The 55,343-nt window shown below is 37.4% G+C and carries 64 protein-coding genes and 1 pseudogene (1 of these 65 running past the window's edge); 41 read left to right on the top strand and 24 right to left on the bottom strand.

Translation table 11 applies throughout. The features are described 5' to 3' along the window. The 4 genes in view from ACFX4G_RS18790 to cobO are tightly spaced (at most 31 nt apart) and all read left to right on the top strand, a layout consistent with a single transcriptional unit that may run on beyond the window. Positions 1-719: the 3' portion of a cobyrinic acid a,c-diamide synthase CobB gene (locus ACFX4G_RS18790; RefSeq protein WP_043982891.1), read on the top strand. It extends 664 nt beyond the left edge of the window; 719 of the gene's 1,383 nt are visible here — the last part of the coding sequence; its start codon lies beyond the left edge, outside the window; its stop codon occupies positions 717-719. Further along, positions 716-1,486, top strand: a complete 771-nt coding sequence (cobA, locus tag ACFX4G_RS18785) for a uroporphyrinogen-III C-methyltransferase (protein WP_013057306.1) — start codon at positions 716-718, stop codon at positions 1,484-1,486. The genes ACFX4G_RS18790 and cobA overlap by 4 nt, the downstream gene beginning before the upstream one ends. 20 nt (positions 1,487-1,506) lie before the next feature. Beyond that, a complete protein-coding gene (locus ACFX4G_RS18780) occupies positions 1,507-2,076 on the top strand; it encodes a nitroreductase family protein (protein WP_043982889.1) in 570 nt (189 codons plus the stop codon). Between the two features lie 31 nt (positions 2,077-2,107). Further along, the gene (gene cobO / locus ACFX4G_RS18775) at positions 2,108-2,647 is read left to right on the top strand and encodes a cob(I)yrinic acid a,c-diamide adenosyltransferase (protein ID WP_013057304.1); all 540 of its coding nucleotides are present in this window, start codon (positions 2,108-2,110) and stop codon (positions 2,645-2,647) included. Between the two features lie 26 nt (positions 2,648-2,673). Here cobO and spoIIP read toward each other — a convergent pair whose 3' ends face one another. Both spoIIP and ACFX4G_RS18765 read right to left on the bottom strand, forming a co-directional pair. Then, entirely contained in the window at positions 2,674-3,843 is a 1,170-nt protein-coding gene (gene spoIIP, locus ACFX4G_RS18770; RefSeq protein ID WP_043982887.1) for a stage II sporulation protein P, read from the bottom strand. 160 nt (positions 3,844-4,003) lie between these two features. Next, positions 4,004-5,572, bottom strand: coding sequence for an RQC-minor-2 family DNA-binding protein (locus ACFX4G_RS18765; RefSeq protein WP_377576124.1), 1,569 nt, complete (start codon positions 5,570-5,572; stop codon positions 4,004-4,006). A 249-nt stretch (positions 5,573-5,821) separates the two neighbouring features. Between ACFX4G_RS18765 and ACFX4G_RS18760 the strand changes: the two genes are divergently transcribed. The 3 genes from ACFX4G_RS18760 to ACFX4G_RS18750 all read left to right on the top strand — a co-directional run bounded on the left by ACFX4G_RS18760 (position 5,822) and on the right by ACFX4G_RS18750 (position 8,705). Further along, positions 5,822-7,414, top strand: a complete 1,593-nt coding sequence (locus tag ACFX4G_RS18760; protein ID WP_043982885.1) for an APC family permease — start codon at positions 5,822-5,824, stop codon at positions 7,412-7,414. 155 nt (positions 7,415-7,569) lie between these two features. Then, on the top strand, positions 7,570-8,109 hold the full coding sequence (locus tag ACFX4G_RS18755) for an SMI1/KNR4 family protein (protein ID WP_013057300.1): 540 nt from the start codon (positions 7,570-7,572) through the stop codon (positions 8,107-8,109). 395 nt (positions 8,110-8,504) lie between these two features. Next, the gene (locus ACFX4G_RS18750; RefSeq protein ID WP_377576121.1) at positions 8,505-8,705 is read left to right on the top strand and encodes a hypothetical protein; all 201 of its coding nucleotides are present in this window, start codon (positions 8,505-8,507) and stop codon (positions 8,703-8,705) included. Positions 8,706-8,731: 26 nt separating this feature from the next. On the opposite strand, the gene ACFX4G_RS18745 is transcribed toward ACFX4G_RS18750, so the two are convergent. Continuing rightward, complete coding sequence (locus tag ACFX4G_RS18745) at positions 8,732-9,229, bottom strand: GNAT family N-acetyltransferase (protein WP_043982879.1); 498 nt, start codon at positions 9,227-9,229, stop codon at positions 8,732-8,734. 270 nt (positions 9,230-9,499) lie between these two features. Here ACFX4G_RS18745 and ACFX4G_RS18740 point away from each other — a divergent pair, with 270 nt between their 5' ends. Then, positions 9,500-10,990 carry a sensor histidine kinase gene (locus tag ACFX4G_RS18740; RefSeq protein WP_097823258.1) on the top strand — a complete coding sequence of 497 codons (1,491 nt, stop codon included), beginning with the start codon at positions 9,500-9,502 and terminating at the stop codon, positions 10,988-10,990. Next, entirely contained in the window at positions 10,968-11,651 is a 684-nt protein-coding gene (locus ACFX4G_RS18735) for a response regulator transcription factor (protein WP_028408317.1), read from the top strand. The genes ACFX4G_RS18740 and ACFX4G_RS18735 overlap by 23 nt, the downstream gene beginning before the upstream one ends. 43 nt (positions 11,652-11,694) lie before the next feature. Here ACFX4G_RS18735 and ACFX4G_RS18730 read toward each other — a convergent pair whose 3' ends face one another. Next, positions 11,695-13,314: a SulP family inorganic anion transporter gene (locus tag ACFX4G_RS18730; protein WP_074896526.1), complete on the bottom strand. Its 1,620-nt coding sequence runs from the start codon at positions 13,312-13,314 to the stop codon at positions 11,695-11,697. Between the two features lie 16 nt (positions 13,315-13,330). After that, positions 13,331-13,918 (bottom strand): beta-class carbonic anhydrase, encoded by a 588-nt coding sequence (locus ACFX4G_RS18725; RefSeq protein ID WP_043982872.1) that lies wholly within the window; start codon positions 13,916-13,918, stop codon positions 13,331-13,333. 248 nt (positions 13,919-14,166) lie between these two features. On the opposite strand from ACFX4G_RS18725, the gene ACFX4G_RS18720 reads away from it, so the two are divergent. From ACFX4G_RS18720 to ACFX4G_RS18705, 4 genes are all read left to right on the top strand, one after another. Further along, entirely contained in the window at positions 14,167-14,829 is a 663-nt protein-coding gene (locus ACFX4G_RS18720) for a hypothetical protein (protein ID WP_237074968.1), read from the top strand. Between the two features lie 153 nt (positions 14,830-14,982). After that, positions 14,983-15,429, top strand: coding sequence for a MerR family transcriptional regulator (locus tag ACFX4G_RS18715; RefSeq protein WP_043982869.1), 447 nt, complete (start codon positions 14,983-14,985; stop codon positions 15,427-15,429). Next, positions 15,399-16,571, top strand: a complete 1,173-nt coding sequence (locus ACFX4G_RS18710) for an MFS transporter (RefSeq protein ID WP_043982867.1) — start codon at positions 15,399-15,401, stop codon at positions 16,569-16,571. Before ACFX4G_RS18715 ends, ACFX4G_RS18710 begins: the two co-directional genes overlap by 31 nt. A 152-nt stretch (positions 16,572-16,723) precedes the next feature. Then, on the top strand, positions 16,724-17,023 hold the full coding sequence (locus ACFX4G_RS18705; RefSeq protein WP_016764349.1) for a TIGR04104 family putative zinc finger protein: 300 nt from the start codon (positions 16,724-16,726) through the stop codon (positions 17,021-17,023). Between the two features lie 33 nt (positions 17,024-17,056). On the opposite strand, the gene ACFX4G_RS18700 is transcribed toward ACFX4G_RS18705, so the two are convergent. Beyond that, on the bottom strand, positions 17,057-18,256 hold the full coding sequence (locus ACFX4G_RS18700; protein WP_043983117.1) for a multidrug efflux MFS transporter: 1,200 nt from the start codon (positions 18,254-18,256) through the stop codon (positions 17,057-17,059). Positions 18,257-18,590: 334 nt separating this feature from the next. Here ACFX4G_RS18700 and ACFX4G_RS18695 point away from each other — a divergent pair, with 334 nt between their 5' ends. The 6 genes from ACFX4G_RS18695 (at position 18,591) to ACFX4G_RS18670 (ending at position 22,011) form a co-directional block, all read left to right on the top strand. Then, positions 18,591-18,953, top strand: a complete 363-nt coding sequence (locus ACFX4G_RS18695; protein WP_043982866.1) for a YidH family protein — start codon at positions 18,591-18,593, stop codon at positions 18,951-18,953. Between the two features lie 282 nt (positions 18,954-19,235). Next, a complete protein-coding gene (locus ACFX4G_RS18690) occupies positions 19,236-20,066 on the top strand; it encodes a YihY/virulence factor BrkB family protein (RefSeq protein WP_014459853.1) in 831 nt (276 codons plus the stop codon). 146 nt (positions 20,067-20,212) lie between these two features. Further along, the gene (amaP, locus tag ACFX4G_RS18685; RefSeq protein ID WP_016764345.1) at positions 20,213-20,755 is read left to right on the top strand and encodes an alkaline shock response membrane anchor protein AmaP; all 543 of its coding nucleotides are present in this window, start codon (positions 20,213-20,215) and stop codon (positions 20,753-20,755) included. A gap of 15 nt (positions 20,756-20,770) precedes the next feature. Then, positions 20,771-20,977: a DUF2273 domain-containing protein gene (locus tag ACFX4G_RS18680; protein ID WP_377576116.1), complete on the top strand. Its 207-nt coding sequence runs from the start codon at positions 20,771-20,773 to the stop codon at positions 20,975-20,977. Positions 20,978-21,004: 27 nt separating this feature from the next. Next, a complete protein-coding gene (locus tag ACFX4G_RS18675) occupies positions 21,005-21,457 on the top strand; it encodes an Asp23/Gls24 family envelope stress response protein (protein ID WP_323619032.1) in 453 nt (150 codons plus the stop codon). A gap of 83 nt (positions 21,458-21,540) precedes the next feature. Continuing rightward, positions 21,541-22,011, top strand: a complete 471-nt coding sequence (locus ACFX4G_RS18670; protein WP_162214343.1) for a 2-thiouracil desulfurase family protein — start codon at positions 21,541-21,543, stop codon at positions 22,009-22,011. 45 nt (positions 22,012-22,056) lie between these two features. On the opposite strand, the gene ACFX4G_RS18665 is transcribed toward ACFX4G_RS18670, so the two are convergent. Next, positions 22,057-23,226: an MFS transporter gene (locus ACFX4G_RS18665; protein ID WP_025751718.1), complete on the bottom strand. Its 1,170-nt coding sequence runs from the start codon at positions 23,224-23,226 to the stop codon at positions 22,057-22,059. A 104-nt stretch (positions 23,227-23,330) separates the two neighbouring features. After that, positions 23,331-24,089 (bottom strand): TrmB family transcriptional regulator, encoded by a 759-nt coding sequence (locus ACFX4G_RS18660; RefSeq protein WP_013083389.1) that lies wholly within the window; start codon positions 24,087-24,089, stop codon positions 23,331-23,333. A gap of 223 nt (positions 24,090-24,312) precedes the next feature. Between ACFX4G_RS18660 and ACFX4G_RS18655 the strand changes: the two genes are divergently transcribed. Further along, positions 24,313-24,540 carry a hypothetical protein gene (locus tag ACFX4G_RS18655; protein WP_016764339.1) on the top strand — a complete coding sequence of 76 codons (228 nt, stop codon included), beginning with the start codon at positions 24,313-24,315 and terminating at the stop codon, positions 24,538-24,540. Positions 24,541-24,572: 32 nt separating this feature from the next. On the opposite strand, the gene pssA is transcribed toward ACFX4G_RS18655, so the two are convergent. Next, complete coding sequence (gene pssA / locus ACFX4G_RS18650) at positions 24,573-25,064, bottom strand: CDP-diacylglycerol--serine O-phosphatidyltransferase (RefSeq protein ID WP_176521268.1); 492 nt, start codon at positions 25,062-25,064, stop codon at positions 24,573-24,575. Between the two features lie 170 nt (positions 25,065-25,234). On the opposite strand from pssA, the gene ACFX4G_RS18645 reads away from it, so the two are divergent. The 3 genes from ACFX4G_RS18645 to ACFX4G_RS18635 all read left to right on the top strand — a co-directional run bounded on the left by ACFX4G_RS18645 (position 25,235) and on the right by ACFX4G_RS18635 (position 26,739). Beyond that, positions 25,235-25,642 (top strand): MarR family winged helix-turn-helix transcriptional regulator, encoded by a 408-nt coding sequence (locus tag ACFX4G_RS18645; RefSeq protein ID WP_043982857.1) that lies wholly within the window; start codon positions 25,235-25,237, stop codon positions 25,640-25,642. Then, on the top strand, positions 25,635-25,976 hold the full coding sequence (locus ACFX4G_RS18640) for a DUF3147 family protein (RefSeq protein WP_016764334.1): 342 nt from the start codon (positions 25,635-25,637) through the stop codon (positions 25,974-25,976). Before ACFX4G_RS18645 ends, ACFX4G_RS18640 begins: the two co-directional genes overlap by 8 nt. A 67-nt stretch (positions 25,977-26,043) precedes the next feature. Further along, on the top strand, positions 26,044-26,739 hold the full coding sequence (locus ACFX4G_RS18635) for an SAM-dependent methyltransferase (RefSeq protein ID WP_075421669.1): 696 nt from the start codon (positions 26,044-26,046) through the stop codon (positions 26,737-26,739). Between the two features lie 25 nt (positions 26,740-26,764). Here ACFX4G_RS18635 and ACFX4G_RS18630 read toward each other — a convergent pair whose 3' ends face one another. From ACFX4G_RS18630 to ACFX4G_RS18610, 5 genes are all read right to left on the bottom strand, one after another. Then, positions 26,765-27,238: a DUF4188 domain-containing protein gene (locus tag ACFX4G_RS18630; RefSeq protein WP_323619037.1), complete on the bottom strand. Its 474-nt coding sequence runs from the start codon at positions 27,236-27,238 to the stop codon at positions 26,765-26,767. After that, complete coding sequence (locus ACFX4G_RS18625; protein ID WP_016764331.1) at positions 27,235-27,789, bottom strand: PadR family transcriptional regulator; 555 nt, start codon at positions 27,787-27,789, stop codon at positions 27,235-27,237. Before ACFX4G_RS18625 ends, ACFX4G_RS18630 begins: the two co-directional genes overlap by 4 nt. A gap of 76 nt (positions 27,790-27,865) precedes the next feature. Next, positions 27,866-27,997, bottom strand: a complete 132-nt coding sequence (locus ACFX4G_RS18620; RefSeq protein WP_013057274.1) for a hypothetical protein — start codon at positions 27,995-27,997, stop codon at positions 27,866-27,868. Between the two features lie 92 nt (positions 27,998-28,089). Further along, positions 28,090-28,986: a hypothetical protein gene (locus tag ACFX4G_RS18615; protein WP_043982852.1), complete on the bottom strand. Its 897-nt coding sequence runs from the start codon at positions 28,984-28,986 to the stop codon at positions 28,090-28,092. Positions 28,987-29,133: 147 nt separating this feature from the next. Next, positions 29,134-29,607 carry an Hsp20/alpha crystallin family protein gene (locus ACFX4G_RS18610; protein ID WP_043982850.1) on the bottom strand — a complete coding sequence of 158 codons (474 nt, stop codon included), beginning with the start codon at positions 29,605-29,607 and terminating at the stop codon, positions 29,134-29,136. A 70-nt stretch (positions 29,608-29,677) separates the two neighbouring features. Between ACFX4G_RS18610 and ACFX4G_RS18605 the strand changes: the two genes are divergently transcribed. Continuing rightward, entirely contained in the window at positions 29,678-29,917 is a 240-nt protein-coding gene (locus tag ACFX4G_RS18605) for a hypothetical protein (protein ID WP_013057271.1), read from the top strand. A 130-nt stretch (positions 29,918-30,047) separates the two neighbouring features. Here ACFX4G_RS18605 and ACFX4G_RS18600 read toward each other — a convergent pair whose 3' ends face one another. Both ACFX4G_RS18600 and ACFX4G_RS18595 read right to left on the bottom strand, forming a co-directional pair. Next, entirely contained in the window at positions 30,048-30,281 is a 234-nt protein-coding gene (locus ACFX4G_RS18600) for a hypothetical protein (RefSeq protein WP_013057270.1), read from the bottom strand. A gap of 12 nt (positions 30,282-30,293) precedes the next feature. Beyond that, the gene (locus ACFX4G_RS18595; RefSeq protein WP_043982849.1) at positions 30,294-30,524 is read right to left on the bottom strand and encodes a hypothetical protein; all 231 of its coding nucleotides are present in this window, start codon (positions 30,522-30,524) and stop codon (positions 30,294-30,296) included. A 184-nt stretch (positions 30,525-30,708) separates the two neighbouring features. Here ACFX4G_RS18595 and ACFX4G_RS18590 point away from each other — a divergent pair, with 184 nt between their 5' ends. The 6 genes and pseudogenes from ACFX4G_RS18590 to ACFX4G_RS18565 all read left to right on the top strand — a co-directional run bounded on the left by ACFX4G_RS18590 (position 30,709) and on the right by ACFX4G_RS18565 (position 37,544). Continuing rightward, on the top strand, positions 30,709-31,713 hold the full coding sequence (locus tag ACFX4G_RS18590) for an XdhC family protein (protein ID WP_377576109.1): 1,005 nt from the start codon (positions 30,709-30,711) through the stop codon (positions 31,711-31,713). Further along, positions 31,710-32,360 (top strand): NTP transferase domain-containing protein, encoded by a 651-nt coding sequence (locus ACFX4G_RS18585; RefSeq protein ID WP_377576106.1) that lies wholly within the window; start codon positions 31,710-31,712, stop codon positions 32,358-32,360. Before ACFX4G_RS18590 ends, ACFX4G_RS18585 begins: the two co-directional genes overlap by 4 nt. Positions 32,361-32,378: 18 nt before the next feature. Then, positions 32,379-33,248: pseudogene (locus tag ACFX4G_RS18580) on the top strand (xanthine dehydrogenase family protein molybdopterin-binding subunit); the annotation flags it as partial. Between the two features lie 410 nt (positions 33,249-33,658). Continuing rightward, positions 33,659-35,293: an MrcB family domain-containing protein gene (locus ACFX4G_RS18575; RefSeq protein WP_377576103.1), complete on the top strand. Its 1,635-nt coding sequence runs from the start codon at positions 33,659-33,661 to the stop codon at positions 35,291-35,293. After that, positions 35,247-36,959 carry a DUF2357 domain-containing protein gene (locus ACFX4G_RS18570; RefSeq protein ID WP_377576100.1) on the top strand — a complete coding sequence of 571 codons (1,713 nt, stop codon included), beginning with the start codon at positions 35,247-35,249 and terminating at the stop codon, positions 36,957-36,959. Before ACFX4G_RS18575 ends, ACFX4G_RS18570 begins: the two co-directional genes overlap by 47 nt. A 186-nt stretch (positions 36,960-37,145) precedes the next feature. Further along, positions 37,146-37,544 carry a hypothetical protein gene (locus ACFX4G_RS18565; protein WP_013057259.1) on the top strand — a complete coding sequence of 133 codons (399 nt, stop codon included), beginning with the start codon at positions 37,146-37,148 and terminating at the stop codon, positions 37,542-37,544. A 21-nt stretch (positions 37,545-37,565) separates the two neighbouring features. On the opposite strand, the gene ku is transcribed toward ACFX4G_RS18565, so the two are convergent. From ku to sspO, 4 genes are all read right to left on the bottom strand, one after another. Further along, positions 37,566-38,399 carry a non-homologous end joining protein Ku gene (gene ku, locus ACFX4G_RS18560; RefSeq protein ID WP_028408343.1) on the bottom strand — a complete coding sequence of 278 codons (834 nt, stop codon included), beginning with the start codon at positions 38,397-38,399 and terminating at the stop codon, positions 37,566-37,568. Positions 38,400-38,549: 150 nt separating this feature from the next. Next, a complete protein-coding gene (locus tag ACFX4G_RS18555) occupies positions 38,550-38,990 on the bottom strand; it encodes an Hsp20/alpha crystallin family protein (RefSeq protein WP_043982838.1) in 441 nt (146 codons plus the stop codon). Between the two features lie 152 nt (positions 38,991-39,142). Next, entirely contained in the window at positions 39,143-39,283 is a 141-nt protein-coding gene (locus tag ACFX4G_RS18550) for a small acid-soluble spore protein P (protein ID WP_013057256.1), read from the bottom strand. Between the two features lie 212 nt (positions 39,284-39,495). Then, positions 39,496-39,645 carry a small acid-soluble spore protein O gene (gene sspO / locus ACFX4G_RS18545; RefSeq protein WP_013083371.1) on the bottom strand — a complete coding sequence of 50 codons (150 nt, stop codon included), beginning with the start codon at positions 39,643-39,645 and terminating at the stop codon, positions 39,496-39,498. 221 nt (positions 39,646-39,866) lie between these two features. Here sspO and acnA point away from each other — a divergent pair, with 221 nt between their 5' ends. From acnA to ACFX4G_RS18525, 4 genes are all read left to right on the top strand, one after another. Next, the gene (acnA, locus tag ACFX4G_RS18540) at positions 39,867-42,587 is read left to right on the top strand and encodes an aconitate hydratase AcnA (protein WP_230184152.1); all 2,721 of its coding nucleotides are present in this window, start codon (positions 39,867-39,869) and stop codon (positions 42,585-42,587) included. A 195-nt stretch (positions 42,588-42,782) separates the two neighbouring features. After that, entirely contained in the window at positions 42,783-43,382 is a 600-nt protein-coding gene (locus ACFX4G_RS18535; RefSeq protein WP_097823275.1) for a TlpA disulfide reductase family protein, read from the top strand. Between the two features lie 213 nt (positions 43,383-43,595). Continuing rightward, a complete protein-coding gene (locus ACFX4G_RS18530; RefSeq protein ID WP_013057252.1) occupies positions 43,596-43,739 on the top strand; it encodes an FbpB family small basic protein in 144 nt (47 codons plus the stop codon). A 44-nt stretch (positions 43,740-43,783) separates the two neighbouring features. Next, positions 43,784-43,927 (top strand): acid-soluble spore protein N, encoded by a 144-nt coding sequence (locus ACFX4G_RS18525; protein WP_043982832.1) that lies wholly within the window; start codon positions 43,784-43,786, stop codon positions 43,925-43,927. 31 nt (positions 43,928-43,958) lie between these two features. On the opposite strand, the gene ACFX4G_RS18520 is transcribed toward ACFX4G_RS18525, so the two are convergent. Continuing rightward, on the bottom strand, positions 43,959-44,570 hold the full coding sequence (locus ACFX4G_RS18520) for a hypothetical protein (protein ID WP_097823276.1): 612 nt from the start codon (positions 44,568-44,570) through the stop codon (positions 43,959-43,961). Between the two features lie 172 nt (positions 44,571-44,742). Between ACFX4G_RS18520 and tlp the strand changes: the two genes are divergently transcribed. The 3 genes from tlp (at position 44,743) to ACFX4G_RS18505 (ending at position 47,025) form a co-directional block, all read left to right on the top strand. Beyond that, positions 44,743-44,985, top strand: coding sequence for a small acid-soluble spore protein Tlp (tlp, locus tag ACFX4G_RS18515; protein ID WP_013083367.1), 243 nt, complete (start codon positions 44,743-44,745; stop codon positions 44,983-44,985). 111 nt (positions 44,986-45,096) lie between these two features. Then, positions 45,097-46,524, top strand: a complete 1,428-nt coding sequence (locus ACFX4G_RS18510; RefSeq protein WP_377576095.1) for a phospholipase D family protein — start codon at positions 45,097-45,099, stop codon at positions 46,522-46,524. 78 nt (positions 46,525-46,602) lie between these two features. Then, positions 46,603-47,025, top strand: a complete 423-nt coding sequence (locus tag ACFX4G_RS18505) for an acyl-CoA thioesterase (protein ID WP_028408348.1) — start codon at positions 46,603-46,605, stop codon at positions 47,023-47,025. Between the two features lie 41 nt (positions 47,026-47,066). Here ACFX4G_RS18505 and ACFX4G_RS18500 read toward each other — a convergent pair whose 3' ends face one another. Both ACFX4G_RS18500 and plsY read right to left on the bottom strand, forming a co-directional pair. Continuing rightward, entirely contained in the window at positions 47,067-47,357 is a 291-nt protein-coding gene (locus ACFX4G_RS18500) for a HesB/YadR/YfhF family protein (RefSeq protein ID WP_013057245.1), read from the bottom strand. Between the two features lie 379 nt (positions 47,358-47,736). Next, positions 47,737-48,330, bottom strand: a complete 594-nt coding sequence (plsY, locus tag ACFX4G_RS18495; protein ID WP_043982828.1) for a glycerol-3-phosphate 1-O-acyltransferase PlsY — start codon at positions 48,328-48,330, stop codon at positions 47,737-47,739. Positions 48,331-48,535: 205 nt separating this feature from the next. Here plsY and ACFX4G_RS18490 point away from each other — a divergent pair, with 205 nt between their 5' ends. From ACFX4G_RS18490 to ACFX4G_RS18475, 4 genes are all read left to right on the top strand, one after another. After that, positions 48,536-48,949, top strand: a complete 414-nt coding sequence (locus tag ACFX4G_RS18490) for a CoA-binding protein (RefSeq protein ID WP_013057242.1) — start codon at positions 48,536-48,538, stop codon at positions 48,947-48,949. A 333-nt stretch (positions 48,950-49,282) separates the two neighbouring features. Beyond that, positions 49,283-51,259 (top strand): DNA topoisomerase IV subunit B, encoded by a 1,977-nt coding sequence (gene parE, locus ACFX4G_RS18485; RefSeq protein ID WP_043982827.1) that lies wholly within the window; start codon positions 49,283-49,285, stop codon positions 51,257-51,259. Beyond that, on the top strand, positions 51,256-53,682 hold the full coding sequence (gene parC, locus ACFX4G_RS18480; RefSeq protein WP_230184149.1) for a DNA topoisomerase IV subunit A: 2,427 nt from the start codon (positions 51,256-51,258) through the stop codon (positions 53,680-53,682). Before parE ends, parC begins: the two co-directional genes overlap by 4 nt. Before the next feature lie 212 nt (positions 53,683-53,894). Further along, positions 53,895-54,716, top strand: a complete 822-nt coding sequence (locus tag ACFX4G_RS18475; protein ID WP_377576091.1) for an alpha/beta fold hydrolase — start codon at positions 53,895-53,897, stop codon at positions 54,714-54,716. On the opposite strand, the gene ACFX4G_RS18470 is transcribed toward ACFX4G_RS18475, so the two are convergent. After that, on the bottom strand, positions 54,702-55,343 hold the full coding sequence (locus tag ACFX4G_RS18470; RefSeq protein ID WP_097823281.1) for a LysE family transporter: 642 nt from the start codon (positions 55,341-55,343) through the stop codon (positions 54,702-54,704). The two genes, ACFX4G_RS18475 and ACFX4G_RS18470, sit on opposite strands and share 15 nt — an antisense overlap.

Genomic DNA, 55,343 nt, shown 5'->3' with positions numbered 1-55,343 from the left:
AAGTATATGAACTGGCTTTAGCTCCTAAAATAGAAATTAATGATCCTATCTTTACAAAGCCGTCCGTACCTCAAGTGAAAATTGCTGTAGCGAGAGATGCCGCTTTTAACTTTTATTATGAAGAAAATTTCGAATTGTTAAAAGCTTACGGAGCAGAGCTTGTAGAATTTTCGCCTTTAAAAGGAGAAGTGGTTCCACAAGATGCTGACGGTCTTTATATAGGAGGCGGATTTCCAGAAGAATTTGCTGAAACGCTGGCTCAGCAAATCGACGTTAAAAATTCTGTTCGAGCAGCTATTCAAAAAGGGATTCCTACGCTTGCTGAGTGCGGAGGGTTTATGTTCTTAACAGATGCTATTGTCACGACAGATGATACATGCCATGAAATGGTGGGGCTTATTCCCGGACAAGTAAGAATGCAGACAAAATTAGCTGCTTTAGGGTACCGAGAAGTGACGGGAAAGCAGGGGAATTTTTTATTTAAAGGCGATATACAAGCTAAAGGCCATGAATTTCATTATTCAACCTTTCATTCAGAGAAAGAGTTTTCGCCTGCCTATGATACAAAAGGGATGCGAGGAATGAAAGAAGAAGGCTATATGAACAATAATTTAATTGCCGGCTATACGCACTTTCATTTCGGCTCTTCTATGAAGATGGTAGAAAACTGGGTGGAACAGTGTAAAGCGGTAAAAAAAGAAAGAAGAGATGCCGTGTGACAGTTGGAAAAGTATATTTAGTAGGAGCTGGACCAGGAGATCCGAAGCTAATAACCGTATATGGAATGGAGTGTATTCAAGAAGCGGATGTTATTTTATATGACCGCTTAGCCAACGAACAGTTGTTAAACTATGCTAAAAAAGACGCGGAGCTTATTTTTTGCGGGAAATTACCGGGTAAGCACGGAGTCATCCAAGATCGTATTCACGAACTGCTTGTTGAAAAAGCGCTTCAAGGAAAAGTAGTGACGCGCTTAAAAGGAGGCGATCCTTTTGTGTTTGGCCGCGGAGCAGAGGAAGCGGAAGTGCTTGCTACTCAAGGAATTCCTTACGAAGTCGTGCCTGGTATAACGTCAGGAATTGCAGCTCCAGCTTATGCAGGAATTCCTGTTACCCATAGAGATCATGCCACTTCTTTTGCGATTGTAACGGGTCATGGAAGAGAAGAAAAAGGAAAAGATTATTTAAATTGGTCAGCGCTTGCTCAAGGAATAGATACAATTGCGTTTTATATGGGCGTTGGAAATTTACCTCATATATGCAAGCAGTTGATGGACCATGGACGAGATAAACATACGCCAGTAGCGCTTGTTCAATGGGGCACAACGAAGTATCAGCGCACCGTAACAGGAACGCTTGCCACAATCGAAGAAATAGCAAAAAAAGCAGAAATTGCTCATCCTGCCATTGTGCTTGTAGGTGAAGTTGTGACAATTAGAGAAAAAATAAAATGGTTCGAAGAAAGAGCGGAAAATATTCTGCTTTAACGTTAAAAGGAGGAGACAATATGACGATTATTTCACAGCTAAAAGAACGAAGAGCGGTACGAGATCATGAAGCGCGTGAAGTGGAAAAAGAGAAAATCGAACAGCTGCTTGAAGCAGCGACGTGGGCTCCAAATGACCGAATGAGAGAGCCTTGGAGCTTTTATGTGATTCAAGGAGAAGCAAAAAAGAAGTATGAAGAACTGGCTGAAGCTTATTTAAAGGAGCGCTTTCCTACAAAGCCTCATTTAGTAGAAAGTTCGTTAAAAGCAGTAAAAAATACGCCTGTACATATCGTCGTAACAGCTGACACAGTTGAAGGAGACGATGAAGCCACTGAAGACAACAAATATGCGGTTTCATGCGCGATTCATTCCATGTGGCTAGCGGCTAAAGAACTAGGTCTTGGATTCGTTTGGAGAACAAGAGGCGTTGGTCTTGTTCGAGACGAGAGATTACATGAGTTTATTGGCAACCCTTCAGGTAAAGTCGTAGTAGGAAACGTATTTCTAGGCTATCCAAATGAAGAGTCTCTTACAAAAATGAAAGAGCCTGCTAGAACACCGTTTACAGAAAAAACAACATGGCTGTAAACTGAAATTCGAAGAAAAAGAGGTTTTTAGATTGAAAGACAAACGGGGTCTTACGTTAATTTATACCGGAGACGGTAAAGGAAAAACAACCGCTGCTTTAGGTCTTGCGTTGCGCGCTACGGGACGCGGACAAAAAGTATTAATGATTCAATTTATTAAATCTCCTCAGCGTACATATGGCGAAAAGCTGATGTTTGACAGAATAGGAATTGAAATGATTCAAACAGGAGTCGGCTTCACGTGGACAAAAACACCGCCTGAACATCGTGAAGCTTTGCAAAAAGCTTGGGCGCTAACGAAGGAAAAAGTCTTCTCGAATGAATATGATGTAGTTATTTTAGACGAGTTAAATAATGCACTGGCTATCGAGAAATTTCCTATTGATGATGTGCTACCGCTACACGAAGTAATTGACCTTATTCAAAAGCGCCCTGAGCATATGCATTTGGTCATTACCGGGCGTTCTGCCAAAAAAGAAGTGATGGATGCAGCAGATCTTGTGACGGAAATGAAGCCTCATAAACATTATTATGATGAAGGAATTCCTGCTGTAAAAGGAATTGAATTTTAAAAAGCCCTCTTCACTGAGGGCTTTTTTTATTGAGCAGGGGCATCTACTTTTTCAGCTTGCCAGTAAAATTGGCTAATGACATCAGACAGTGCTTTTGTTGTGTTGGTTAGTTCATCAAAGTTATTATCAACTCCGCCCACTTCAATTAAAATCGCATTTTTAGAAACATCTTGGTTATATACACCGTTACCGCTGGATTTGTTTTTGCCAATAACTCCGCGGCTTAACCCAGGATATTTCTTTTCAAGACCTTCATGAAGCGCTTTTGCCATTTTTAAGTTTTGTTCAAAGTTTTGATTCGCTTTCCCTAAAACAAACACAACTTTTGCATACGATTTATTGTTAATCTTAATGGTTGTATTATCTTTTCGAAGCGAATCTCGGTGCAAATCGATAAAGTAAGTTAAATCTCTATTCTCAGTCATCGCCGTTTCAATTACTGTGCGAGACATGGCGTACGATTGGTTGGTGTTCCAGCCTTTTTCTTTTAATTTCTGTCCAATATTGGTTTGATCCACTTCTGCCCCAATTCCCTGAGCCTCTAAATCTTTTCCTAGCATATTTGCGACTATATTAATATTGGTTTTACTATCTACAGCTTTATTAGCATCTGGATCACCTTCAAGTCCTAACAGAGGCAAGTAAGATTCCCAGCTGTGCGTATGATAAATATAAAATACCTTTTTTCCGCCAGTTGTATTATTATTTGGAGCATTCGTACCATCGTTATCTTTAGGTTGCTGAACTTTTGTAGTAGAATTTCTTTCTTTTAGCGTTTCATCTAACGGTGGTGCAGATTCTCTAGGGAAGTTTGTGAAATTTGTGCCTTCACCGGCGATGATAATATTGGAGTCGTAAATACTGAATCCAGGCAGTTCTGAACCAAACAAGCTTCTCGCGTCTTCTGCTCGAATACTTGTTGATAACTCTAGCAGTGTAGAAGAAAGACCTGGAGGCGAATAATTTTTATCAAAAGCCGTTGAAAAGTGGTGGTTTTCCTGGCTCATCAAATAATAAAGGCTTTCTGCTTTATGCTTCGATAACGTTTGATAGACAATAGAAGAATTGAACTGTTCTTTAAATGCTGAGTAACTTACTAGAACAATGATAGATGATGTCATTAAAACAATGGATAAAATAACAAGAACCATCTTATATGTTAACACTACAAAATTGGCGCGATTACTAGATTTCAATGGCGAAATCTCCTCTCTATGTCAGCATCAGGCTAATAGGTATGAAGGACTTTGCTAATCTAGTAATGATTATATGAATGGAGATTTCTAATTATGATAAGCATTTAATAGAGAAAGTAGTCTTCAAAATCAAAAAAGAAGAATCACGCGAGATATAATCTCATATTCTCCGTGATTCTTCTTCAAATAGACGTCGGATGGCTTCGCCTTTTGGAGTGAGGCTGAATCCTTTTTTCTCTTTTTTAAGCAGCTGATAGTTTTGTAATTCTTGTAAATACGTAACAATGCGCTTGCGCTTCACGGAACTTAATAATCCAAATGCGGGTGTTTTATCGAGCTCTTTTTGACGAATACTGTTAGTAGAAACACCTTCTAAAATTTGTACGTAACTCTGCTGAGTTTCCGTGTTCTTTAAGGTATCTATAAGCGTTAGTAACCGTAGCATTTGGTTTGAATCAAAAGTTATTTGACCGATTTCTAGCGGAGTCGAAAGCAGGTCCTGACGCTGCTTATGAAGTTCATTTTCTATCTTAGCGCCTATTTCTGTCAGTTTCTTTTCTATTTCGTTTGGGTCCATATAACATGTAAATTTGTTTGTTTCCTGCAGCAGGGTGACATCTGGAAAATCCCATTGTGAAAACCATTGAATGGAACCAACTTCGAGATTTGCATTCGGTGTTTTTACTTGTAATACCTTTTGAATGAAAGAAAGAAAGGGCTCGTTTTCCTGTAAAACTTGTCTTTGATTAAGTTGATAAGTGGTTAGGCTGCACAATTTGTCTTGGATTTCTTTGATGTGCACTTCATGATGCTTTAAAAGACTTTTCCATTTAAAAAAGACCAGTAGTTTTTGAATCACTTCTTCATTTTCATCTATAATCTCTTCGAACTGCCGCTGAGTTGTAGCTAAGCGTTTCGCTGCTAGCACTACATTATACTCATCATCGAGTGAAATAGCATTATTTGTAACATCATATGTTACGGAGAGACCTCTGTTTTCTGAAGTTAAGCGAATGATCTCGTTTTCTCCGTGAACAGTTAATACCGTATCTTCCGTATCTGAAAATCCTCTCTCAAAGGCGGTGAAAGGAAGAGATCGAAAAGGTCTCATAATGATTTCAATCCGATTGCGCCAAAAAGCAATTTGCTCAGGGTTTTTCATAATAAAAAGCAAAGGTGATTTTTTTGATTGTTCAATTGCTTCAATCACATCTGCATTTCGATGATAAAGGGAAATGAGCGGATGTTTGAAGAAATACTTATTAATATGTTGAATCCATTCTTCTTTGGAAGAATCATGTATCCTAGCACAAAACATGTAATCTTTCATAATACTTCCGAGGTAGTTTTCCAACTCATTTTTAGTTAAAACCGTAAAATCTTGAGAATAAAACTCATCATGATGAATAGGAATGCCGCGATTCTTATTATATTCTTTCCATAGAAATGAAGTCGGTTTCCAAAAGTGAGGATAAACGTCTTCATTTTTATCAATTGCGACAGGAAAACCGCCCCTATGACTTCCATATAAGAACGTTTGAAAAAGGACTATATCTTCTTGAGATAACTCATTCATTGCTCGCTCAAAGTAGTCATTTAAACGTCCAAGCAGCCCTTTAGTATGTTTACTTCCTACGGACCGAATCGATTTATTTTTGCGTCCGAGCGGAAGGAATGTTAAGTGGTTGTAAGCTGTAAAATCAACAGGCAAATTTTCTGGTAAAGTCATTTGTCTAACTCCTTTCATTTATTGAGTATTTTACCTATTAAAGAAGAGAAGAAAAAGTTTTAGTGTGTCTTGAATATAAGAGTTATTTTTAAAAATTTTCTGTTAATTAATCTGTAGAAATCAAGAAAAGGGATTCAAAGTAATTTTGAATGGGTATAGTAATAAAAATTTTGACACATATTATCGAATATATATGAATGTTGTCAAAAAAAACAACAAAAGTGATGATTCATCCAAAGGAGGAAGCTTATGGATAATAAAGGTCCGTTTAAAAAGACGATATCCCTATTAGATTTAACATTGATTGGATTGGGGGCTATTTTTGGCTCCGCTTGGCTGTTTGCCGTTAGTAATGTGGCTACGCAAGCCGGTCCTGCAGGAAGTTTTTCTTGGGTTATTGGTGGAGTTATTATTTTATTAATAGGCCTTGTATACGCTGAGCTAGGGGCTGCCTTGCCTCGTACAGGAGGAATTATTCGGTATCCTGTTTATTCACACGGTCATCTTGTAGGCTATATGATTTCATTTATTACTATTGTAGCGTACACTAGCTTAATCGCTATCGAAGTAACAGCTGTGAGACAGTATGTGGCCTACTGGTTTCCAGGTTTAACAAAATCCGGATCTGATTCACCGACGATATCTGGATGGATTCTACAATTTGTGTTGCTTTGCTTATTCTTTTTACTCAATTACTGGAGTGTAAAAGCATTTGCAAAATCGAATATTATCATTTCTATTTTTAAATATTTTGTACCGCTTACAGTAATCGTAACGCTGGCATTTTATTTTAAGTCAGGAAACTTTACGATGGGAGAGTTTGCTCCCGGGGGGTTTGATGGTATCCAGGCCGCCATTGCCACAGGCGGGGTTATGTTTGCCTACTTAGGCCTTCATCCAATTGTATCTGTAGCTGGAGAGGTAAAAAATCCTCAGCGTAATATTCCAATTGCTCTTGTGATTTGTATCATTCTAGCAGCTCTCATTTATACTGCCCTACAAGTATTGTTTATCGGAGCTATTCCATCTGACATGATTAAAGGCGGTTGGTCCGGCATTCAAGATAAATTCTCACTGCCATTTAAAGACATCGCTGTTGTTCTTGGCCTTGGCTGGCTAGCAACACTTGTTATTTTAGACGCTATTTTATCACCGGGTGGTAACGGTAATATTTTTATGAATACAACATCTAGACTTATCTATGCTTGGTCTCGTAACGGTACTTTATTTAAAACGTTTGCTCATGTGGATAAAAAAACAGGGATTCCTCGATCATCTCTATGGCTCTCATTAGGACTTTCGATTTTTTGGACACTGCCATTTCCTTCATGGAATGCACTCGTAAACGTATGCTCTGTTGCGCTTATTCTTTCTTACGCGATTGCACCAATTTCATCAGCGGCCTTTATGGTGAACGCAAAAGATTTGGAAAAGCCTTTTAAATTAAGAGGAATGAGTATAATTGGTCCATTATCCTTTATTTTTGCTTCCTTTATTGTCTACTGGTCAGGATGGAAGACTATTTCATGGCTGTTAACTTCTCAATTGGTTATGTTTGTTATATATTTGATTTTTGCTAAATATGTGCCTAAAAACGAAGTAAGTCTTCGTCAGCAGATTAAATCAACTTGGTGGTTAGTTGCTTATTATATCATCATGCTCTTTATTTCTTATATTGGCTCGTTCGGCGGAGGAAAGGGTTTGATCGATACGCCTGTAGACTTAATTATCATAGCGGTCGTATCTCTTGGGATTTATTATTGGGCTAAATATACGGGCCTTCCAAAAGCGCTTATTGATTACGATCACCATCCTGAACAGGAAGAAAAAGCACCTGTATAACCTGTAAAGCAGCGATATTCGCTGCTTTTTTCTATGTTATTTGAACATGAAATTCTAAAGTTTGTCGTATAATTTAGTAGGAAAGAAGGAATTAGCACATTATTGTTTAATTAATGTAATGTAACCGTTTTAAATCCAACGCTTGGAGGAAGAGTATGATTGAAAAAATAATAAATTCACTTCGAAAGCGGCTGTGGGAAAACAATAATGTTATAGAAGTGTGTAAAAATGAAGGAGAAGTATACAGAACCACATGTACTTTTTTTGATGGAGTAAGCAAGAATCAACTGAATGTTTTTGAAGAAGAAATGCATGTATCACTTCCTGAAGACTACAAGCAGTTTTTGCAGCTAACAAATGGGTGTAATTTGTTCATTGATGCTGACAAAAAAATAGCAGGGAATCTTTATAGCTTAGAAGATGTAAGAGAAACAGCTTATAAAAGTCAGAGTCTCTATATGACAATTGGGTCTGTTGGAGAAGAAGAGATTATCATTGACTCCAAAAAATCAGCGCACTCTGCATATATAATAGTAAAAAAGCGGAACGCATCGTTTCAAGATGCACATGTATTACATATGAATTTTCAGAAATGGCTGGATTGTTTTATAGTGAGTCAAGGGAATTGTTTTTGGCACTGGAATGAGCTTTGTAATAAAGTTCATTCAACGGACAAAAAGACGACCGCTCAATAATATTATCTTCTCGAACTTAAAAGCAGAGCGTATAATCGTTCTGCTTTTTGTATAGTCATTATAAGCTAGAACAGCGAAGCGATTCTAAAAGGTTATGAGTATGATTGTATAGAAATTGTCTAATGTCTGAGTTGTGAATAAGTTTGGTCCTAAAGCATTAGTCACTCCAGGTCTTGTGCTCGTTATCCTATCTCTTGTACTTTTTAGTCAACTTTCTACTTCTACGAGTGCAGCTTATATCGTTGCGCTGCAATTGGTATTTCGATGGTGTTGCTGCCTGCATAGACTACCGGGGTATATCAGCTCTCTAAGCAGCTGTATCCCTATGGCACAGCAATAATGAATACATTACAACAAGTGCTGGAGCAATTGGAACTGCGCTATTTGTGGGTATTATGTCTTCTGGAAAAGAGAGGTACGTAAAAGGGGTAAATGAATCAAATACAGCTTTAGCAAAAGTGAATGGACTGATTTCTGGATTGCAGCAAGCATTTTTTATTACTGCTATCGTTGAAGTGATTGTCCTGATCTTATCTTTTTTTCTAAAACGAACTCAAGCTCCAGAAAATTCTTCGGCAGGAGTTCCTATCAAATAAACGAGCACACTAGTGTGCTCGTTTATTTATATAGAAGGAAGACGTTCCCAACCGTATGCTTCGTCTTCAACTTTAGTTTCTCCAAACTGACTTGTGCGATTCAAGATTTTTTTGCCGCCTGATTTTTTATAAAACTGAACGGCTTTCTTATTTTTCTTCATAGCCCAAATAATCATAGACGTATATTGCTGATCAGCAAATTCTTTTACTGAATGAGAAAATAGAAGGTGACCAATTCCTTGGTTTTGCACTTCCTTGCAAACGTATAGCGCGTATATTTCAGCACGGGACAAATGAGGCTTACCTGCTGAAAAGCCGACAATCTTTTCTCGTTCATCGATAGCGAGCAAAATAAAATGAGAAGGCTCGGTAAGAAAAAGGGACCATTTTTCTCTACTTTGTTCATAAGATAAGCTTTTTAAATAAGCATCAGGTACTAATCCTTTGTATGTAATGCGCCAGCTGTCAACGTACAGACGGGCAACAGAAGGGATGTGAGAGGAAGTAGCTTTAATAATTTTCATTAAAAAATCTCCTTTTTTAAAATATTAAGGCATATAGTATACCTTTCAGCCTAAGAATATTATGAAAAATAGATCATAATTTTCCAGTAATTCATAAAATGGTAAAAAAGGTGGTGTTCATTCTCACTCTATCACGGTAAAGTGAGAATATACATTTGTTTTGTTGTTTTAATTTTTGCTATATGTATAATGTCTAACGATCTATTTGTTATTCACCTTTACTAGTCTATCAAATAGTTTTGTTAAAGCCAAAGGGGCATAGGGTAAGTAATGTCAATTCAGCTTCGTTTTATTTTAACGTATATCAGTATTGTGTTTGTCTTTATTATTTTGCTTTTTTTATCGGGCTTTCTCATTTTCTTCTCCATTACTGGAGACGCCGATTTTGTAAGAAAACTGTACAGTCACTCCTATGAGTATAAATTGTTAACGCCAGAAGAAGAAAATGCATTCTTGGATTTAAAGTTATTGAGTGAAGAAAAACCGGAGCAGCTGCTGCGGCCGGAGACGGTTAAAAAATATGAATTTGAAAATATTGATATTGTGATTCAAAAAAACACAGAGGTTGTATATGCTTCAGAATCCATTAAAGGAGAAAACCTCCGTAAATACTTGCCAAAGCATCAAAAAAGTAAAGGAAATCATTCGTATCAGCAGGACATGCTGCGCGTAGGCAAGCAGTACTTTACATATATCAACCTTGATTTTCCTTTCTCGAATCAAGAAAAAGGAAGCATATACGTTTTGCGAAAAATCAGCCCTTATGTAGGCATTATTAATCGAATTTTCCCTTTTTTAATCTTTCTACTATTAATTTTAGTAATTGTGATTATTGGATTTTTAAACTATCTTGTTTCAAGAAGCATTATTAAACCCATTCGTGAATTAAAAGAAGCGGCTGAAAAAATAAAACAAGGTGATCTTCACTTTGAGATCTCTGCTAATTCAAAGGATGAAATAGGCGAATTAACGCAAGCTTTTGAAGAAATGAGGCAAAAACTAAAATCTTCTGTTGAACTGCAAATTCAGTATGAAGATAACCGTAAACAGCTGCTTTCAAGTATTTCACACGATCTGCGAACTCCTATTACTTCCATTGTAGGATATGTAGAAGGAATTCAAGATGGAGTAGCTAACACGCCAGATAAGCTTTCTAAATATTTGTTAACGATTTCAACGAAAGCAAAAGACATGAATGCGTTAATCGATGAGCTGTTTTTATTTTCTAAATTGGATTTGCACGAAATTCCATTTGTGTTTAAAAAACTTAATATTTCTGCATTTATGGAAAGTTATGTGCAAGAGCTTCAGTTTGAAATGAGCGAACATGATATTGATGTTTTATTTTCTAATGATTCTCTAACGACACTGTATGCAAAGGCAGATGCTGAGCAGCTGCGAAGAGTTTTAATAAATTTAACAACCAATAGTATTAAATTTATGGATAAAGAAAGAAAAAGAATCGATATCGTTCTTTCTGCTACCGAAAGTGAACTCATTATTGAAGTGAAAGACAATGGCGCAGGGATTTCACCGGAAGCATTAGCGCATATTTTTGACCGGTTTTATCGAGCAGAACAGTCCCGCAACAGCAATACTGGAGGAAGTGGACTTGGATTGGCCATTGCAAAACAAATTGTTGAACGCCACGGGGGAGACATCTGGGCACTAAGTAAGCTTGGCGAAGGAACAAGTATTTTCTTTTCTTTGCAAAAAATGAATGAAAATGGTGATACATATGAAGAAGATATTGTTAGTTGAAGATGAAGTAAGTATTGCTGAATTGCAAAGAGATTATTTAGAAATTAACGATTTTGAAATAGACGTTCAATATAGCGGTGATAAGGGATTAGAAAAAGCGTTAAATGAACATTTTGATCTGGTTATTTTGGATATTATGCTCCCTAAAGTGAGCGGATTTGAAGTGTGCAAGCAAATTCGAGCTGCAAAAGATATACCAATCATTTTAGTTTCAGCTAAAAAAGAAGAAATCGATAAAATTAGAGGGCTCGGGCTAGGTGCAGATGACTATATTACCAAGCCATTCAGCCCTGGGGAGCTGGTTGCAAGAGTCAAAGCGCATTTAGCGAGATATGAAAGACTCTCTGATAAGCAGGAAAAGCGTATGATTCGTATTCATGGTTTAGCGATTGACACGCTCGCTAGAAGAGTATTTGTGAATGACAAAGAAGTGTTTTTTACAGCGAAGGAATTCGATTTGCTGAAGTTTATCGTTTCTCATCCAAATCAAGTATTAAGTAAAGAACATCTATTTGAAAAAATTTGGGGATTTGATTCTTCAGGAGATATTTCAACCGTAACAGTTCACATTCGAAAACTAAGAGAAAAGTTAGAAGAAAACCCAGCAGATCCTCAGTACCTAGAAACGGTTTGGGGAGCAGGGTACCGGTTTAATATTTAAAAAAAAGAGATCCGAACGATTAATCGTTCGGATCTCTTTTTTATTACGTAGTAACGATTCTATGACGAGCTTTAATCTTACTCACGGGAGGTTCGGAAGAAAATATATTTTTTTCACCGATTTTATCATATAGACCGGTTGACTTTAACATTTCTTTCGGCTGGTGCTGTAAGCCAGAAATAACGACTTGGCTATGCGAATCTTTCAAACGTTCGACCACCTTCGATAGTAAAGCTTCTCCAGATGTATCAATAAAGGAGACTTGGCTCATTCGAAGCAATAAAACTTTCGGTTTCGCTTCAGCGATCTTATCGAAGGAATCTTCTAATACTTCAGCTGATCCAAAGAAAAGAGATCCTTGCATGGTATATTCCATCAAATCAGATTTGTGAGCGTTTTCAGATGTTTCCGCTAAAACCTTTGAAATCTTCAGTGATCCGCTCATTCGTTTCACAAACATAACAATAGCTAAAAGTAGACCCACGCCTACACCTGTTGTTAAATCGATTGAAACTGTTAATAAAAACGTAGCTACAAGTACAAATGAATCAGCTGACTTGGTTTTTAAAATATGCGCAAATTCTTTACGCTCACTCATATTCCAAGCCACAAACATTAAAATAGGTGCCATACTTGCCAGCGGAATGTTTGATGCATAAGGAGCTAGCATCACAAGGACCAATAAAACAACTAAGCCGTGTATGACTCCTGATAACGGAGAAGCTGCGCCGTTTTTGATATTAGTAGCCGTTCTGGCAATGGCACCAGTTGCTGGAATTCCGCCAAATAGCGAGGTAGCGATATTAGCAATTCCTTGGCCGACAAGCTCTTTATTGCTATTATGCTTGGTTTTAGCCATATTATCAGCAACAACAGCCGATAGTAAAGATTCAATACCTCCAAGCATTGCAATTACGCAGGCAGCCGGAAATAGCATCACGATGTTATCCCAAGTTAAATCTGGGAAGCTAAAAGATGGTAGTTTGCTCGGAATGGCACCGTAAGTAGAGCCAATCGTTGCAACTTTTCCTGGGAACAGTGTAATGGCTACAAGTGTGGAGACAAGAAGACCTAGAAGGGCACCGGGAATTTTAGGTAAAAACTTTGGCGTTGTAATCACGATAGCTAAACAAATAGCGGCTATGATGACGCTGTAAATGTTAATCGTTGCAATTTTTCGTAGGATTTCAATCATATTTAAATGAAATTCCTCATGTTTTGCAATTCCTTTTAATCCTAGAAAATTAGCGATCTGACCTGAGAAGATAATAATCGCAATTCCTGCTGTAAATCCAATCGTTACAGGGCGCGGAATAAACTTTATAAATTTCCCTAGCTTAAATATTCCGAGAAGCGTAATCATAATTCCAGCCATAAAGCCGGCAATAATGAGGTTCTCATAACCATACTGCATGACAACTCCAAGCAGCACCGGAACAAATGCACCTGTTGGACCTGCAATTTGAAATTTCGATCCGCCTAATATTGAAACCATAATCCCTGCGATAATGGTTGTATAAATCCCGTATTCAGGTCTTACACCAGAAGCGATGGCAAAGGCCATTGCTAAAGGAATAGCAACGACCCCAACAACCAAACCGGCGATAATGTCTTTTTGTAAATGCCCTGCTGAATAGCCTTGAAATCGGTTATCTTTTAGCATTCGATAAAATCCTCCTTCATGAGCTTACGGTTTCAGCTCGGTCTTGGGAATAGCCGTTGACAACGACGTCAAGTTTTCCTGTTGAAGGATGAATAACCATTCCAGAAACAAGCACGTCTTTCGGTAATAAAGGGTGATTTCGAATCATATCCACACTGTTTTCGACACTATCTTCTACACATTCAAACCCAGTCAGCCATGATTCTAAATCAATACCGGCATATTTTAGATTACGAATTTGTTCCGCGCTGATCCCTCTTTGTTCAGCAGAGGCTAAAATAGCTTCAGCTTTCATGCCCGTCATTCCACATTCATGATGACCGATGACACATACTTCATCAGCTTGCAAAGCGTAGACGGCAACTAATATACTTCTCATGACGCTGCCAAAGGGATGGGAGATAACAGCTCCGGCATTTTTCACTATTTTTGCATCTCCATTTTTTAGCCCCATGGCTTTAGGAAGTAATTCTAACAAACGTGTATCCATACAAGTTAAGATCACTATTTTTTTGTTAGGAAATTTGGATGTTTGAAAAGCCTCGAATTGATTATTTGTTACAAATTTTTCATTAAACTTTAAAACTTCAGATAGACAAGTCATTGTTTTCCTCCTGCGTTATTTATTTTTAACTTATTTTTTAGTCTAAAGATAAAGTTTAAAAACGAACTAAATAAAATATTAAAATTTTCTTAAAATATTCAGAAAAAACTTATAAATAAATCACATTTATATGCGTGAAATTATGTAAACGTATTCATTCTTTGTTTTCATGAAAAATAGGAATTATATGTTAAAATGGTACAAAGTTGGAATTGTCTAAAAGAATGGTAGAGAGGAGGAAGGCAAAAGTGAAGGCTCTTATAGCAATAGGCCTTATTTTTTGTTGTTTAGTAGGGTGCAGTTCTAATGCTCAAGTCACCAACGACAAAGAAATGGGGAAGAATATTCAGCAATCATTTGAAAAAAAAGGTGTAAGGTCAGTGGATGTATCGAAGTTAAGTGATTTTAAATGGGAAAAAGGATATTTATTAACAAACAAAAGCAAGAAAGCCGACGTAGAAAAACTTGTAAACGCACCGATCAGTGAAGAGGTAATGAAAAAAATATCTGCTGCTAATCAAATGCTTGTGTTTGTACACGAAGGAGAAGTTGTCCGCTATGTAGAACTACCTCAAGATTTCATAGCGCATGATAAAAACCAACTTGAATTTTCATCTTCTCATTCTGAACTAAAACTTAATAAAAAAAGGGAGGGCAAGCCTATAAAAGCAGGAGATAAAACGTTAAGTTCAGAAGATGCTTTAGCTGTAGAATCAATTATGAAACAAATTCAATGGAAAAAAGCTGATTACAGCATCGCTCTTGATCCAGATGTACAGCTTACTTATGAAGGAGTCGTATACAATGTACGATTCACCGCCGAGAGTGCGGAACTTACTTCTAAAAGAAGAGGGGTATACGGTAAAGTAACAGGAGAAACAGCACAGCAGCTATATGACCTATTGATGTAACCTATTGATTTATCAATAGGTTTTTTTGTGCACATATTTTTTAAATTTACATAAAATGTCTTACTGTTATTGACATTAACGTTAACGTTAATCTATAATAGTAATATAGAGTTGACGTTAACGTTAATGTTAAAGGGAGGTGAAGGGGAAAGCATGTATTTAATCGATGACGTGACGAAAATGACCGGTTTGACCAAGCGTGCTCTTCGGTATTATGAAGAGATTGGACTCATTTTGCCCCCGCAGCGTACAAAAGGAAATGCACGGATTTATTCCGAAGAAGAGGTAAAAGAACTAAGAAAAGTAGCAGAAGCAAAAGAAGTTCTTGGTTTTTCTTTACAGGAGCTGCAGCAGTTTATGTCGCTCAAAAGAATGATTGAAGAAAGAAGTCAGCAGCAAGGATTATCAGCGAAAGAGATAACTAAAATAGAAAATTTACTGGAAAATCAAATCAAGATGATTGAATTTAAAGTGGTTAAAATGCAGGCATTTAAAACAGAATTAAAAGAAATGCGAGAATCTGCTATGGAAATACATGAAAAAACAAAAACAAAAGGAGAGATGAAAGAGTGGAAGGACAGCATTCAAATAACCGATTAGGTCAAATTATTACGGTAGTAGCTACTTTTTTAGCATTTATGGGAATCGGGGTAGTAGATCCGATTTTACCGGAGATTGCTAAACAAATTGGAGCTTCTCATTGGCAAGTAGAAATGTTATTTACTTCCTATTTGTTAATGATGGCGATTATGATGATTCCAGCAGGCATCTTAGCATCACGTGTAGGAGACAAGCGTTTGATGGTAACAGGACTTATCATTGTGACGATTTTTGCAGCACTATGCGGGTTTTCTAACAATATTCCTCAGCTTTCTATTTTCCGAGCAGGATGGGGACTTGGTAATTCGTTTTTCTTTGCAACAGCTATGACGCTGCTTATTGCATTATCAGGTGAAGTGAAAAAAGCAGTAGGATTATATGAAGCTGCGATTGGTTTGGGAATGGCCGGAGGACCGCTTGTAGGAGGCGTGTTAGGAAATGCTTCTTGGAGATTGCCGTTTTTCGGTACAAGTGCTTTAATTTTTATCGCCTTTATTTTAGTATTAACGATTGTTAAACAGCCTGCAAGCACTAAGCCTCGTAAAGCAGCGGGTTTTAAAGACATGGTAAAACTTTATAAATTAAAACCATTTACTCAAGGCGCTGTATCAGGCATGCTTTATTACTACGGGTTTTTTACAGTGTTAGCTTATACGCCGCTTATTCTATCGATCGGAGCTCTTCAAATTGGCTTTGTTTTCTTTGGATGGGGATTATGTTTAGCTTATGGCTCAGCGGTTTTAGCACATCAGTTAGAGAAAAGATATCAGCCAAAACAAGTGTTACATGTTAGCTTAATTGTTTTTTCACTTATTTTAATTTGTTTATTTGCCTTTGATGCAACATGGTTGCGCATTGTCTTAATCATGGCAGCAGGTCTTGTATCAGGACTTAATAATGCATTATTTACGAGTCATGTAATGGAAGTATCTCCTTATGAACGAGGAATTACATCTGGAGGATATAATTTCTTAAGATGGTTAGGCGCAGCGTTTGCTCCTTTATTGTCAGGAGTTATCGGCAATGCCGTAGCGCCTCAAGCTCCTTTTCTCGTAGCGGCGATTCTTGGGTTGCTAGCTTTTGTTATTATGGTTATAAAAGTAAAAACAACTTCTCAAACGAATGAAGCTGTATCTAAATAAACGTTGAAATAAAAGGCTTTTTCTTGTGAAAAGCCTTTTATTTTGTTTTATGTTATAATAGTAAAAACGTTTTTAATCATAAAAATGAAACTCTATACCAACTTGTACGTATACTTTATATGTACATAAATCTTTTTAGGAGCGTGATGCCCATGGCCACCTGTCAAAATTGTAATCATAAATGGAACTGGAGGACAACCTTTAAACAACTGTTAACATTTAGAAACGTTTTAGAATGCCCACACTGTGACAAACAACAGTATATCTCTGCAAAATCCCAAAAGCGATTATCAATCTACTCATTTGCACCCCTTATTATTTGGCTTATTCTCTCACTATTTGACTTTTCCTTTCCATCCATTGTTGTCGCGGAGCTTATTTTCTTCATAGCAGCGGTTGTTATGATGCCACTTTCTTATGAAGTAAGCAGCGAAGAAGAACCCTTGTGGTAATAGAAAAACCTTCCGTTAAAACGGAAGGTTTTTTTATGCGGCTTTACCGTCTAGCTGTTCTCCGTGATGGCGCTGATAATACACCCACCCAGCATTCAATAGTAGAAGAACACTGGTTGTTAAGAATACGTAAGGAATTCCTTTAGCTCCGGCAATTTGTCCGCCAATGACTGGACCAGCTAAATTCCCAAAATATTGCGCTGTTTGATTATAGCCAAACATTTTGCCTGTAATCGAGTCCGGTACAATTTTCTTTAAATAAGAATTAATAGAAGGTAATAATCCTCCCATTGCAAAACCGAGTAAAAAACGAAGTAAGAATAGCTGCCAAGTACTATGCACAAAGGCCTGTAAGCCGCAAATCACCGCTACGATAAGCAGGCATATTTGAAGCACATTTTGAGGACCCACGCGATCGCTGACTTTGCCAAGTTTTGATGCAGCTAAAATATTTGAAATTCCTGTTGCCGCTACGACAAAGCCTGAAATAAGGGCAAGGTGATCGGTATGAGTAGACAGTTGTTTTACATACAGTGTAACGATTGGCTGAATAGCCATAACTGCAAGCTGCAGTAAAAAAGTTGTAACAAATACACCAATCACGGCCTTTGAATTTTTAAGAGACAGTAACCCAATGTTAGATTCTTTCGTTGTTTTCGCCGTCTCTTTTTTGTCTTCTTGAATTAAATTTACAATTAAAAAAGACAAAAACATAAATGCACCCGTCACGAAAAAGACATGGCGTAGCCCGATTGTATCTCCTAAGTAGCCGCCTACTAGCGGTCCTAATAAAGATCCTGATACAGCCCCTGTAGACAACGTACCTAATGCTTTACCGCTGTGCTCTTTAGGTGTTTGAGTCGCTACTAACGTAATGGCTGCAGAGATGAAGCCGGAAACGGCCCCCATTAAAAAGCGCAGTCCGACAAGCTGATAGACATTTTGCACAAAACCAATGGAAGTCATAACAACTGCCATACCCAAGCTTGCGCGAAGGAGCATAAGCTTTCGCCCATATTTATCGGCTAAGCTCCCCCATAAAGGAGAAACAATAGCCGCCATTAAAAAGGTAGATCCAAAGGCAATACCAGCCCATCTGCTGATGGAGCTTGTATCGTGAACTCCCAGCTTTTCAATATAAAGCGGTAAAAACGGAATAACTAAACTCATCCCGGCTGTGGTGCAAAAAGAACCGAACCAGCAAATGTACAAGTTTCGTTTCCATAATTCCATTCTATTTCCTTCTTTCGTTGTGCCGCATGGCGTGAAAACAACAAAAGAGCGAAACCATACGGCCTGCTCTTTTAGCATACATGCAGCATCTTTTTATCAGTTTAAATTATACCATATATCAGAAATATTTAAAAATAAAATGATTCACTTAGTGAACTATTAACGTGAAGTGAAAATAGAAAGGGGTACAGTTTTACGTTAGGGTTTTTTAGCCGCTTGAAGATGGTAATAATTCGTTCTTTTCGGGTATAATGTGGCGTGAAGCGTCCTCAATTTATTTTCGTTTGAGCATTTATTTATAATAGAAGACATATAAAAAGACGGTGGTATGTAAATGACTAAAAAAGAAAATGAATCCATTTATATTCAGCAGCATTTGGCAAATGAACGAACGTATTTAGCGTGGATTCGAACATCTATTGCCACACTCGGCATTGGCTTTGTTGCAGGCGGCCTACATTTCAATTCTGGAAAAACATTAAGTGAAGCAGCCGATACTCTTATTATTGCTGTTATTATCTTTTCTTTAGCTGCAAGTGCAGGTTTGCTTCTCTTCTCAACCTATCATTATTTTTCAACCCGCAAAAAAATTAACAGCCAAACGTATCAATCTTCTCACGCTTTGGTTATTTTTGTTTTAATGATTATGCTGATGCTGATCGGTGCTCTTATGTTTTACTTTTTTAACATAGCGTAAAAAAGTTTAAGAAGTAAGAAAAAAGGGAAAGCAGTCCCAAAGAATTTATGGTTTTATGAAAGGAAAAGAAGATCTATTAATATGGTGGTAATGGCAGATGTAATTATAATAATATCTTCTTTATGAACCGGCTGTATAATTTTACAGGTTAAATTCTTTGTCAACCGTGGATAATGGAAAAGGAAAGCTTTATAAGCCGAAACTTATCCAATACATGTTGAACATAAAAATTGAATATGAATTTCACTACAGAGTGAAGCGAAAGTAAAGGAGAACGCTGTTATGATTCAAACATCTAAGACCGTTGCCGCTCGTTTTTTTACGGAGCGTTTCTTTGATCAGGCTGCTCAAACAGCCTACTATTTTTTGTTATCTTTTGTACCGTTTATTATCTTTCTTTTTTCTCTGCTGAGTTTCTTTCCAATTGATACAAACAATTTGCTGGTATTTATTGAACCATTTACGCCTAAAAGCGCCTATGACGTAATTGAACGGTCAATTGAAACAGTTAACAATAGCGGGAAAAAGGTTTTATCTTTTAGTTTATTGGCGACTTTTTGGCTCGCATCTATGGCTATACAATCTTTGGTTCGCTCGTTAAATGACGCGTATCATATTCAAAGAAAACAAACGTTTTTACGCGGTTTAATCAATGATTTAATTTTAACTTTTGGTTTTATGGTTGTGGTAGCTATTTCATTATTTGTACCAATTATTGAAGAGGTCATTCGACATCTGGTACTAACAAAAGTCCATGTTCCTGACATATGGTTTCAAAGCTGGACGACAATTAGATGGGGAATTGGGACATTATTTTTATTAGGCTTTTTTATTCTTTTTTACAAACTGATGCCAAGCGCAAGAGTAACGTGGAAAGATGTACTTCCAGGAGCTGTTTTCTCCACGCTAGGATGGCAAGTTGTATCTACCGGATTTGGATACTATGTCCAGTTTGGAAGCTACTCGCAAATCTATGGTCAGCTTGGAAGTATTATCATTTTAATGGTCTGGTTTTATTTAACGGCCGCTATTTTATTAATTGGCGGTTTAATAAATGGTAATAAGTTCATCAAAGCTCACAAGACAACGTATAGAGACGCGGAAAATGACTAGGGAAACCTAGTCGTTTTTTTATATTCAGTTTTACAGTTAGAAAGTTTATCAAAAAAATATTGCGGGTAACTATTGAATATCTCGTTGCCTTCCCTTTACACACAACAAAAAAACAGTAGGAGTTCACGTTGAGATGAGGTGGAAAATTGAATAATTTTAATCGGTTTTTAATCGCAATTATTGGAATTGCAGGACTGATTTGTTCCGGTATGTTAGCACTGATGGTTTATAGGGTTCCTCACCTTTCAAACTGGTTAGAAAAGTGGCGGCATCAGGAGTGGTTTTACTACACAATTTTATCAATAAGCGCATTTTTAGCAGTTATTTTTATTATTTTTCTTTTAACAGGCATATTTAGCAGACCGCCTAAAAAGAATTTAGCAATTGTAACTGGTGAAGGCAAAATAACAATTTCTAAAGCAACGATCGAATCTACAGCTTTACGAGCAATTAGAAGCTTTCAGGGAATACGCTCTCCTGAAGTCCAGGCATCTATTCATTCTCGCAAAGAAAAAGTTAGTCTGTATATCAACTGTTCGTTGTTTGGACGAGATGGACTACCAACACTAGGAAAAGAAATGCAGCTTGAAACAAAACGCGCCGTGGAGGCCTTACTGGAGCTTCCCGTTCACTCCGTCCGTATTGACTTAACAGATACACAAACACGAAAGAAAGAGCGTGTTGTGTGATGAAGGAGGGACATAATGAGTACTCCAGATAAATTGATTCCGTACCGTGGCCGAGTACTTGGTATTCTGGCAGGTTTAGTGTTGGCAATTTTGCTATTAACAATTGGTTTTGGTCCCACGCTGCTAATTGTAGCTTTTATGGGAATTGGTTATGTAATTGGGAAGTGGCGAGACGGTCATTTAGATATAAATGCTTGGGTAGGATTCTTTATTAGAAGATAGAAAATCACTTTAAGGGAGATGTTAATTATGGCAGTTAATGAAACAAATACAGCAGTAAAATCTCAGGAAAATACACATCAAAATACACATCAAAATACATTAACATTTGAAGATCAAGTCATTAAAAAAATTGCTGGAATTGCAGCTAATGAAATTAAAGGAATTTTATCAATGAGCGGCGGATTTATGAGCGGGTTAACAGATCGCTTCCGCAGCACTGAAGATATCACAAAAGGGATTAACGCTGAAGTAGGAGAAAAGCAAGTTGCCCTTGATTTAAAAGTAATTGTCGAATACGGAAAAAATGTTCCAGCCATTTTCTCTGAAACTGTTAATAATGTGAAAAAATCAGTTCACGATATGACGGGATTAGAGGTAGTAGAAGTAAATATGCATGTAGAGGACGTAATGACTCGCTCTGAATTTGAAGCGAAAACGGATCGAGACAAAGAGCAGGAGTCAAAGAGTGATCTTGAATAAAATATAAGAGGTAAACACTTCCATTCATCATATATTCTTTGTATGATGAATGAGAAGTGTTTTTTTATGGGAGGGAGAATTCTATGATTTTGGTTAGTTCCTGCCTAGCAGGTCAAGCTTGCAGATATAATGGAAGCAGTGCCTTAGTTGAGGAAATTGAAGCGCTCGTTGAAAATAAAGAAGCGGTGATGATGTGCCCGGAACTGTTAGGTGGATTTCACACGCCTAGAGAACCGGCAGAAATTATAAAAGGAACGGGGATAGACGTAATAAACGGAAATGCGCGAGTTATTGAACGATCGGGAAAAGACGTGACAGACATATACATAGACGGGGCCTATAAGGCACTGAGCATCGCAAAAGAAATAAAAGCTACTGTTATTGTACTAAAAGAAAACAGCCCTTCATGTGGAAGTGAACATATATATAACGGGGCATTTTCAAACGTTAAAATAGCAGGTGAAGGGGTAACGACTGCATTGCTAAGAAAGCATGGTTTTATCGTCATGTCCGAATCTCAATTTGCAGCTGAAATGCATGGAGACCCATCATAATCAAAAAAAGCGTACACTATATGTGTACGCTTTTTTTATAAAAGCTTATTTACTGTGAAGCGTATCTGCTGTGCTTTCTGTTCGTGTTACCGCATAAAGAGAGCAGAAAAGACCAAGCAAAACAAAAATAGACCCGACCCAGCCGTTATAAATAACAGAGTATTGATTAACGACAATTCCTCCAACATAGGAGCCGATCGCAATTCCTACGTGTGAAATCGCTGCATTAGTGCTGATTAAAATGTCCGACGTGTCGCGTGCACTATGGATAATTAAATTGCTTTGAGCTGGTGAAACCGCCCAGCTGAGCGCACTCCAAATGATCATAAGAAGCAAGAACACAATAAATGGTAAATGAACGCCAAAAGGCATAGCAATCATGCTAACAAAAAAGAGAGCAATCATGGTGATAACAGATGAAGAAGGGTTCCATTTATCAGAAACAGCTCCTCCAAGTCCTCCTCCTGCCACGGCAGCAAGACCAAAAATACCATAAATAATGGTCACCATTGTTGTATTTAATCCTAGCGTTTCTTGTAAAAATGGTGTGAAGTACGCATAAAGCGTTAAATGGCCCGCAAGTACAAATAATGTTGCTAGGTGAATAGCGAGCATCTTTTTATTGCGTAAAGCTTTTACCTGAGTTTTTAACGGTACAATTGGAGCAGGAGCTAGACGCTCCATTGTAAACCAAACGGTAATCATAATAATGGCAGTCAAAATTGCAATCATAACAAATACTTGACGCCAGCCAAGCGCATTTCCAATCAAAATACCAAGAGGAATGCCTAAAACAAGTGAGCCGCTGATTCCCATAAATACGATGCCAATTGCTCTGCCTTGGTATTCAGGTTTTACCATTCTAGAAGCCATTGTGGTAGATAATACAATGATAAAAGAACCGCTCGCAGCAGCAAGAATACGTCCAATCAGTAGCATATAATAGCCCGAACTGTAGGCTGAAAATACATTGCTCAATAAGAAAATAAATAATGTCCACATATAAACTTTTTTACGCTCTATCTTAGCCGTCACATTTAGTAAAATCGGCGCAGACAAGGCATAAACAAACGAATAAATAGAGATTAAATAACCTGCTTTTGCTAATGATACATGAAATGCATCGGCAATTAAGTCTAAGATGCCTCCTAGAATTAATTCGACCGTTCCAACAACAAAGGAAGCAATCGCAAGTATGTAAACTTTTTTATTCATCAAAAAACCCCCTCTTTAAAAAGTTACAACTAGAATAGTAACCTTTTTTAGAAAGGATTTCAATAGGTAATATTAAAAAGGTTACTAATGAATTAGTAACCTTTTTAATATCGCAGTCGAGTAAGCAGCTCCATGATCTCAGAATCTTGAAGAAGCTGCTCTTGATATTTCTTTGTAATATGGGTAAGGGCGACGTCATGATAAAAGAAATCAGCAAAAACTTTTACAAGCGGCTGCGACATGGTTTTTATTGCTTTCCATGTCTCATGTTCAATGCCGGCAAATAAAAGGTAAGCATCGTCAACAATAATCAACTGCGACGGCTCAAGGTTTTTATGATCATCTATTGGATTTAATGTATGTAAATGTTTGAGGGCAGTCTGCAAGTTTCCTATGGTTAAGACCTCGACGTTTACGCCTTGTTTCTCTTTTTCTTCTAGCAATGAGCGGTAATGTTCTAACTCATCATTCCATGCGGATAAAATAATAGAAGATTCCGCTTCGTCAATCAATTGTTCAATGTGAGCAGAAATAGAGGATTTATCTTTTAAACTCCAAACATGATCATCTGTAAACGTTTTTTTAATTTTATATGTTTTTAATTCATTAATGTCATTTTCAAAATCAGCAGTAAGTTTTTGAATGACGGTTTGAAGGGCTACCGCTGAGTAAAGTTTCTTTTTCCCGGACAATGTATTTACTACAATACCTTTATCAATTAAACGATTAAGCACTTCATAAATTTTTGCTTTTGGAACATGCGAATACGTAACAATCGAACTAGCATCCAGCGGGCCATCATTCGCAAGCAGCGCTTCATATACTTGACTTTCATACTGAGAAAAACCAAATTTTTGCAGCATAATTTTCTATTCATCATCCTTTCTTTTATTAAGTATATCACGGTTTGTAAAAGTATTACTAATTGTATCAGATGTAATAATCTTATTAAACTATGTTCTAAATAACCATTAAAAATAAAATAAGCTATTAAAGAATCTTTATTACAGTAGAAATATTTTTAACCATATACTTTCTATACTAAAACACTCAACATTGGGTAAAGAAAAGAAAGAGGTGAAAAAAATGAAGAAAAATGAAAAACTACTGTTGAAAAAAATGAACATAAAACAGCAAAGAGAAGTAGCTGCTCAGCTTGAAGACGTACTGGATTCCTTACTGTCCCTTGAAGAAAAATTATGCTCAGCACCTGATAATAGCGAGTGGCTCTCTTTACAAGCTCAGCTTGAAAAAAGAGAACATGAGCTGAAATTCAAGCATAAAATGCTGTGCGAAGAATGGACAGCACTATAAAAGACAGGCATTTTGTCTGTCTTTTATTGCATCTAAATTTTCATCACTCGAATAGGGCTAACCATCAAAATAGCTAAAATAATCATAAGGTAAGGGTTTACGTAATAAAACATGCCAAGCAGGGCGATAATTAGAGCGGGAAAAGGAATAGGAAGCCCTATAAAATAACCCATGGTTGGATTTGCACTAAATTTAGCTAATCTTAATGCGCCCATGCTTGGATAAATCATAAAAGCGAGTACGGTTAGCCAAGAGTGGGGAGAAAGAGTATGAAATAGCATTGCAGGCGCTACGCCAAAGCTTATAATATCAGCCAAAGAATCTAGCTCTACACCAAACTCACTGTTAACTTTCAGCTTTCTCGCAATTTTGCCGTCAAATAAATCGAAAAAAGCGGCTAGAAAAATAAAAAGAGCAGCTAAGCGTTCGTAGCTATTCATATTAAAAGCTATGGAAAATACGCCGCTTAGCAAATTTCCAATCGTAAAGAGATTCGGAACCCATTTTAACAGTCGAAGAATCAATGTCATACAACCGCCTTTCACAGTGTGTACGATTAGTGTAACTGTTAAATCGTATTATTATGTGAGATGTCAGATAAAAAGAAGGTAGTATTGAAACCTGGCTGTTGTTCCTGTAATATATATCGTATAATACGATAATAACTAAAAATACGATATAAAGGAGCAGGATCATGAAAGTAGAAGAGTTAAACAGTTATTGGACGTCTATTTATTATCATTTGCACTATACGCATCAAGAGAAAATTACACACCAAACAATACGTCTTTTACAGCATATAGATAAATCATCTTCGGTTGGAATAAAAGAAATTGCGGATTATTTACACGTTTCACATAATACGGCATCTGAACACGTAAAGAGAAGTATGGATAAAGGGTATGTATATAAAAATAGAGATATACATGATGAAAGAAAAGTAATTCTGCATTTAACAGAAGCAGGAAAAGACCTATTAAAACGGAATTCAAGCTTGGATGAAGAAAAAGTATCAGCTATTTTACGTGAAATGACAGCATCTGAAAAACAGCTGATTCAACAGGCTTTTCAGTTATTGAGTGAGCGTGCAAAACATGTATAGTATCATCAAAATTTTAATGTCGGCTCTTATTATTGCAGGGGTAACAGAAATGGCCAAAAGATTTCCGACATACGGTGGAATTGTGGCTGCCCTTCCAATTGTGAGCTTACTAAGTATTATATGGTTATCAGTGCAAGGAGAAAAAAAGGAAGTGGTCAGTCAGTTTACACTAGGCGTTCTTTATGGACTGCCAGGCACTATTTTACTACTTGCTGTCGTCTATATTTGCTTAAAAAACTCTCTTCATTTGTTTATGAGTTTATCAATAGGAGTTATGTGTTGGAGCCTGTTTTTAGGCCTTCAAAAGATAGTGGTTAAACTAATTACTACATAAACTATTGGAATTTAATCCAATTTTCTGTAAAATGAAAGTCTAAGTAAAAGATAGGAGCTGAGTAGAGTTGAGTTTAGCGGAGAAAAAGTTAGGAATTGACCGAGTTGTTTTTATCGGCAGAACGTTTGAAGAGTATAGAGCTATGTTTAATTTGAATGAAAAGTATTTAAAAGGAAAAAAAGTGTTAGACTGTGCTAGCGGGGCCTGTTCTTTTACTGCTCATGCCTTGCAGCAAGGTACGGAGGCTACTAGCTGTGATATTGCCTATAAATTTACGGCAGAAGAGCTTGAAAAGAAAGGAAGCCTGGATTTAATTCATACGATGAATCAAATGCAGCACGTACAGGAACAGTATGTGTGGAAGTATTTTTCGTCTATTGATGATTTAACTGAACATCGAAAAAGAGCATTAAAAGATTGTATTGCTCATATGAAAAAGAATCCCGAAGCCTATCAGTACGGAGCACTTCCTAATTTGCCGTTTCAAAAGAACGAGTTTGATTTAACGCTTTGTGCAAACTTTTTATTTATGTACAGCGACCGGTTAGATTATACGTTTCATTTAGAAGCTTTAAAAGAACTGATACGCGTTACAAAAGAGGAAGTACGTTTATTTCCTTTAACGAATTTGAGCGGCAAGATTTCTACCTATTTGCCGCAGCTGTTAGAAGAGATTGCGCCTCTAGTAAAGGGAACAGAAATAGCAGACGTCCCGTACGAATTTCAAAAAGGTGCCAATCAAATGCTGAAAATATATGTATAACAAATATAACGAAAGCCGCTTTTAGTTAAAGCGGCTTTTTAACATTCAAACGTTTTTTGGCAGTTTGAGTATGTTTCGTTATGGTTTCAGATCCAAGCGCTTTAGCTAAACCGAACAAAGGCATATTCACGTATACTGATTCATAATTTCCTGCAGGAATGACGTACGTTTCATGATAAATGCCCACTGCATTCGTTTTTGAAGCCTGTTTATAAAAAGAATTCCAAGCTTTTAAGTGCTGAGGACCTTTGGCATAGGAGGTCAATTGCTCAACTGACTCCCAATATTGAATCAGCGTGATGGTTCTTAAATTAAAAGTTCCTTGCAAAGATAAAAAGCCAAGGTTTTTGTTTGTATACAACTCGCGAATCATAGGAGGCATTGCTTTAAATACAGGGAACCATTTGTGTACGGCTGTCCATTTATTAATGCGCATTCCTATAACAAAGACGACCAACTCCTGACTAGGCTTAGCCATCATACGATTGGAATGAATCATAAATTATGCGCCTCCTCATCATATAATTTATTAATCGTATCTTTGCACCATTCTATCGAAGCACACGTTGTTCGTTTACCGTAGTCTAGGGTAATAAGCCAATACGTTCTGTCGGGAGAAGGGCTGTTAGAAATGCTGTCTTCAATTCCGCAATACATGTGATAACGTTCAGTTAGTTTCTGCTGAGCGTTTTTTAACTGGGAAATTGTGAGCTGCTTTTCTTGCTGACTACTAAAAAAGAGTTTTAACAAAATTTCATTTCTTTCGGAAGGGAGCTGCTTAATAGGTTCACGCAGCCAATCTTGCAGAACTTCTTTTCCCTTAGTTGTTATTACATACTCTTTTTTATCTGGTTTATCAGTTTGAGCAACGGAATTGACCGTTGCTAGTTCATTATTCACAAGCTTTTGTAAAGTGGGATAAATTTGGCCATAACTGATTTTCCAAAAATGATTTAAACTTCGATCCATTAACTGCTTAATTTCATAACCAGTTCTGCATTCCGTGGTAAGCAGTCCTAAAATTGCATATGTTGTTTGATTTTCCTTCATTTATTTTCCTCACCTATATCTTTTTGATATATATATTGCCATAAACAGGATAATATTCAATAAAAAAACGCGAGAGTTATGCACTCTCGCGTCTAAAAAAAGGTTTGTATTGCTGAACCATCATTTGCGAAGCAGCAATAAATAAAAAGATAAAGCCTCCACACATTAGCAACATGACAGCACCTATTCTCCATAAAAGCTTTGGCATCAGCATATCTCCTTTTTTGAAGTTATTACCTATAGTGTAAAGAATAGCTTGCAAAAATTCTAGTCATAACTACATATAATTTTATGACTTTTTTAGACTGACTCTTCCTTTGGATCATCTTCATCAAAAATAGGAACTTCCGTATACGTGTCTTTTTTTTCGAAAGAGGAAGAAGAATTCTCTTTTTCCTCTTGTGCAGGCTTCGTTTTACCAGAAGAAATATCTGATTTAGCGTTTTTTAACTCTTCCATGTCTTTTTGGATTTGGTCCGTGAAATCCTTTGGTATAGCTCCGCTTCCGTATGTAGCTCCGATATTTAAAGTACCGCCGAGTTCTTTAATGCCCACTTGGCCAATATTGTTGTTTTGTTCGTATTTATCAAGAAAAAATTTATCAATATGAATAGGCGGAGGAGCATTTTCTAAAAGTGTGCCTTTTTGGTGAATCAATTTCACTTCTTCTTGAAGGGAAGACGTTCGTTTTAGCATGTCCACCTGTACTTCAGTTAAAAGCGACATGCTGCGTTCTAATGCTGAAACTCTGTTATCTAGTTCGGTCATTTTTTCGATATAGGGAGCCATTTGTTTTTCTACAGATTGTTCTACTAACCGAGTTATATCCATATAAGGTACAGCGTCTATCTTTTTATCGCGAGGGGGTTGCATGGAGATCACTTGTTCCAATTGCGCTACTTTTTCCTTTAAAAATTGAAGCTGGTTAGCAATCTCTTTCTTATCTTTTGCATATGCTTGTTCAGCATTTTTATGAGTGCTTCTTTGTGAAGGTGAAGAATCATTGGAGTGCGAGGGCTGAGCCTCCAGCTTTTTTTTGAGCATTATGAGAGAACCAATTTGCGGTTCGAGTTTTAAAAAACGGTTCATGTGAACTTCAAGCGTGTTAATGCGCTTGATTTGATGTTTGAAGTCCGCTAGCTCAGTATGAAGCTGTTGGTTAGTCTGTTTGGGGTTGAAAAATCCTTTCATAGACATTTCGCTTCTCCTCATCTTGGGCTTATTTCCGATGTAATAACAGTTAGATAAATATATATTGGTCTAGTTTGGAAATTCACGTTAAATTCTTTGCGTTTATAAATGCTTATGTGAACTATTGAATTTCATTCATAAAACTACTAAGCCTTATTCAATGTGAATACGTTCTTCTTGGAAAAACTGCCTGTGATAAGAAAGAATAAGCAGTCCATTTTCAAATTTCGCACGCAGATGATGCGCATCCGTAGGCTCTGGCAATTCAATAATTCGGTTAAAGTCTCCAGAAGGTCGTTCTTGTACAACCGGCTGTCCTGTAATGAGAGGGTGCGGTGAGCCTTTTAACAAAAGCCGGCTGCCTGAAACAGACACGTGCAAATTTTCTTTTAGATAGCCGGGCAAGTCAGCGATAATAATGATTTCATGTGGGGTAACGTAAATGTCAACAGGTGGAAAAGTACTTTTAGAAGCCTGAGGTGCCTGATATGAATCAGGAGCATTCATATCCATATTTTCTTTCATAAATTCGTTAAAAGCAGTTTGATCAAAAACACCGTTCCAAAAGTCATTTGTTTGATATTTTTTAGCAAATTCCATCCACTGCATAAGTTTATCAAAGTCCATATGGTTTCCTCCTTACCACACATCATAAAAAGATGGAATTTGAATATAGTTTGAAAGGGGGGTGGTTTAAATGGCAGGTGCATCTATAAATATTAATATTTTAATGCTAAAGATAAATTCCTTTGAAAATGCGTCTGCAGTAAATATCGGACAGAATTTACTAGCAGACTGGAATAATTCAGATAAAAAAACACAGGGATTTGGGCAAAATTTTGGTGATGATAGCGGCTTTATAGGAACGAGAAGCTGTGTCGATGATCGAGATCAAATTGACAGCCCATCATCTTTTCAAAAAGTGCCCATTTCATAGAAAAAGCCTAATAAATATAGCCAGTTCAGATGCAGGTTATATTTATTAGGCTTCCGATTGAATGCTAATAGACGAATAGATGAAGATATGCTGCTAGTTGTGCGCAGTAGAGGTAGAGGAGATGAAAAAATTAAATTACGCTATTTTTAACTGAGTTTGAATCATTTACATCTGAGTCTATAATCCATGAGAACGGAGTTACGTTCGGAGAAAAATCTCCGTTTGATTCTCCCAGACCTTGATTACGTTTATAAGATACGAACACATCAAGCTGCTGATTAGGTCCTATGCTTAAAACAGATGAATTATCCAAAACGTTCACTTTGAAGGCTTGTAAGTTAATGACCATAGGCGAAAAAATCATATGGTTTCCTCCTTATTTATCATTTTTTGTTGCAAATGCATCTACATAATCATTATCTACAGTTTTGTAAGCAGATCCCGCTGTAAAACATTGATCAGCGTGCTGCTGTCCGAAGGCCTGATTTTTCTTTGCTGTAACATATCTTGTAACTTTTGACGTATTTCCAATAGAAATACTGCTTGCTTGATCAGCACTGCGAACGTTCAATTTTCCTAGGTTGATTTTTGTTGAGTCGAATAGCATATTATTCTCCTTTCAAACGACAGTTCTTCTAAGTCTTTAAAAGCTTATTGTAGCTTCTTTGAAAATATGAATAATACATGGATTCATTCAGAGAGTAGAAGTGGTCTACTGTAGCGTATTGTAGTTCTGTGTAAAACGTGAAAAGATTTTAAAACCTCGACAGGAAAAGGAGGGAATAATAAAAATGCACGATATTTTACATGCTGTAAACACATCAACAGTAAAAAGTGTGTTGGCAACGATTGTTCATGTAGAAGGATCCTCATATTTAAAAGAAGGAGCGTCCATGCTGTTTCAAGAAAATGGAGAGAACATTGGGATGTTAAGCGCTGGTTGTGTAGAAGCAGATATTGCTGAGCGCGTAAAAGAGTTGTTCGACACTGAGCACGTATTAACCGTTACGTATAATTTAAAAGAAGAAAGCGACGCGGGGTGGGGACAAGGAGCAGGATGCAATGGAATTCTCTATATTCTCCTAGAACCTGTAACTGCGAGGATGAAGCAAAATCTTTTGCGGGTAAAACGTCATTTAGATAACCGAAATCCTGTTTTGCATATTAAAAAATTAGAAAAAAACTTTATTCAAACAACCTCTTTTTATGTAGAAAAGACGGGCGAAATATTTGGTGGAAATAGCGACACATCATCTTTTGCAACAGATGATTGGAATGGGGGAAAGAGCGGTATTCAACTTTCAAATTGCTCCCTGCTCACATATGCTCATCTATATAAACCAAAGCCTCGTCTAGTTATCTGGGGAGCAGGTGCCGATGCAAAATACTTAGTATCACTTGCTGCCAATACGGGGTTTTCTGTTACCTTATGCGACTGGAGACCGGCTTTATGTAATAAGGAACATTTTCCGCTAGCAGAGGAAATACATATTGGATTTCCAGAGGAAGTAGACGAACAGCTGTCCATACAAAGCGATGATTTTGTTGTGATCATGACGCATAATTTTTATCGCGATCAAGAAATTCTCTCGCTATTAAAATCAAACCCTGTGAAGTATATAGGAGTTTTAGGATCTAAAAAGCGAACACTTCGATTATTGAATACTGATATTTCTTCACGCATTCATTCGCCGGTAGGACTTTCTATAGGAGCGGTAGGACCGCAGGAAATTGCTGTTAGTATTCTTGCTGAACTAATTCAAAACCTCCGAATGTATGATGAAAAAAAGGGATGAAAATGTCCGGGTTAAATATTGTTGCTGTTTATCTTGCCGCAGGAGCTAGTAAAAGGATGGGCAGAAATAAACTGCTGCTGCCTTTAGGGAATGGATGTTTGGGAAGTAAAGCTTTACGAAAAGCTGTTTCTTCAAAAGTAAATCATACGATAGTAGTAACTAAGAAAGGAGATCATCTGGAGTGGATTGACCCTATTCTTTTTTCAGAAGCATATCAGCAGAAGTGGAGTCATACTTCTTGTAGTAGCGCCTTAAAAGATCAGTCTGCGTCTTTAAAATGCGGATTAAAAAAAGCAAAAGAATTAAACGCTGATGCTATTATTGTGCTGTTGGCAGATCAGCCTCTTATAAGCATCGTGCTGATAGATACATTTGTTTCTCTTTTTGAAAAACATTTTTCTGTTCCATTTATTTCATCTTTTTATCAAGGAATTTCCAGAGCACCGGTTTTATTTTCAAAACAAATGTTTTCAAGCTTGGATAAGCTGCAAGGAGATCAAGGGGCAAGAAAAATCATAAGACAAAGCGGACCTGAAAATGGAATATTTTACGAATGGACCGACGCTTCCCTTTTTATGGATGTTGATACAAACCAAGCGTATGAACACATTAAAAAGATATACAAAGAGAAACGTCGACTGTTTTGATTGATGGAGGTGAAAAGAGTGGAGATCATTGGAAAAAGCGTGATTCGAAAAGATGCATTGGAAAAAGTAACGGGTACGGCTCGATACACAAATGATTACATGTTTAAAGGCTCCCTGCATGCCAAAATAGTAGTCAGTCCTTACGCTCATGCAAGGATTCAAGCAATAGACGTCCAAGCGGCGATTGCTATTCCCGGTGTTCACGCGGTTGTGACGGGTGAGCATTTGCCGTTAACCGGGGAAGGAGTTCGTGACCGGCGACCGCTTGCATTTGAAAAAGTGCGGTATCACGGAGAAGCCGTAGTCCTGGTAGTAGCAGAAACTCCTGCACTCGCTGAGCGTGCGGCGAGCTCCGTTCATATTCAATATGAGCCGTTGCCTGTCGTACATTCTCCTAGCGCCGCTATTGAGCCTGATTCTCCTTTAGTGCATGAACATATGCACATCTACAAGCATGATGAAACGGTGTATCCAGAACCCGGCACCAACGTAGCAAACAGAGTTAAAATTCGAAAAGGCAATATAGAAGAAGGTTGGCAAAAAAGTGAGTTAATAGTCGAAGAAACATTTTCTCTATCTCCTTCAGATCACGCGGCAATGGAAACAAGAAGCGCCGCTGCTGAAATCCTTCCAAATGGATTAGTTAAAATTATCACTTCTTCTCAAGCTCCTTTTATGGTCAAAAAATTAATCAGTGAGTACTTTGAAATTGAAGCGGGAAAAGTGATCGTTGAAACACCGCTAGTAGGAGGAGGGTATGGAGGAAAAGCAGCTGTTCAGCTAGAGCTGCTTGCTTATCTAGCTTCAAAAGCTGTGGGTGGAAGGCTGGTTAAAATATTGAACACAAGAGAAGAAGATATGCTTACTTCGCCTGCTCACGTAGGTCTAATTAACGGATATACCTACAGTAAGACCTTCAGAGACGAGTATTTTTCTTATCGCCCTGCCGCTTATTATTTTTATCTTTTTCTTTACTCAGCCAAAAGCATCAGATGTTAAATAATCATGTAGCATAATGGGTGTTTTATCCTTGGGCACACAAGCTGCTTATTTTTCTGTTCATATCATTGCCCCTTCATTCATTAAGCCCCTAACGCTTTTCTTTTCTGTCATGTTTCATTAAAATGAACATAAACATGTATGTAGAGAAAAGAATAATGTAGTGTTTCCTAACGTTATAAAATAGCTTACTATACGAAGAAAGCGTCTATAATAAAAGAAATGAACCTTTTGCGTGGTCAGCTGACGATGCTTTTTATTTTTACAAACTGCAGTGAAGGCAGAAAGGAGAGAATTCGATGAGTTTGCGCGAGCGGCTGCTGTATGTAGCGGAACATTATAAACAAATGGGTGGAGACGTACTTGTAAAACATGAAATAGAAAATATGCTTACACGCAGGCTTCCGATTTCTCTTTATCGATTGGAGCATATAAATCGAGAAGAAATGCGTATATCGGGACACCACGCTGAAACATTTCCTTACGTGACCCTTGCGAATAAGAATATAGAGAGTGACGTGATGGTCGCGTATTTATTCAGTGAAGACGGTCAGCGTATTTACTTAGTCATGATGAGAGGAGACTCAGAAGAAGGAACAGATCTGAAAGACATTCGATTTTTTACTCCTGAACATGCCCGCGTATTGAAAGATAATCATATTGTCATTGGTACAAGCATGGAAGCGAAAAGCTTTGAGGATAGAGTAGCTCTTTACCTTCCTTACAATATAGCAGACTTACCTAGCAATGATCAGCTGCAAGAGGACTTGCATTTACTGCTAAGTATGCATGAACAGTATATAAAAACATACGGAATGAGCAAAGAGATGATTGGAGACAAAGACGCCATCGTCCATATTCATGAGTATATTAGGAAATCTGGATTTACATATGAACGACATGATATAGCCAACGCCTACTTTGCTTTAAAGACTAAACCGTTTATTGTTTTATCCGGAATGAGCGGGACAGGAAAAACAAAGCTTGCTCAGCTCTTAGCAGATAGTATCGGTGCCACGATTGAAAATGGAAGACAAGTGCTCATTCCGGTTCGACCCGATTGGCACGATAGTTCAGATTTATTAGGATATATTGATTTAAGAGGAGATTTTCGAAGAGGATCGTTTCTGTCCATTATGCAGCAAGCCATTCAGCATCCAGCTTACACATATGTTGCCATATTGGATGAAATGAACTTAGCTCGAGTTGAACATTATTTTAGCGATATTTTAAGCGTGATGGAAAGCAGGAGCTGGTCAAAAGGGAAAATCAAAACGGCTCCGTTATTCCCGGGACATAAGATGTTCCGAGATATTTATTTGCCATCTAATCTTCTCATTATCGGTACAATTAATATGGATGAAACAACTCATGGGTTTAGTCAAAAGCTGTTAGATCGTACCAACACCATTGAGTTAAATAAGATTCAACTAGATTCTTTTGATTTTTCAGATGATAAAGATCCGTCTCAGCACGGCATTCAAAATGTACAAATTCAAAGTCAATATGTTCACTTAAAAGATGCGTATGTTGAACATGCTGAGCTCATTCACGAAGTAACAAATGAACTGCTAACCATCAATGAGATGCTTATAGAAGTCGATTTACAAATAGGTTACCGCGTACGCGACGAAATATGCTTTTATTTAATTTACGCGGTGAAAAGCGGAATGTTTACATTTGATCAGGCGTTTGATTTTCAGGTTTTGCAAAAAGTTTTGCCTCGTATTTCAGGAAGCGATGGGTACACATTTGATTTATTAAAAAACCTTTATTATTACTGTACAAATACGCTGTTAGATGATGAATTTGAGACAGCTGTCGTAAATGCAGATGGAATGAGATTTCCTAAAAGCGCACGCAAAATAATGGAGATGATGAGACGTTTTGAAGTATACGGATACACGTCATTTTGGATTAATACCGTACGTTGAAATTGAAACTGACACGTGTACGGTGGTTATAAAAGGGAAAAATAAGAAAAAAATAAAATCTGCAGAAGAAGTGATGTTTTTTTCTTGTACAGGAAAAGGAATTACACATGTAAAAGTATTAAATCAAACAAAAGGCATGATGACTTCAAAACCGCCGCTTGAGCCTTTATTTTTTGAAAATGAAACCTATCAAATTACAGTTGTTTCTAAAAATCAAACAAGACTGTTTGTTAACCACGATTCAAAAGCAGTTGAACAAAGCTTTCAAAGCGTAGGATTTCCCTACATTTTGACGGGAAATATAAGCTTTCAAAATGAAGTAGGGTATTCTACGTTTCATGTTTACAGCGAAAGAGAAAAAGAGCTCTCCTTTACTCTTGAAATTTTCCCTTCAAAGATGAGCTACAAGACAGACTATGTACACATGGTCGATGAAGTGAACGGATACATTCATGATTTGGCATACGATATGCTTCGTAAAACATATATTCAAGCCAAATCTGTTTGGTCTAAGCAAGCAACATGGACGGAATTTTATCATGTTCTCTCTCACTATATGAAACCCTTTCTTCATTCTGTGCGTCAGATTGAAAATCAGCCGTTTCAATCGGTAAAAGTTGAACATGAGCTCATGAGAGGCGATCAAATAAAAAAACAAGATAGCCGTGCTATATCTTTTGTCCGAACCCACCCTACCTATCTTGCACCTTCAAGCAGGGGGATTAAAATTAATCGGAATATAAAAGTAGTACCCACAAAAGCTATTGGCACCAGGCATGTGTCTACCTATGATAATCTAGAAAACCAAAGTGTAAAATGGATGATGACGCAGCTGTATCATAAGCTAACTGCCCTAATTGACAAATTGATAGAAGATAGATATGTAAAAAAAGAAGCCGTATCGGCTCTAGAAACTAATCATGCCGAATTAAAAAGACTGTTAAATAATGCGTTTTGGCAACGGGTGAAGACCCTACAAGCTTCAACTCTTCCTCCTACACTGCGTACGGCACCCCGCTACCGGGAAGCAAGCAGATACTTTATGTTCTTAACGCGAGGGTTGGCTCTTAACGGAGAGTTTTACCACCTTTCATTAAAAGATATCGCAACTCTCTATGAATACTGGACGTATGTTAGTCTTTTAAAGAAGTTGCAAACTTACGGCAAACGGATAGAACAAAACATCATGACAACGACAGAACAAGGGTTGAACGTCAGGATGCAGCCGTCTTATCATCGTTTTCAAGTGGGGAAAGCAGAAGTCACGCTATGGTATCAGAAAGCATACCATCATACTCATACCGTTATTCAAAAGCCGGACTTACTGCTTGAAGTAAAGCAAGGGGAGAAAAAAAGTGTATATCTTTTTGACGCTAAGTATCGTATCAAACCAAATCACGATACGCCTTCACCTAGAGAAGAAGATATTAATACCATGCATCGTTACCGAGACGCTATTGTAGAGGAAAATGGAATAAAACCGGTACAAACAGCGATTGTGCTGTTTCCAGGGAAAGCAGAGGACTATAAGCAGCATCACTTTTATAAAAGTATTGAACGTGTTGGAGTTGGCGCGCTGCCTTTTTTGCCGGGAGAAGAAGGGTTAGTAGAAGAATTTATTGAAGCTATTTGTACGGTAGAACCACATTTTTTCAGCGCTGAGTAGGTGAATAGATAGAAAGTGAACAAGTCTTTTTTTATGCGTTGACATAGTGTTAAGTTTTTTATGTTTTGATGACATTTCGAGATTTTAGTTGTATTTTCCTGTTGAATTTTCTAGAATAGTAGAGAATAAAACCGTATCGAAAAGAAGTCGTATCATGTGCAGAGAACGTTTCAGGAGGACAACGAAGTGAAAAAGATTCTACTATTCACGTTAGTAGCGCTATTGGCAACTTTTTTTATTGACAGGGTATACAGCGAACGCAACCAAGCGCAACTTCAGCAAACTGTAATTAATGAAATTAAAAAAACAAATCAAAGTAAAGAAGAAGCTTCCATCCTTGATTTTAATGAATTATGTGATTTTAGATGGGATAAAGTATATGTTTTTGGACCGGAAACGACTCGCAGTGAGGTAAATGAAAAGCTGGGCTTCACGTGGTCTGAAGCAAAAGCAAAAGGTATTGGAAAAGATAAAAAAGATAACTTTATTGTCTTTGTAGAAAATAATCAAGTAACGCAATATTTAAAAATACCGGCGTCATATGGAACTATTGTTCCTAAGACTTCTGTTGCAAATGAAAGCTAACGAATTTCTTCGTTAGCTTTTTTATGCTTTCTTTTTTAAGGATGAAGTTTTTTTCTCTGCTGTTGATTTTGTCGGGTGTAAAGTAGAAGGATCTATGCTCACTTTTAACATTTCCATTAAATGTCGAATATCTCGTTCTTCGCTTCCGCTGCCTTTTGTAACTTCGCCTTGATTTATTTTTTGTTGAATGACGTTTTGTAAGGCGTCTCGGTAGTTGTTTTTGTAAATAGACGGATTAAAAGAAGTAGATAGCTTATCAATTAATTCCACCGTCACTTGTGTATCACTTTCATTAATGGAAGAAGTACTGGATAAGTTAGGCACATCTGTGACTGAACGAAGCTCTTCTTCAAAATGCATCGTGTGAAGAACAAGAGATCCGCCCACGGAACGAATAATTGCCATTTGCTGTTTGGAATATAAAAATACATCCGCAATACCGACTTTATTCGTTATTTCAAGTGCATTTAATAAAGTATAATAAGCTTTTAGGCTTGTTTCCCCAGGAGAAATATAGTAGGGCTTATCAAAAAACAGGGGATCAATGTCATCTAACGAAACAAAGTGTAACAATTCAACGGCTTTGTTTGCTGTAAAGGGCTCTTTGACACTGTCAATTTCCTGTTGTGAAAGTACAACAAACTGACCGGTCGCAGTTTCGTATCCTTTAACCAGTTCATCGGATTCTACTTCTCGTCCACACGTTTGGCAATGTTTTTCTTGATGAATAGGTGTATGGCAAACGGAGTGTAGCGTGCGCAGCTTTACATCTTTTTCTTCAATTGCTCCGTGCAGTTTAATAGGGATATCAATTAATCCAAAGCTGATTTTACCTTTCCAGGCAGTATGAAGCATAAACGTTCTCCTTTTACTCTTTTTTAGTAGTGTGCCGTAAAATAAATTAGATATCCCATTGTTTTGAAAAGAAGAATATTCTTAAAAAACTATGTGCTAAATAAACAATTAAATAGTTCCAATAAAGCTGCAGAGACAACATCTGCAGCTTTATTGGAAATCAATAGGGACTATTTGCTGATTAGATTCATTTGTCTCATGTTTAGAAATCGTAATTTCAAGGATTTCGTTACTAAATGTAGCGGTAATTTTTTTATTCATCAATGGAAATGGAAAGTCGATTGTACGTTCAACGCTTTCTTCCATTTGTTCTCTTGCAAGCGTTCCTTGCTTTTCATCATGAAATTCTCTAATGCAGTATTTTTTGGCTGTCAGCTGTAAGTGGTCAGCTTTTATCTGAACGATAATATCCTTAGGGTGATACCCTAATAATTCAGCTTCGACAATAAATGATTGTTCTGTTTCAAATAAATCTATACGAACGGAATCATAATCTAAATAACTCATAAAGGGATTTGAAAGCATGACTTCTAACAACTCTTGAAAGCCTTTTACAAACATTTGGTCTGCTGGCAGACGCTTGTTTTTCATTTCTGCGTTCCTCCATTATTTAAACTGTTTCACTTTACTATCATATGCGCGTTTATGTACTTAGTGAACTCCTGCGCAAAGAATAAGCTTGAAGTACTAGCTGTCTTTTCTACGCATAAAAAAGCAAGCTCTATAGAGAGCTTGCCGCTGTTTTACATATCATGTCCGCTATTGTGTTTTTGGCGAGAATGCTTACGGTTTTTTACTTTATGAGATCCGCTTAGCGGTTCTGGCTGTCCAGAATTGCTTTTTGGTGCATTTCTTCTGATGTCTTTGCTGCTGTTTTTGTTCATAGTTAAAGCCTCCCTTTCATTTATTAGGGTAGGATAGTGACAGGGAATTTATCCGATGAAAAATTCCCCTTTCTAAAAATAGGTTTAACAAAAACAGGAAATGGGAACAGAAAAAAAGCGTCACATATAATGACGCCTTCTCGTTAGATTTCATGGAGTTAAACGATTTTGCTTTTCTAACTAGTGATTAGTATATCCAATAAGAGATTGTTTTATTGATTTTTTTTGCGTTTTTTATTATTTTGTTTCTGTTGTTCCGTTAATGGTTCATTTGAAAACTCTTCATTATAACCCGCTCCTTTTCCTTGAGCGCTAGCCGCGTTAGCTCCAGGAATGACGTGGTTTGACTTACGTTTAGCCATGTTGAATCACCTCCGTTTCTAGCATGCGTAAAAATCAATGAAATATGAATTATTAGAAAAATAAAAGGAGAATGGAAAAAGGTTATAAGTGAAACTTATGTTAATTAATAACATTCTTTTTATTTACTTATGTATAATATTATATTAAGATAGATGGTGAAGGGAATAGAGGATGGGGTAAGTAAATCCTTTATACATAGAATTTTAAGGGGGTAAAAGCAATGACTAAAAAAGACGTTTTCAACGCTCGTTCGTCATTCGATCTTAATGGCAGCACATATAATTATTACCGCTTACAAGCTTTAGAGGAAGCAGGTTTAGGTAATGTATCTAAGCTGCCGTATTCAATTAAAGTATTATTAGAATCTGTTCTTCGTCAGGTAGATGGCCGTGTTATTACAAAAGAACACGTCGAAAACCTTGCAAAATGGGGAACAAAAGATATTAAAGATATCGATGTTCCTTTCAAACCATCTCGTGTTATTCTTCAAGATTTCACTGGAGTTCCAGCGGTTGTAGACTTAGCGTCACTTCGTAAAGCAATGGCTGATTTAGGAGGAGATCCTGACAAAATCAATCCAGAAATTCCAGTAGACCTCGTTGTCGACCACTCCGTACAAGTTGATAAAGCAGGTACAGCTGACTCATTACGAATTAATATGGACCTCGAGTTTCAACGTAATACAGAGCGCTATAATTTCTTAAGCTGGGCTCAAAAATCATTTAATAACTATCGTGCAGTGCCACCAGCTACAGGCATCGTGCACCAAGTAAATTTAGAATATTTAGCAAACGTTGTTCATGCTGTTGAAGAAGATGGTGAATTTGTAGCTTTCCCTGATTCTCTAGTAGGTACTGACTCTCATACAACGATGATTAATGGTATCGGTGTTTTAGGATGGGGTGTTGGCGGTATTGAAGCGGAAGCAGGTATGCTTGGTCAACCTTCTTATTTCCCAGTTCCTGAAGTAATCGGTGTTAAACTTGTTGGTGAATTACCAAACGGCACTACAGCTACAGACTTAGCGTTAAAAGTTACGCAAGTGCTTCGTCAAAAAGGAGTAGTCGGAAAATTCGTGGAATTCTTCGGTCCTGGCGTAGCAGAACTTCCATTAGCTGACCGTGCAACAATCGCTAATATGGCTCCTGAATACGGTGCAACATGTGGATTCTTCCCAGTTGACGCAGAAGCATTAGCATATATGCGTTTAACAGGAAGAGATGAAAAAGACATTCAGGTTGTCGAACAATATACAAAAGCAAATGGTTTATTCTTCACACCAGAAAATGAAGATCCAATTTTCACTGACGTTGTTGAGATTAACCTTGCTGAGATTGAAGCAAATCTTTCTGGTCCAAAGCGTCCGCAAGATTTAATTCCACTTTCTCAAATGCAAACAGAATTCAAGAAGGCTTTAACAGCTCCTGTTAGCAACCAAAGCTTCGGACTTGATGCTAAAGACGTGGATAAAGAAATTACGTTTAAGCTTGGAGACGGTTCAGAAACAACAATGAAAACAGGTGCCATTGCCATTGCGGCTATCACAAGCTGTACGAACACATCAAATCCTTACGTATTAGTAGCAGCTGGTTTAGTTGCGAAAAAAGCGGTAGAAAAAGGATTGGATGTTCCAGCTTACGTGAAAACTTCTTTAGCACCAGGTTCAAAAGTAGTAACGGCTTACCTGCAAAATTCAGGGCTGCTTCCATACTTAGATAAAATCGGCTTTAACATCGTAGGGTATGGCTGTACGACTTGTATCGGTAACTCTGGTCCATTAGAAGCTGAAATTGAAGAAGCGATTGCAGATAGCGACTTGCTTGTAACGTCTGTTCTTTCAGGAAACCGTAACTTTGAAGGACGTATTCATCCATTAGTAAAAGGTAACTACCTTGCTTCTCCGCCGCTTGTTGTAGCATATGCACTGGCTGGAACAGTAGATGTAGATTTACAAAAAGATCCAATCGGCATTGATACAGACGGCAATGAAGTATTCTTTAGCGACATCTGGCCTTCTCAAGATGAAATTAAAGAAGTTGTTAGCCGTACCGTAACGCCTGAATTATTCCGTAACGAGTATGAGCGCGTATTCGATGATAACGAACGCTGGAATGAAATTAAAACAAGCGAAGATGCGCTTTATACGTGGGAGAATGATTCAACGTACATTCAAAACCCACCTTTCTTTGAAGGCTTATCAGAAGAACCAGGTGAAGTAGAACCGTTAAATGATCTTCGCGTAGTAGCGAAATTTGGTGACTCAGTGACAACGGATCACATTTCACCAGCGGGTTCAATTGCAAAAACATCACCTGCAGGTCTTTACCTTCAAGAAAACGGTGTAGAGCCAAAAGACTTTAACTCATATGGTTCTCGTCGTGGTAACCATGAAGTGATGATGCGCGGTACGTTTGCAAACATCCGCATAAAAAACCAAGTAGCTCCTGGTACAGAAGGCGGCTGGACAACGTACTGGCCAACAAATGACGTAATGAGCATTTATGATGCTTGTATGAAATACAAAGAGCAAGATACAGGTCTTGTTGTACTTGCAGGCAAAGATTACGGCATGGGAAGTTCTCGTGACTGGGCAGCAAAAGGAACAAATCTTTTAGGTATTAAAACAGTAATCGCTGAAAGCTTCGAGCGTATTCACCGTTCAAACCTAGTATTAATGGGTGTTTTACCTCTTCAATTTAAAGATGGTGAAAGCGCGGATACATTAGGTTTAACTGGAAAAGAAACAATTGCAGTAGCAGTTGATGAAACAGTAAAACCACGTGATTTTATAAAAGTAACAGCAACTGATGAAGCTGGAAACAAAAAAGAATTTGAAGTACTGGTTCGTTTCGATAGTGAAGTTGAAATTGATTACTATCGCCACGGTGGTATCCTTCAAATGGTGCTTCGTGATAAATTACAATCTAAAACACATGCGTAAGTTATAAAGAAAAAGAGCGGTTCTCGTGAGCCGCTCTTTTTTTATGCAAACGCACCGTTTTCGACAAAAAGTGAGAGGGGAATATGCTATATTATAAAAGAAAATGCCCTATAAAAGGATTATTTTAGTAGATATTGCACATATCTATTAGTACATAGATTATCACTTTTTAGAAGAAATAAAGGAGCCGATCATATGGTTAAAAAAATAATTGCGGTCTTGCTTCTAGTAGGCTTTCTTAGCTACGCACTTTGGCAAGGGCTTTCTCCAAATGAAGCATCCGATAATTCTAACTTAAGCGAATACAAGGATTTAAATATCAAAAAAGGCGATAGTGCTCGTCAGGCTTCAGGTCAAGCTTATGGGTTGGAACCAAAAGATACAGCGCCTCCGTTTACACTGTCAGATACGAGCGGGAAATCTGTTCAATTATCGGACTTTAAAGGAAAAAAAGTCATTTTAAACTTTTGGGCAACATGGTGTCCGCCATGTCAAAAAGAAATGCCCGATATGCAAGCGTTTTACGAGAAATATGGAAACGATGTACAGCTGCTTGCGGTTAATTTAACTTCGTCAGAAGGCAGTAAACAGGCAGTATCTAAGTTTCTTAAAGAAAAACAGTTTACGTTTCGTGTATTATTGGACGACCAAGATAATGTAGGAAGTAAAAAATATCGAGTCTCCACCATTCCGACATCTTACTTTATAGATGAAGAAGGGAAAATTGTTCAACGAGTGAATGGTCCAATGACGCTTAAACAAATGGAAAACTTTGCTCAACAAGCAGCGAATTAACTTCGCTGCTTGTTTTATTAAACATGAAACTTATTTACTTTATCATCGTATATATAGATAAGTCATTAAACATGTCAAACTTTCTTACAACTTTTCAAAAAAGTATGTTTACTTATCTGACAAATTGGTTACAATATAGATAGTTATATGATATCAGTTTATTTAGATTTTTCAGATTTTTCATAAAAATTACATAAAGTAGGTGTTGTAATCATGAGAAAATTACGCAAACGTTCATTTGAAGAGTTAGTGCAAGAAAATAAAACGCAGCTGTTAAAAGATCAGTCAGAAATTGAACGCATTGAAATGGAAATTGAAAAGCGGTTAGAAGATCGTATGCTTGAAAGAGCTGAATAACTTTAAAGTAAGTTGGTTAGAGTAACGGTGAGGAGGGGATAAGCATGGGAAATCCTAAAAAACAAAGCAAACCTTTTGTTCCGAATCACATCGGCACTCAACCGAGAGAAGCTGGTGGAAATAACGGAAAACAAATGCAAGATAAATCCGGCAAGCATCCTCAAGTTATTCAAACCAAAGGTGAGTGAATAAAAAGTCGCTGAATTCAGCGACTTTTTATTATTTGAATTCTACCGTGAATAAATAAACGTAAGGATTGGTCGAAATAAGCTCTTTAACGACTTCTTCATCGTCGGTTGAAAGCGGAGCAACTCGTATGCCACTGCCATCGTCACCAAATAAAGCAGCAACTGGATATGTTTTATTCATTTTTACCGTTTGTTTTTTCTCTAATCCAGTAAAGGAATAGCCGTTCATTTTTTTTGGCTTTTCCGCTTCTATTCCTAGGTTTGTATCGTTGCTGCCTACATTAAACATAACTTTGTGAGTATTATCATCGATTTTATATGTAATAGCAAACATGTCAAATTCTTTTGAAACAGTCAACCCTCCTGAAAATAAAGGTTCTTTGGCTTTTCCCTTTTCGTAATAAGTAGCTTTTACATAAGCTTCTTTTGCATCACTAGGAGCTTTCACATCGTATGCAATGATATTGCTTTTGTAGTCCAGGTTTGTCACAGCTAACATTTTTTCTTCATGTTTTGAGTAATGATGAGGCTTCATAAAGGCACTTGCTGTCAATTTTGATGCCAATGAGGTTTGCGACATAAAAAATACGGCAAGCACTGCAATAAAGATGACGCTTAGTAATGTTATCATTCGTTTAGTCATAGAGATTCGCCCTTTGTATGTATATATTACCATATTATGTATGTTTTATATATACATTTTAACTTAATTATAATTATATTATGTAAACTAAAATCATTTTTTTCCACTTATAGAGATGAACAAATCCGGCATACTACAATTGTAACAAAGTTATTTTGAGGAGGAAGATACAATGGCATGGAATAAACCGAATCCAGACGATCGCAGTGATAACGTTGAAAAATTACAAACAATGGTGCAAAATACAATGAAAAACATTGAAGAAGCAGAAGAAGCTGCTGCATGCAGCAATGAAGAAGAGCGTCAGCGCATTCAGCAAAAAAATCACAATCGCGAAGTAAGTATCGAAGCAATGCGCAGCGAAATAAAAGATGAGTCAGAAGCTCGTCAAAATGGTTACGAAGGTACGATTTAATAAATAAAGCAACGACAATAAGCAGCTAAAAATAAACGGTTTTAGCTGCTTTCTTTCTATATTTTTTTAGTAAGTCAATACTAATACAAACTAGCGAAGAGGTTTATGTAGGTGAAAAAGCACGTGAAAAAGAAAGTAGTAAGGATTTTGATCAGTTTACTTGTCGTCTTGATTATTGTGGGCTCTTATCAAACACATAAGCCCTTGCCTAAAGGAGTTTCATACGAAAGTAAGCCCCACAAAGTAGAAGATGTATTTCTTTTATCAGACCTAACGTATCAAGACCAGCAGACATCTGTTTCTGAACAACATATTTTTCAAGCAGTTACGAATGCGATTGATGACGCAAAAGCTTTTATTATTATGGATATGTTTCTATTTAACGGCTACTATAACCAAGGCGAAACGTTTCCTCACCTTAGTGATACGCTTGCAAGTAAGCTGATTGAAAAGAAACGAAAACATCCTACTATCGAAATCGTCTTTATTACAGATGAAATCAATACAACCTACGGCTCACATGATTCAAAGTGGTTAGATTCACTGCGGCTAAACGGAATCAAAGTGGTGCAAACCAATTTATCTAAGCTCAGAGACTCCATTCCACTGTATTCTGCAGTGTGGAGAACTTTTATTCAGTGGTTTGGTGAAAAAGGAAACGGCTGGATAACAAATCCGTTTGGTACCAATGCGCCTAAAGCGACGGTCCGTGCTTATTTAAAGTTGTTAAATGTAAAAGCTAATCATAGAAAAGTAGTAGCAACAGATCAAAGCGTTATTATCTCCTCTGCCAATCCTCATGATGCAAGTTTTTATAATTCTAACATGGCCTTTGAAGTAAAAGGGAATATCATTGGAGATGTGGTGAAAAGTGAACAAGCGGTGTCAGATTTTTCTTACGGAGGAAAGTTACCTCGGTATAAGAAGAAAGAAAAAGAAAAGGGAGACCTCTATGTTCAGCTGTTAACAGAAGGCAAAATCTATAAGCACGTATTACATGATTTACGTCATGCTAAAAAAGGAGACGATGTATGGCTTGGCATGTTTTATCTTGGAGATCGAGACGTAATAAAGGCGCTTTTGAAAGCTTCCAAACAAGGCGCAAACGTACGATTAATTTTAGATCCTAATGAAAATGCGTTTGGAAGAAAAAAGTTCGGACTGCCTAACCGTCCAGTAGCAGCAGAACTTGTGAAAAAATCTAAAGGCGATATTAAAGTTCGCTGGTATCATACGGGAAAAGAGCAGTATCATCCTAAAACTTTATTTATTGGGAACAAAAGAAAGGCAACGATTATTGCAGGAGCAGCAAATTTCACAAAACGAAATTTAGATGACTTGAATTTAGAAACGGATATTAAAGTATCAGGACCTTCTAACAAAAAGGCTATGACCGAACTAAACGCTTATTTTGACCGTTTATGGACAAATAAAGACTACACATATACACTTCCTTATAAAAAGTATGAAAATAAGATGACGCGGCTGGAAACACTGATATATCGCATTCAAAATGTGCTTAGTCTTACAACATATTGAGTTACAACCAAACTAGTAGGAGTATATTCTCCTTATATGGTAAGATAAAACAGGAACAGTGCAAGAGGAGGTAGAATCATGCTAGTGTCGAAGAAAGAAATCGAAGTGCGCTATGCAGAAACCGATCAGATGGGCGTTGTGTATCATGCTAACTATTTAGTATGGATGGAAATAGGTCGAACGCAGTTTATTAGTGATTTAGGTTTTAGCTATGCACAAATGGAAAGAGACGGTGTGCTGTCGCCAGTTATTGATATACAGGCTTCATATAAAAAGCCGCTTCATTATGGCGAGACAGCTGTAGTACATACTTGGGTTGAGAACTATGACGGTCTACGCGTTGTGTACGGCTACGAAATTTTTAATTCAAATGAAGAACTTGCGTTAACAGGAACATCGTCACACGTATGTGTGAAAAAAGAAAACTTTAAGCCTATTTCGATTCGCCGTAATTATCCGGAATGGCATAAAGCCTATGAAGATGCCAAAAAGCAGGGTTAAGCGCAAGAATAAAAAGCATCGATAAATCGATGCTTTTTTTCTTACGCTTCGTAATGAAAGTCAGGTTCTTTTGTTTCTTCATTATAATTTACGGTCAAATCATGACCGTCAAAGTACCAAAGGTCTTCATCTTCTACGAAGAATGTTAAACCGTCAACTTTTGTTTCAACGCCAACGTTTTTAGGAGAATCTGTGTTTACACCTAAAGAAAAACCTTTTTGAACGTTGCTGCATCCGCCGTAGCGAACAAAAAAGCGAATTGTTTCGTTTCCTTCTAGCATCATTTCATCTTTGTACCACGTAGCTGCTGCTTCTGTTACTGTTAATTTCATTCATTATGCTCCTTCCAATACTGCGGATACATTTATTATAGTAGAAAGGTAGATAAATTACCAATATATACGAATCCAGCTAGGAAGGAATGTGATAAAATAAAATAAAACGATTTAATATAGAGGTGAAGGCTTCATTTCTATATTAAATCGTTTCATTCTTTCATTTGAAATCATATTGTTTTCCAATGGTTTCCCAGCAGTGAACGCAGTAGCGGCTTCCTTCTAGCTGTGAATCCATTTTCTTATTTCGTTTGCAAATGGGGCATTTTTTCTTCACATCATTCACCTCCTTATTTTAGTATCAGTATAACTAATAAATAAGAAATGTATTCGCTTACAAAGTGGTTATAAAAAAAGAAATAAGAGGAAGATCCTCTTATTTCTTTTTACCTGACAAAAATGTGACTTTCGGTTCTGTTTTGTTAAGAATTCGGGTAATGTTTGCGCGGTGTCTGTAAATGACAAAGGCTACAATTAAACCAATAATCATAATAAGCATGTAGTCTTGTTTAAATAGCGTGTAGATAAAGGTTAATACCCCGGTAACCATTGATGACAGTGATACATATTTCGTTATGTATAAGCAGATAAAAAAACATAATAGTACGAAAACAAATAAAAGAGGTTCATAACATAAAATCACTCCGGCGGACGTGGCAACAGCTTTCCCGCCTTTAAATTTCGCGAAAACAGGAAAAATATGACCAATGACAGCAAATAAACCAATGAAGAGAATGTTTTGATTCGTATTAAATAAAAGCGGTAAAGAAGCTGCTAGGGTTCCTTTTAGAATGTCTCCCAGCGTAACGATAATTCCGGCTTTTACACCCAATGTACGAAAGGAGTTGGTCCCGCCTAAATTGCCGCTTCCATGCTCTCGTATATCGATGCCGTATCCTAGTTTTCCAACAACTAGTCCAAAAGGAATAGAGCCCAAGATATAGGCAAGAATAGGTAATAAATAATTCATGTTTGAAAGCTCCTTTATTTCTATATCGTTTCTATTTTACCATGAGATACTTAAAAAAACATAGCTAGTTTTGGGTGAGAGACAATTATTTTAAAAAAAGAAGACGTTTACAAAAATAGAGAAAACGGGTACTATATGCAGGAAATCAACTGTAAATCGCGAATGTTGTTCAGTACATATTATATAGCTAAGAGAGGTAATAGACATGTCCATTAAAATTCCTTCCCGCCAAGAGCTTGGTAAAATATTAAAAAAAAGCAAGCGCATTGCTGTAGTAGGTTTATCAGATAACCCTCATCGAACGTCTTATATGGTTTCAGAAGCCATGCAGCAGCAAGGTTACGAGATTATTCCGGTGAACCCGACAATAAACTCAGCGCTTGGCGTAAAAGCTGTATCTTCATTAAAAGAAATTGAAGGACATATTGATATCGTTAATGTATTTCGCCGCTCTGAGCATTTGCTTGAAGTTGCAGAAGAGTTTTTAGAAGTAGACGCAGACGTATTTTGGGCACAATCTGGTTTAATTAATGAAGAAGCATATGACCTGCTCGCTAAAAAAGGGTATACTGTAGTTATGGATCGTTGTATAAAAGTTGAGCATGCTTTAACAAAGTAAGATCTATAAGCAGAACAACCAACCCATGCACACTGCTTGCATGGGTTTCACCATGCGTTGAAATAGTAAGAGCGTTTCCGCTACAATAGACGTTAGACAGCTAGCTTTATAATGCTTATAATCCATGAATACACAAGATATTGCTTTTATAATACGGAAATTTGTGCTAAAATCTTGTAAGTACGCAAAAATAGAAACATACGTTCTGTTGATGCGAACACTATAAAATTAAAAGATAGGATACATGATCATTTATTCTTAGACACGAAGCGCAAACGTTTGTGTTTCATACATAATGTAGTAATGTTCGTTGTGATGAAAGGGGTAGTATGAATGGCTCGGAAACAACAATTTAATTATAATGAAGACGCAATTCAAGTACTAGAAGGATTAGATGCCGTTCGTAAACGTCCTGGTATGTATATTGGAAGTACGGATACACGAGGTCTGCATCATTTAGTATATGAAATCGTCGACAACTCTGTCGATGAAGCTCTAGCAGGCTACGGAGAAGAAATTATTGTAACCATTCACAAAGATAATTCAATTTCTGTACAAGATAAAGGTCGAGGTATGCCAACGGGCATGCATAAACTAGGAAAACCAACGCCTGAAGTTATTTTAACCATCTTGCATGCAGGAGGTAAATTCGGACAGGGTGGATATAAAACAAGCGGAGGCTTACACGGAGTAGGTGCATCTGTTGTAAATGCGCTGTCTGAATGGTTGACCGTAACCATTCATAGAGATGGATTTATTTATGAACAGCGTTTTGAAAATGGAGGAAAGCCGGTTACGACGCTAGAAAAAATAGGGAAAACGAAAAAAACGGGAACAACGATTCATTTCAAACCGGATGCCACGATCTTTTCAACAACTGTGTATAATTATGATACGCTGTGTGAACGGCTCCGCGAATCGGCTTTCCTGTTAAAAGGATTCAAAATAGAGTTAATCGATAAAAGACATGATCGTCACGATATCTTTCATTATGAAACAGGTATTCAAGCCTTCGTTTCATATTTAAATGAAGAAAAAGATTCACTTCATCCAGTCGTCTTTTTTGAAGGGATTCATCATAATATTGAAGTTGAATTTGCCTTTCAATTTAATGATGGTTATTCTGAAACCATTTTATCATTTGTTAATAATGTTCGTACCAAAGATGGCGGAACGCATGAGTCCGGTGCAAAAAGCGCTATGACGCGTGCATTTAATGAATACGCCCGTAAAGTAAGCCTGCTAAAAGAAAAAGATAAAAACTTAGAAGGAACAGATATACGAGAAGGTTTGGGAGCCATCGTTTCCGTTAGAATACCTGAAGAGTTGCTTCAGTTTGAAGGACAAACAAAAGGAAAGTTAGGTACAAGTGAAGCTCGTTCGTCCGTAGATTCAGTTATTTCTGAAAAACTTGCCTATTTCTTAGAAGAAAACCCGGACGTAAGCTCTCTTCTTGTAAAAAAAGCAATCAAAGCTGCTCAAGCGCGTGAAGCAGCACGAAAGGCAAGAGAAGATGCAAGAAACGGGAAGAAACGAAAGCGTCAAGAAACCGTTCTAAGTGGAAAGTTAACGCCTGCGCAATCAAGAAATCCTCAGCGAAACGAACTGTACTTAGTCGAAGGGGATTCCGCCGGAGGTTCAGCAAAACAAGGAAGGGATCGCCGCTTTCAAGCTGTGCTGCCACTGCGAGGGAAGGTTATCAATACCGAAAAAGCCAAGCTTCAAGATATTTTTAAAAACGAAGAAATTAGTACGATCATCCACGCGATAGGCGGAGGAGTAGGAGCAGATTTCACCATCGATGATATTAACTACGATAAAATAGTCATCATGACCGATGCGGATACGGATGGCGCTCATATTCAAGTGCTTCTGCTAACGTTTTTCTACCGCTATATGAAACCGCTTGTGGAAGCAGGAAAAGTATTTATTGCTCTTCCACCGCTCTATAAAGTAAGTAAAGGGTCAGGTAAAAAAGAAGTGGTTGAATATTCATGGAGTGACGAAGAATTGCAAGGGGCTATCGATAAGGTAGGAAGAGGGTATATGATTCAACGCTATAAAGGTCTCGGTGAAATGAACGCAGATCAGCTGTGGGAAACAACAATGAACCCAGAGACGCGTACGCTGATTCGTGTTCGTATTGATGATGCTGCTCGCGCTGATCGTCGTGTGACCACTTTGATGGGCGATAAAGTAGAACCTCGCAGAAAATGGATTGAAAGCAACGTAGCGTTTGGATTAGAAGAAGATCCAAATATTTTAGATAATGAAAATGTATTAACGGTCGCAGAGGAGGACGTACAATGACACAAACAGAACGCTTTTTAGATTTACCTCTTGAGGATGTACTAGGCGACCGTTTTGGTCGATACAGTAAATATATTATTCAAGAGCGTGCACTGCCGGATGCAAGAGACGGGTTAAAACCCGTTCAGCGCCGTATTTTATATGCAATGCACGTAGATGGGAATACAGCAGAAAAAGGCTTTCGCAAGTCAGCCAAAACTGTAGGGAACGTAATTGGTAATTATCACCCTCATGGTGATTCATCTGTATATGATGCTATGGTTCGAATGAGTCAAGAATGGAAAGTTAGAAATGTATTAATCGAAATGCATGGAAACAACGGAAGTATTGATGGAGACCCCCCAGCAGCAATGCGTTATACAGAAGCTCGCCTTTCATCGATTGCTGCAGAACTTCTACGAGATATTGATAAACAAACGGTTGAGTTTGTGTCTAACTTCGATGATACAAGCAGCGAACCAACTGTGTTACCGGCTATGTTTCCTAATTTGCTAGTGAATGGATCCACGGGTATTTCAGCTGGTTACGCTACGGAACTTCCTCCTCATCATTTAGGTGAAGTAATTGACGCAACGATCATGCGAATTGATAAACCAACGTGTACAATTGAAGAGTTGATGACGGCTATTCAAGGTCCTGATTTTCCTACAGGAGGAATCATTCAAGGAGTAGACGGGATTAAGAAAGCCTACGAGACAGGTAAAGGGAAAATTATTATTCGCGGAAAAACGGAAGTGGAGTCTATTCGCGGCGGAAAACAGCAAATTGTCATTACGGAAATTCCGTTTGAAGTAAACAAAGCCAACCTTGTTAAGAAAATGGATGAGCTTCGTTTAGATAAAAAAGTGGAAGGCATTGCTGAAGTTCGCGATGAAACGGATCGTACCGGTCTGCGCATCGTAGTAGAATTAAAAAAAGATGCAAATGCTCAAGGAGTACTTCACTATCTTTATAAAAATACGGATCTGCAAGTACCTTATAATTTTAACATGGTTGCTATTGCTAAAAAGCGACCAAAGCTTATGAGTTTGGCTAACATTCTTGATGCTTATATTGATCATCAAAGAGAAGTGGTAACAAATCGTTCTAAATATGAACTGCAAAAAGCACGTGAACGTGAACATATTGTAGCGGGATTGATTAAGGCCCTGTCGATTTTAGATGAAGTTATTGCAACGATTAGAGCGTCTAAAGATAAGCGCGACGCTAAAAATAATTTAATTGCCAAATATGAATTTACAGAACCTCAAGCAGAGGCGATTGTATCGCTTCAATTATACCGTTTGACAAACACGGACATCACAGCTCTACAAGCGGAAGCCGAAGAGCTAGGTGCTAAAATTAACGAGTTAGAAGAAATCTTACATAGCGAGAAAAAACTTTTTAATGTAATCAAAAAAGAATTACGCCGTGTAAAGAAGCAATATAGTACAGAACGCCGCTCAAAAATTGAAGCGGAAATCGAAGAAATTAAGATTAATCTAGAAGTGATGGTTCCATCTGAAGAAGTGATAGTGACAGTCACAAAAGACGGATACGTAAAACGAACAAGCCTTCGTTCTTACGCCGCGTCTAACGGGCAAGACTTCGGTATGAAAGATACGGACCGAATTTTAGCGAAGTATGAAATTAATACAACCGAAACGCTACTCATCTTCACAAACAAAGGAAATTATTTATATATGCCAGTGCACGAACTTCCTGATATCAGGTGGAAAGACATGGGGCAGCATATCATGAACATTGTTCCAATTGATAAAGAAGAGCAAATTGTACGGGCGATACCGGTGAAAGAATTTAAAGAAAATCAGTATCTGCTTTTCTTTACGAAAAATGGTATGGTCAAAAAATCAGAATTACTTCAATATAAAGCACAGCGCTACTCCAAAGCTCTTGTCGCCGTTAATTTAAAAGGCGATGATGAAGTAATCGATGTATATCAAACGGATGGTAAAAAACAAGTGTTTATTGCCACTCGTTCTGGCTACGGACTGCGTTTCCGGGAAGAAGAAATCAATATTGTAGGAACTCGCGCTTCTGGTGTGAAAGGAATTAACTTAAAAGACGATGATTATGTTGTAAGCGGCGTTATCTTCGATGAAGATGAAGCTCTATCAACTGAATTATTTATCGCCACGCAGCGAGGAGCTGTGAAAAAGACAAAAATTACTGAGTTTGAAGAATCAGCACGAGCAAAACGAGGGCTAGTGATGGTCCGAGAACTAAAATCTAACCCGCATCAAATTGCAAAAGTAAAAGCAATTTCTAAAGAACATTACGTGATAGTGGAATCATCTAAAGGTCAAATCGAGCAGGTTGATCCGTCTACAATGCGAGCTAGCGACCGATACAGCAACGGTTCATTCGTATTGGACCAAAGTGAAGCTGGCAATTTAGTTGATGTGTGGCTGGAAGAAAAATAACAAAAAAAGTAGTAAAGTTTTTAACGCTTTACTACTTTTTTTGTCTAATATTTTTAAATTAAACTATGTTCTAAATAAACAATATAAAAGAATTTCCCTACTCCTTATCCCAGATAAACATTATACACCTCCTACACAAGCCTCTAAGAAACTTTTGAATGTTCCAATTGTCCTACACATATATATATAAGACCCACTAGGAGGTGTTATAGATGAACTACTTTATTCACGTAACTCCTAAGACTAAACTTTTTGTTCGAGATATTGGAAAAGGGGAACCCGTTCTTTTCCTTCACGGGTGGCCGGTTAACGCTAAAATGTACGAATACCAATTTACAACGTTGCCGGCCCGAGGTATTCGATGTATCGCTCCTGATCTTCGGGGATTCGGAAAATCAGATGCACCTTTCACCGGCTATTCTTATAATCAATTAGCGGATGATATTCGCATGTTAGTAGAAAGACTTGAGCTTAAAAATTATACGCTCGTAGGCTTTTCTATGGGGGGAGCCATTGCTATTCGATATATGAGCAGACATTTAGGATATGGCGTGAAGAAGTTAATTTTATTAGGGGCAGCGGCTCCAAGCTTTATTCAAAAAACTGATTTTCCATATGGACTTCCTTCTGAAGAAGTAAATACAATTATTCAAAATACGTATAGAGATCGTCCTAACATGCTTGAAGAGTTTGGGAAAAAGGTTTTTAATCAGCCTACCAGCTCAGCCTTTAGAGGATGGTTTCAAGATTTAGGTTTAGAGGCATCCGGTCATGGAACGATTAAAACTGCGGTGTCTTTACGAGACGAAGACTTACGGGAAGATTTGAGTCAAATTTTTACTGAGACATATATATTACACGGAAAAAAAGATCAAATTTGTCCATTTGATCTTGCAAAAGTTATGAATCGTCATATTTCATTTTCTACACTTCTTCCATTTGAAAATAGTGGACACGGTCTTTTTTATGATGAACGTGAGAAAGTAAATGACACTCTTATTGAACTCATCGCTAAAAGCTCAGCCTATAAGTAAGGATATACATTTAAAACCGAATTGGCAGCCAAATAAAAAAAGTAAAAAACCTGCACCTAACGTAATAAAGCGAAGAAGCTTAGGCGTGATAAATTTTCTTGTAAAATGAATGCTGCTGGCAATATTTAAATTCCAAAGAAGGATGCCAAAGATAATAAAGAAACTGTGAAAAAAGACAGATAGCCACGTTTGACTTTGGAGGCTTTCGCTTAAGCTTGACCCAAATACACCAAACCAAAACACAATATTTAAAGGATTCATAAGAGCAATGAAGAAACCTGTAAAAAACGACTTATCTCTTTTAATAGAGGGTTTATTTACATCTATTGAAAAGGAACGAGAAACAGCTTGTTTCATACTTTGAAAGCCAACAAATGTGAGCATGACAAAACCAGTTGCATACAGGGTAACAGTAACAGCCTGCATCTGCACAAAAGGCGTTAACCCTATTAAAATGAGGAGCATAAATAAAATGTCGGCCGTCATGCCCCCTAAACCAACTAGCCAAGAAGCCCAAAAACCTTTCGTCAGCCCTTTTTTAATCATCTCTATATTAATTGGACCTACCGGTGCTGCGAGACTAATACCTAGAATTATTTGTTTTATAGCAATCAAAAACCACTCCAC

Origin of the sequence: Priestia sp. YIM B13486 (assembly GCF_042787865.1) — a bacterium.
Lineage (GTDB): Bacteria > Bacillota > Bacilli > Bacillales > Bacillaceae_H > Priestia > Priestia megaterium.
The sequence above is the reverse complement of the archived record's forward strand: the minus strand, read 5'-3'. Positions and strand labels throughout refer to the sequence as shown.

Bases quoted from the DNA above. Each gene is read 5' to 3' on its own strand.
- ACFX4G_RS18690 (WP_014459853.1), top strand. From the start codon at position 19,236: ATGATTCAAACATCTAAGACCGTTGCCGCTCGTTTTTTTACGGAGCGT.
- ACFX4G_RS18550 (WP_013057256.1), bottom strand. From the start codon at position 39,283: ATGAACAAAAACAGCAGCAAAGACATCAGAAGAAATGCACCAAAAAGC.
- ACFX4G_RS18765 (WP_377576124.1), bottom strand. From the start codon at position 5,572: ATGACTTTACCAGAAAATTTGCCTGTTGATTTTACAGCTTACAACCAC.
- ACFX4G_RS18780 (WP_043982889.1), top strand. From the start codon at position 1,507: ATGACGATTATTTCACAGCTAAAAGAACGAAGAGCGGTACGAGATCAT.
- ACFX4G_RS18735 (WP_028408317.1), top strand. From the start codon at position 10,968: ATGAAGAAGATATTGTTAGTTGAAGATGAAGTAAGTATTGCTGAATTG.
- ACFX4G_RS18705 (WP_016764349.1), top strand. From the start codon at position 16,724: ATGGCCACCTGTCAAAATTGTAATCATAAATGGAACTGGAGGACAACC.
- ACFX4G_RS18645 (WP_043982857.1), top strand. From the start codon at position 25,235: ATGAAAGTAGAAGAGTTAAACAGTTATTGGACGTCTATTTATTATCAT.
- ACFX4G_RS18590 (WP_377576109.1), top strand. From the start codon at position 30,709: ATGCACGATATTTTACATGCTGTAAACACATCAACAGTAAAAAGTGTG.
- ACFX4G_RS18670 (WP_162214343.1), top strand. From the start codon at position 21,541: ATGATTTTGGTTAGTTCCTGCCTAGCAGGTCAAGCTTGCAGATATAAT.
- ACFX4G_RS18615 (WP_043982852.1), bottom strand. From the start codon at position 28,986: ATGTCTATGAAAGGATTTTTCAACCCCAAACAGACTAACCAACAGCTT.
- ACFX4G_RS18500 (WP_013057245.1), bottom strand. From the start codon at position 47,357: ATGAAATTAACAGTAACAGAAGCAGCAGCTACGTGGTACAAAGATGAA.
- ACFX4G_RS18675 (WP_323619032.1), top strand. From the start codon at position 21,005: ATGGCAGTTAATGAAACAAATACAGCAGTAAAATCTCAGGAAAATACA.
- ACFX4G_RS18620 (WP_013057274.1), bottom strand. From the start codon at position 27,997: ATGCCAAAGCTTTTATGGAGAATAGGTGCTGTCATGTTGCTAATGTGT.
- ACFX4G_RS18605 (WP_013057271.1), top strand. From the start codon at position 29,678: ATGGCAGGTGCATCTATAAATATTAATATTTTAATGCTAAAGATAAAT.
- ACFX4G_RS18725 (WP_043982872.1), bottom strand. From the start codon at position 13,918: ATGACTTGTCTATCTGAAGTTTTAAAGTTTAATGAAAAATTTGTAACA.
- ACFX4G_RS18730 (WP_074896526.1), bottom strand. From the start codon at position 13,314: ATGCTAAAAGATAACCGATTTCAAGGCTATTCAGCAGGGCATTTACAA.
- plsY (WP_043982828.1), bottom strand. From the start codon at position 48,330: ATGAATTATTTATTACCTATTCTTGCCTATATCTTGGGCTCTATTCCT.
- ACFX4G_RS18655 (WP_016764339.1), top strand. From the start codon at position 24,313: ATGAAGAAAAATGAAAAACTACTGTTGAAAAAAATGAACATAAAACAG.
- parE (WP_043982827.1), top strand. From the start codon at position 49,283: ATGGCTCGGAAACAACAATTTAATTATAATGAAGACGCAATTCAAGTA.
- ACFX4G_RS18525 (WP_043982832.1), top strand. From the start codon at position 43,784: ATGGGAAATCCTAAAAAACAAAGCAAACCTTTTGTTCCGAATCACATC.
- acnA (WP_230184152.1), top strand. From the start codon at position 39,867: ATGACTAAAAAAGACGTTTTCAACGCTCGTTCGTCATTCGATCTTAAT.
- ACFX4G_RS18745 (WP_043982879.1), bottom strand. From the start codon at position 9,229: ATGAAAATTATTAAAGCTACTTCCTCTCACATCCCTTCTGTTGCCCGT.
- ACFX4G_RS18595 (WP_043982849.1), bottom strand. From the start codon at position 30,524: ATGCTATTCGACTCAACAAAAATCAACCTAGGAAAATTGAACGTTCGC.
- ACFX4G_RS18475 (WP_377576091.1), top strand. From the start codon at position 53,895: ATGAACTACTTTATTCACGTAACTCCTAAGACTAAACTTTTTGTTCGA.
- ACFX4G_RS18575 (WP_377576103.1), top strand. From the start codon at position 33,659: ATGAGTTTGCGCGAGCGGCTGCTGTATGTAGCGGAACATTATAAACAA.
- ACFX4G_RS18760 (WP_043982885.1), top strand. From the start codon at position 5,822: ATGGATAATAAAGGTCCGTTTAAAAAGACGATATCCCTATTAGATTTA.
- ACFX4G_RS18665 (WP_025751718.1), bottom strand. From the start codon at position 23,226: ATGAATAAAAAAGTTTACATACTTGCGATTGCTTCCTTTGTTGTTGGA.
- ACFX4G_RS18755 (WP_013057300.1), top strand. From the start codon at position 7,570: ATGATTGAAAAAATAATAAATTCACTTCGAAAGCGGCTGTGGGAAAAC.
- ACFX4G_RS18520 (WP_097823276.1), bottom strand. From the start codon at position 44,570: ATGACTAAACGAATGATAACATTACTAAGCGTCATCTTTATTGCAGTG.
- ACFX4G_RS18625 (WP_016764331.1), bottom strand. From the start codon at position 27,789: ATGAAGGAAAATCAAACAACATATGCAATTTTAGGACTGCTTACCACG.
- ACFX4G_RS18610 (WP_043982850.1), bottom strand. From the start codon at position 29,607: ATGGACTTTGATAAACTTATGCAGTGGATGGAATTTGCTAAAAAATAT.
- ACFX4G_RS18530 (WP_013057252.1), top strand. From the start codon at position 43,596: ATGAGAAAATTACGCAAACGTTCATTTGAAGAGTTAGTGCAAGAAAAT.
- ACFX4G_RS18695 (WP_043982866.1), top strand. From the start codon at position 18,591: ATGACTAAAAAAGAAAATGAATCCATTTATATTCAGCAGCATTTGGCA.
- ACFX4G_RS18600 (WP_013057270.1), bottom strand. From the start codon at position 30,281: ATGATTTTTTCGCCTATGGTCATTAACTTACAAGCCTTCAAAGTGAAC.
- ACFX4G_RS18535 (WP_097823275.1), top strand. From the start codon at position 42,783: ATGGTTAAAAAAATAATTGCGGTCTTGCTTCTAGTAGGCTTTCTTAGC.
- ACFX4G_RS18640 (WP_016764334.1), top strand. From the start codon at position 25,635: ATGTATAGTATCATCAAAATTTTAATGTCGGCTCTTATTATTGCAGGG.
- ACFX4G_RS18715 (WP_043982869.1), top strand. From the start codon at position 14,983: ATGTATTTAATCGATGACGTGACGAAAATGACCGGTTTGACCAAGCGT.
- ACFX4G_RS18585 (WP_377576106.1), top strand. From the start codon at position 31,710: ATGAAAATGTCCGGGTTAAATATTGTTGCTGTTTATCTTGCCGCAGGA.
- ACFX4G_RS18630 (WP_323619037.1), bottom strand. From the start codon at position 27,238: ATGATTCATTCCAATCGTATGATGGCTAAGCCTAGTCAGGAGTTGGTC.
- ACFX4G_RS18700 (WP_043983117.1), bottom strand. From the start codon at position 18,256: ATGGAATTATGGAAACGAAACTTGTACATTTGCTGGTTCGGTTCTTTT.
- parC (WP_230184149.1), top strand. From the start codon at position 51,256: ATGACACAAACAGAACGCTTTTTAGATTTACCTCTTGAGGATGTACTA.
- ACFX4G_RS18490 (WP_013057242.1), top strand. From the start codon at position 48,536: ATGTCCATTAAAATTCCTTCCCGCCAAGAGCTTGGTAAAATATTAAAA.
- ACFX4G_RS18660 (WP_013083389.1), bottom strand. From the start codon at position 24,089: ATGCTGCAAAAATTTGGTTTTTCTCAGTATGAAAGTCAAGTATATGAA.
- sspO (WP_013083371.1), bottom strand. From the start codon at position 39,645: ATGGCTAAACGTAAGTCAAACCACGTCATTCCTGGAGCTAACGCGGCT.
- ACFX4G_RS18555 (WP_043982838.1), bottom strand. From the start codon at position 38,990: ATGAAAAACAAGCGTCTGCCAGCAGACCAAATGTTTGTAAAAGGCTTT.
- ACFX4G_RS18740 (WP_097823258.1), top strand. From the start codon at position 9,500: ATGTCAATTCAGCTTCGTTTTATTTTAACGTATATCAGTATTGTGTTT.
- tlp (WP_013083367.1), top strand. From the start codon at position 44,743: ATGGCATGGAATAAACCGAATCCAGACGATCGCAGTGATAACGTTGAA.
- ku (WP_028408343.1), bottom strand. From the start codon at position 38,399: ATGCTTCATACTGCCTGGAAAGGTAAAATCAGCTTTGGATTAATTGAT.
- ACFX4G_RS18505 (WP_028408348.1), top strand. From the start codon at position 46,603: ATGCTAGTGTCGAAGAAAGAAATCGAAGTGCGCTATGCAGAAACCGAT.
- ACFX4G_RS18750 (WP_377576121.1), top strand. From the start codon at position 8,505: ATGTCTTCTGGAAAAGAGAGGTACGTAAAAGGGGTAAATGAATCAAAT.
- ACFX4G_RS18680 (WP_377576116.1), top strand. From the start codon at position 20,771: ATGAGTACTCCAGATAAATTGATTCCGTACCGTGGCCGAGTACTTGGT.